We start from the raw sequence: 54,256 nt of genomic DNA on the forward strand, positions 1-54,256 counted from the left end.
AAGGCGCAAACGATCCGTCCGAGCCACCCCCTCATCCGACCCTTCGGGCCACCTTCTCCCCGCGGGGGAGAAGGGGATGTGTGGCACCGTCGAATTCCATATGCGGTGGCCCGCCCCGCCCGGAAATGGCGGCCGTCAGCCGATGCGCGGGTCGCCGCGAAAATCCTCGCGGGAAAACCCGATCCGGCGCGGCGGGTGATCGCACAGCGCCTGCACGCCGAGCGGCGAGAGCCGGATGCGCCAGGTCTGGCGCTCCACCGGCCTTGGCGTGGCAAAGGCGGAGGCGGTGAGAAGCGCCATGTTGGCGCCGCCGGCCGGATCGCGCACCGAGCGGTAGATTATGGCGGCAAGGCCGGCCGCCCGCGCGCCGTCGGCCAGCGCCTGGCAGGCGGCGTAGTCGGTCGGGTGCGTCCAGAGGGCGGCGTCCCGGTCGAGCGGCGGGACGGTGAGGTCGATCGCCGCGCCGGTCTCGACGAGGGCGGAAAAGGCGGTGTAGTCGGCGGCATTGGCCGGCAGCGGCGTTGCGGGCGATTCGGCGAAGAACAGCAACCGGTAGAAGGCCATTTCGGAGAGCGCCGTCTCGACGGAAAGCCCGGCATAGTAGACGCCGAGCGTGCGCCCGGCGCGGCGGAAGCGCGAGCCGTGCGGATAGACCGCACCGTAGCGGAAGGGGGTGGCGAGCAGATAGTCGAGGCCGGCGCATTCCGGCGGCAGCACCGGCTTGCTCTCCTCCAGAAGATCCTCCAGCAGCGCCTGTTCGTCCAGCGTATCGACGAGCTTCAGCGTCGAGACGCGGTGCTGCGCCTCGACGAAACGCCAGACGGGCCCCGAAAAGGACCGCGCCTCAGACGAGAGCGCGGCGGGCGTCCAGATAGGCAAGGACATCGACAAGGCCGGAAATGGAGACGATGCGATCGACGGGGCGCGCGCCGAGCACGCTGTTGTCCGCCGTCATCCAGGCGCGGGCGACACCCTCGTCGCCGCCGGTAATGGCATCGAGCGAGCGGAAGAGGCGCACGAGCAGCACCGCCAGCTCGAACGGCTTGGTGCCGCGCTCCAGGAGCACGTCCTGCCGCTTCAGCCGCGACACGGTCGCCTCCGAGACCCCGATGACCGCCGAGAGGATGCGCGCCGTCAGCCCCAGCCGCTCCGCCGCATTGACGGCCGCCTTGGTGAGCACGGCGCCTTCGGCATTGGCGTTGATGACGGGCTTGCGCTGCATGGCACGATCTCCTTTCATGGGAAAGAATATAGCAACTCTTTTTCCCATGACAAGGGCTTGATACCCTTTCCTAGGCGTCCTTCATCTCGATGATCTGGATGAGGTTGCCGCAGGTATCGTCGAACACCGCCATGCGCACGGGCCCGGCATCCATCGGCGGCTGGGTGAAGGCGACGCCGAGCGACACGAGTCGCCGGTGCTCGGCATCGAGATCGTCGACCTGGAAGGAGGCGATCGGGATGCCGTCCTCGACGAGCGCCGCCTTGTAGGGTCCGACGGCCGGATGGCCGCTCGGCTCGAGCAGCAGTTCGGTGCCGTCGGGGTTTTCCGGCGAGACGACGGTCAGCCAGCGGTCTTCGCCGACGGGCACGTCATGCTTGACGCGAAAGCCCAGCACGCGCGTATAGAAATCCTCGGCCTTCGCCTGGTCGTCCACGGGAACGCTGGTGACATAGATCCGCATGGTTTCCTCCTTCAGAGATGGGTTTGCAGCCACTGCCCGACGGCCGCGCGCAGCGGGCCGGCATCGAGCGTGTGCAGCTTCGTGCGCCCCGACCACTCGACGCGCACCAGCCCGGCCTTTTCCAGCATGTCGAGATGCTGGGTGATCGCCTGCCGCGACAGGGTGGCCCCGTCCTGCGCAAAGGACAGGGCGCAGATCTCGAACAGGGACTGGCGCGGCCGCTCGCGCAGGCGATCGATGATCCTGCGGCGGGTCGGATCGCCCAGGGCCTTGAAGATGCGGTCGAGGGCATCGTCGTCCATGGCGAAGAATATGCAATAAAATCATTGCATGTCAAGGCGGCGCCCCGCGCGCACGACAAAAGGCCCGGAGGCTGGGCTCCGGGCCTTTCGCTCAAAGGTCTGTGCCGGGGATGTCTACTTGCAGACCTTGATCTTCTTGATGACGACATTGCCGTAGTAGTCGTAGGCCTTGACCTTCTTGATGAAGCAGTGCGGCTTGTAGCCGTAGCTGTAGTAGCCGGCCTGCGAGGGGGCGGCGAAGGAGATGGCGGCAACGGCGGCGATGGCGGCGGAAACGATGATCTTGCGCATGGGGTCTCTCCTGATCTCTCTTTGGGGATGAGCCTCTCTCATCCGGTGATCAGAAGGTCTCACATCCCCCCGCCCCGCGCTGTTCCGCATGGAACACGAAAAGGCCGCCCGGAGGAATTTCCGGACGGCCTTCTTTCGATCTGCCGGCCTAGTCAGGCGACGGTGGTCTTGACGTCGAGATTGCCGCGGGTGGCGTGGCTGTAGGGGCACACGACATGCGCCTTCTTGACGAGGTCCTCGACCACGGCCTTGTCGACGCCGGGCACGGAGACTTCGAGCGAGGCCTCGAGGCCGAAGCCGCCGCCATCCTCGCGCGGGCCGATGCCGACGGTCGCCGTGACCTTGGCGTCATCGGGGATCTTCACCTTTTCCTTGCCGGCGACGAACTTCAGCGCGCCGAGAAAGCAGGCCGAATAGCCGACGGCGAACAGCTTTTCCGGGTTGGCGCCGGCCGCGCCGTCGCCGCCGAGCTCCTTCGGCACGGTGAGCGTGACGTCGACGGTGCCGTCCTCGGTTGCGCCATGGCCGGCGCGGCCGCCGGTTGCGGATGCCTTGGTTCTGTAGAGAATGGGCATGGATGTCTCCTTCCTGGTTTCGTTGGCGATGGATTCTAGATAGCGCAAAATTATATTGCGCGCAATATAATTTTGCAAATTGCAATTTCGGCCATTTGTGCGACAATGGCAGCATGACCGACAAACGTGACGAAGCTGAGACGGACGATATCCCGGCGGGCATGCTGGCGCTGGACCAGCAGCTCTGTTTCGCCGTCTATTCGGCCGCCCATGCGCTGAACCGCACCTACAAGCCCCTGCTCGATCCCTATGGCCTCACCTATCCGCAATATATCGTGCTGATGACGCTGTGGGAGGAGGACGGGCGCACGGTGAAGGCGCTGGGCATGACGCTGGGCCTCGATTCCGGCACGCTCTCCCCCCTCCTCAAGCGGCTGGAGGCGGCCGGCTACATCCACCGCGCCCGCGACAGGAGCGACGAGCGCCAGGTCCTCGTCACGCTCACCGGCAAGGGCCATGCGATGAAGCGCGAGGCCGTGGGTATCCGCCGGCAGATCGGCAAGGCGACCGGCTGCTCGCTGGAGGCCCTGCAGACCCTGACGGCCGACCTGCAGGCCCTGACCGGCCGGCTCGATGCCGGCGCCGCGCAGGACGACGCCGCCTGAAAAGCGGGATTTTACCGGGTCCTCCCCTTGCGGGACCTGTTCGCGATTCAACCTTCGCGCTAAAGTGCGCGCGGGCGAGCCGCGAAGGGGGCATTCTTGAATCCTGCATGGTCCTGGCTGAGGGCGAACACCGCCGCAAGCCTCTGGTGCATCGCCGTCGGCCTTTCCATGATGGCGCTCTGGCTGGCCGAGCCGGCGGGCCTTGCCGAGCGCCATCCTTGGCTGTTCGGCATGAAGTTCAATGCCGCGCTCGCCTTCGTCGTCATCGGCACGGCGCTCGGCCTTGCCGCGCGCGGCCATGCGCGCCTGCCGGCGCTGATGATGGCGCCGGTCTTCCTCTACGGCGCGCTCGCGCTCTCCCAGCACCTTTTCGGCATCGATGCCGGCATCGACACGCTGCTCCACACGCCCTTCGTCGATATCGGCACCAGCCTGCCGGGGCGGATCGCGCCCAACACGGCGCTCTGCCTGATGCTGCTCAGCCTGGCGCTGGCGCTGCGCGCGCTCACCGGAAGGAACAGCGCGGTGCAGGTGGCGTTCGGCTTCGTCACCGTCATCATCGCGGCGGCCGCGCTGATCGGCTACGCGATCGCGCTGGATTTCGCCCATGACTGGATCCGCTTCACGCGCATGTCGTTCCAGAGCGCCAGCTGTTTCGTCGCCGTCGGCATCGCGCTCATCTTCACCGGCACGGAGGCGACCGGCTTCCACCGGGTGACGCTTGCCGGCGTGCTCGGCCTTGCCACCTATCTGCTGCTGCTCGCCATGAGCTACTACGAGCTGGCGCGCTACGAAGCCGCGTTCGGCATCACCTTCTCGAACAGCGATGCCGGCGCCCGCTCGACGCTCTCCTCGCTGGTGCTGATCTCGGGCGTCCTCTACGGCGCCCTCGTCGCCCATCTCTATGTCTCCTCCCGCCGCACGCGCCGCATGGCGGCGGACCTTGCCGAAAGCCGCGCCCGGCTCACCGCCATCATCGACAATGCCGTGGACGGCATCGTCACCATCGACGACCGCGGCATCATCCTGTCGGCCAATCCCGCCTGCACGCGCATCTTCGGCTTCACGCCGGAGGAGATGGTGGGCCGCAACGTCAGGATCCTGATGCCGGAGCCCTATCACAGCGAGCACGACCGCTATATCGCCAACTACAAGCGCAGCGGCGAGGCGAAGGTCATCGGCATCGGCCGCGAGGTGGAGGGCCGGAGCAAGGACGGCTCGGTCTTCCCGCTCGACCTTGCCGTCGCCAAGCTGGAGCTCGACGGCACGGTCATCTACAGCGGCATCGTGCGCGACATTTCCGAGCGCAAGGCGAGCGAGCAGGCGCTGATCGACGCCAATGCCGAGCTGGAGGAATTCGCCTACCGCACCTCGCACGACCTGCGCTCGCCGATCGCCTCCTCGCTCGGCCTCCTCACCATCTCCAAGGACATGCTGGCGGAAGGCGAGCTCACCGCGCTCGGCCAGACGCTGCAGCGCATGGAGCAGAATTTCCGCCGGCTCGACCACCTGATCCAGAACATCATCACCATCACCCGCAACCGGCTGATGGAGGAGGAGGCACGGCCCATCGCGCTGCGGGCGCTGATTTCAGAGGCGATCGACGCGCTCTCGCATTTCGAGGATTCCAAGCGGATCCGCATCGAAAATCATGTGCCGGCGGAATTGACAATCGTCAGCAAGCCGTCGAAATTCCAGGTCATCGTCGGCAACATGCTCTCCAACGCGGTCAAATATCACGATCCGAAGGAGGCGGAGCCGGCGATCGACATCCGCGCCTTCCGCTATGCCGGCAAGCTGCGGCTGTCGGTGGAAGACAACGGCCTGGGCGTTCCGCCCGCAAGCCGCCATTTGTTGTTCAAGATGTTCAAACGGCTGCACCCGAACCGGTCCTTCGGCAGCGGGCTCGGCCTCTACATATTGAGAAAGAGCGCGGAAGCCCTCGGCGGCACGGCGCTCTATGAAGCTAGAGATAAGGGCAGCCGGTTCATCATAGAACTGCCCGACGGGGATTGACCATGACTATCCAATCGATCCTGGTCGTCGACGACGACGAGAACGACCAGTTCATCTGTGAATACACCATCCGCAAATACGATCCGTCGATCCGCATCATCAAGGCATTCGACGGCTCGGAAGCGCTCGACATCCTGCACCGCGAGACGCCCGACGCCATCATCCTCGACATCAACATGCCCGTCATGAACGGCTTCGAATTCCTCGACCGCTATGCCGAGGAATTCGAGGTGCACGCCCCCGTCGTCGCCATGCTGACCAGCTCCCATCTCGGCAAGGACCGCGAGCGGGCGATGCAGTACAGCTTCGTGAAGAGCTATTTCGAAAAGCCCCTGCAGTCCGACCACCTGCGCCTCATGACGGAATTGCTCGACGAATAGTCGCGGGATGGATTGACGCGTGTCCGGCGAAAATCCCCTCTGGCCTGCGAGCCGCGCCCCCTCAAGGGCAGAGCGAGCGCCCATGGAAGGAAACCGTTGCTTCCTCCCCTTCTCCCCCGCGGGGAGAAGGTGCCGGCAGGCGGATGAGGGGGATGGCGAAGGCGCAAACGATCCGCATGAGCCACCCCCTCATCCGACCCTTCGGGCCACCTTCTCCCCGCGGGGGAGAAGGGGATGTGCGGCACCGTCGGACCCCATATGCAATGGCCTTGCCCTCTGCATGCAATGGCCTTGCCCTCTGCGGGGCGAGCCCCGCAGGCCAGGGGAGAGCAACGGAGGAAGCCCCCGCAACCACCACACTCCCCCACAATTTAGCCCCCGTCCCGCTTTCTCTCTCCCTTTCGGAAAATCCTTCGCCATAGTGGCCGCATGTCCACGATTCGCCCCCTGATTCCCCTTCTCGTCACCGCAGGCATCCTGATCGGCGGGAACGGGCTGCAGGGCACGTTCATCGCGCTGCGCGCCTCGCAGGAGGGGTTCTCCACCGCGGTGATCGGCATCGTCGGCGCGGGGTATTCCGTCGGCTTTGCCATCGGCTGCATCTACGTGACGCGCTTCCTGCGCGCGATCGGCCATATCCGCACCTTCTCCGCCATGGCGGCGATCGCCTCGGCCTCCGCCATCGCCATGGTGCTGGTCATCGATCCCGTCTTCTGGTTCGCCATGCGGCTCGTCGCCGGCATCTGCTTCGCCAGCCTCTTCGCCACCGTCGAAAGCTGGCTGAACGCCGCCGTCACCAATGCCAACCGGGCGCGCACGCTCTCCGTCTACCGCGTCGTCGACCTCGGCTCGGTCACCGCGGCGCAATATCTCATTCCCGGCATCGGCATCGGCGGCTTCGAGCTGTTCGCCATCGTCGCCATGGCGCTGTCGCTGTCGCTGGTGCCGATCTCGCTGGCCGACCGCTCCAGCCCGACGGTGCCGGAAGCCATCCGCTTCGATATCCCGAAGCTCTGGAACATCTCGCCGCTGGCAACCGTCGGCTGCATCGTCGTCGGCCTCACCAATGCCGCCTTCCGCAATCTCGGGCCGATCTACGCCCACGACATCGGCCTTTCGGTGACGGCGATCGCCAGCTTCATGAGCGCCGGCATCGTCGGCGGCGTGGTGCTGCAATATCCGCTCGGCCTTTATTCCGACCGGCTCGACCGGCGGCTGATCATCCTCGTCGCCACGCTCGGCTCGGCGCTCGCCGCACTCTACCTCGCCTTCTTCGCCGGCGGCAACGAGGTGAGGAACCTCGTCGGCATCTTCATCTTCGGCGCCTTCGCCATGCCGCTCTATTCGCTCTGCTCGGCCCATGCCAACGACCATGCCGGCGAAGGCGAGCATGCGCTGGTCTCCGCCGGCATGCTGTTCTTCTGGTCCTGCGGGGCGATCATCGGCCCGCTCTTCGCCTCGGTGCTGCTGCAGTTCTTCGGCCCGCAGGCGCTGTTCCTCTACACCGCCGTCATCCTCGTGTCCTTCATGGCCTATACGGCGCTGCGGATGAGCGCCCGCGCCGCGGTGCCCGCCGGGAAACGGCGCAGCCGCTTCCGCAACCTCCTGCGCACCTCCTTCTTCTTCAACAAGCTCGCCGACAAGGACCGCAACGGCGATCCCTGAGCCTGCGGCAATCTGGTCGGGCGTCGCTTATTGCTGAGACTCTCTCTCAGGTTTAGAAGCGGATGGACGCACCGGAGGGACCGCCATGCTGACACGCCGCACGCTGATGAAGGGCGCACTCGTCGCCGGGGCCTATGCCGGCGGCGTCGGCCTTGCAGGCCGCTTCGGCGGGCTGGCGAAGGCCGAGGCACCGGTAACGCTCGTTGCCCGCCCCGGCGAGGCGATGATCACCGACAAGGGCCCGACGAAGGGTGTCATGACCTATGGCGACGCCGAGATCCCGCCCGTGCTGCGCATGCGGCGGGGCGAGGCCTTTGCGCTGCGCCTCGACAACAGGCTCGACGAGCCGACGACGATCCACTGGCACGGGCTTCGCATCGACAACAGGATGGACGGCGTGCCCTTCCTGACGCAGCCCTATGTCTATGGCGGCGACGGGTTCGACTATGCCTTCACCCCGCCGGATGCCGGTACCTTCTGGTATCACCCCCATTGCAACACGCTCACCCAGATCGGCCGCGGCCTTGCCGGCCTCGTCGTCGTGGAGGACCCGGCGGATCCCGTCTTCGACGCCGAGATCGTGCTCAACCTGCGCGACTGGCGGCTCGGCGGCGACGGCCAGTTCATCGCCCAGTTCAAGCCGCGCGACGCCGCCCGCGCCGGCACCTTCGGCACGGTGCGCACCGCCAACTGGCGGCAATCGCCGCAATATGACGCGCCGGCCGGGGGCCTCGTGCGCCTGCGCCTTGCCGCGACCGACGTCACCCGCATCCTCGCGCTCCAGATGGAGGGCGCCGAAGCCGCGGTGATCGCCCTCGACGGCAATCCGGCGGCGGAACGCTTTGCGCTCGACCACCTGATGATCGGCCCCGGCCAGCGGCTCGACCTCGTGCTGCGCATGCCCGACACGGAGGGCGCCGTCGCGGCGCTGAAGGACCTGCGCGGCACCAAGCCGGCGACGCTCGCCACCTTCCGCGCCGTCGGCGCCTCGCTGAAGCGCGATGCACGCGACCTGCCGCCGCTCACGCAAAACCCGCTGCCCGAGCCGGACCTGTCCGCCGCCGCCGAAATCCCCTTCGTCCTCAGCGCCTCGGCGGAGGAGCGGCCGAAGGACGGCATCTGCGGCTCGCTCGGCTACAATTTCTGGGCCATCAACAAGGTGCCGTGGGCCGACGACACGGGCGACCCGACCGCCCCGCTCGCCGAGATGAAGGCGGGCAGGACCTACATCTTCAACGTCGAGAACCCGACGCCGCAGGTCCACCCCCTCCACCTGCACGGCCTCGTCTTCCGGCCGATGAACTCCAACAAGCAGGCGATCCGCCCGCATTTTTCCGACACCTACCTCATCCTGCCGGACGAGAAGGTGCAACTCGCCCTCGTCGCCGACAATCCGGGCGACTGGGTGTTCCATTGCCACATCATCGAGCACCAGAAGACCGGCATGACGAGCTACGTGCGGGTCGTCTAGAGGCGGCCACGCGGTCTTGCCGTGCGGCTCGTGGATCCTCGGGTCAAGCCCGAGGATGACGCAAGAAGGAAGGACGCAAGGGCCAGGCAACGGCGCCGCTGCCGCGCCGTTTGACGGGTGGAAGTCCCTCGCCTCCCCTCCGTCATCGTCGGGTCAAACCCGAGGATCCAAGCTACGGGCGGGGCGTGGATGATCGGGGCTGGCGCGAGCATGACGAAAGAAGGAAGGATACGCGGCCGAGGCGATGGTGCCGCATGCCGCACCGCTTGATGGGCAGGCCCCGCCTCCTCCCCACTATCATCCTCGGGCTCGACCCGAGGATCCAGGCCGCGGGCGAGGCGTGGATGCTCGGGTCGAGCCCGAGCATGACGGAGGAGAGGGCTTGCCGCGCCCTTGCCATGGCCTGCCACCTCAAGTTTTCGATTGTGGCAAAACCGTGGAACGTCTAAAGCTGCCCGATCAAAAAACGAGAAAGTCCGCCCGAGCCGCTTATGCAGATCATCGAGACCACCGCAGCCCTTGCCGAAGCCTGTGAGACACTCGCCCGTTCCGAGTACCTGACCATCGACACGGAGTTCCTGCGGGAAACCACCTTCTGGCCGGAACTCTGCCTGATCCAGCTCGCAGGCCCCGAGACCGAGGTGATCGTCGATCCGCTCGCCAAGGGCCTCGACCTTGGCCCCTTCTTCGCCCTGATGGCGAACCCGGCGGTTCTGAAGGTGTTCCATGCCGCCCGGCAGGACATCGAGATCATCGTCAACCGCGGCGACCTCATCCCGCATCCGATCTTCGACACGCAGGTCGCCGCCATGGTCTGCGGCTTCGGCGACAGCGTCTCCTACGACCAGTTGGTGCAGAAGATCAAGGGCGTGCACATCGACAAGTCCTCGCGCTTCACCGACTGGAGCCGCCGGCCGCTCACCGAAAAGCAGCTCGAATATGCGCTGGCCGACGTGACGCACCTGCGCGACGTCTATCTCGCGCTCAAGGAGAAGCTGGAGGCCGCCGGCCGCTCGCTGTGGCTGACCGAGGAAATGGCGGTGCTGGAAGCGCGCGAGACCTACGACCTGCATCCGGACGACGCCTGGCGGCGGCTGAAGATGCGCGTCAAGAAGCCGATCGAGCTGGCCGTGCTGCAGAAGGTCGCCGCCTGGCGCGAGCGGGAGGCGCGCGGCCGCAACGTGCCGCGCTCGCGCATCCTCAAGGACGACACGATCTACGAGATCGCCCAGCAGCAGCCGGCCGATGCCGAGGCGCTGGCGCGCCTGCGCACCATTCCCAAGGGATGGGAGCGCTCGCAATCCGGCGCGGCCCTGCTGGAGGCGATCAACGAGGCGCTCGCCATTCCGAAGACCGACCTGCCGCGCCTGCCCCGCCAGGCCCATGTGCCGGAAGGCGCCGCGGCCGCCAGCGAGATGCTGAAGGTGCTCCTGAAGATCGTCTCGGAGAAGGAAGGCGTCGCCGCCAAGATCATCGCCAACAGCGACGATCTGGAAAAGATCGCCATCGACGGCGAGGCGGCCGATGTCGCCGCGCTCTCCGGCTGGCGCCGCGAGCTCTTCGGCGAAACGGCCCTCAACCTCATCGGCGGCAAGGTGGCGCTGCGCTTCGTCGACAGGAAGATCGAGGCGGTCGCGCTCTGATCAGGCGTGCAGCTTCGCCCCCTTGGTGATGCGGTCGACGGTCTTCTTGTCGGCATGCAGCGCGATGCCGACGACCTTGGCGTCATCAGGCCCGAATTCGGCGAAGACGGCGCGGTTGGCCGCGTCGTGGCCGGTCGCAAACATCTCCTCGATATAGACGGAGGCCGGAACGTCGCGCTCGAGGGCGCGGGCATGGATCTTCGACAACGTTCCGCCGTCCGTCGAAAGCACGATGACCGGCTGGACGCTGAGCGCATTGTAGACATTGCCGGCCGCATCGCGATAAGCTTCGCCGATCAGCTCCGGTTTCCGGCCGATGATGCCGCCGGACAGGAAGGCGGTCACGTTCAGCTTCTGCCAGACCTCCAGGTCCTCGCGCAGGACGATGGCGAACTTGGTATCGAACATGCAGGTATACTCCCGAAAAAAGGCTGCGGACCATTCCGCGGCCAATGCGATAGCAGGCGCGGTCGAGGGCCCGCTTGAACGTTCGTGCACGGAAAGGGACCGCATCGTCGTGGCGCCGGAGCTCGCCGGCATCGAGCGCATCGAGGCGTGCTTCCACGGCAAGGGCTTCGAGCCGCACCGGCACGATACCTACGCGCTCGGCGTCACCATGGCCGGCATCCAGACCTTCTCCTATCGCGGCGAGACCCGCTTCAGCCTGCCCGGCAACGTGATCGTGCTGCATCCCGACGAGATGCACGACGGCGGTGCCGCCACCGAGGACGGCCTCACCTACCGCATGATCTACATCCCACCGGAACGTTTCCTGCCGGCGACCGCCGCGCGCGGGCGCAACCTGCCCTTCGTCGCCGCGCCCGTCGTCGACGATCCCAGGCTGGCAGGCCTGCTGCTGGACGCCATCGGCAGCACGGATGCGGCGATCGAGCCGCTGAAGCTCGACGAGCTGCTGGGGGAGATCGTCGCCGCCCTGCTCGACCATGCCGGCGCGCCGCGGGCGGGGACGGGCCGGCTCGCCCATGCCGAGGTGCGCCGGGCCTGCGATTTCCTCAGGGAAAACCTCTCCCGGCAGGTCAGCTCGGCCGACCTCGAAGAGGTGACGGGGCTCGACCGCTTCACGCTTGCCCGGCAGTTCCGCCAGCTTCTCGGCACCAGCCCGCACCGCTACCTCGTCATGCGCCGGCTGGAGCGGGCGAAGGTCCTGATTACGGCGGGGGAGAGCATCGCGGAAGCCGCCGTCGCCAGCGGCTTTGCCGACCAGGCGCATCTCAACCGCCATTTCAAGAAGGCGCTCGGCATGACGCCCGGGCGCTTCGCGGCGCTCGCCGTCTAGTCCCCAAACCCCTCAGCCCCGTCATGAAAGCGACAAGCAACTGTCAAGCGGCAGTCATGTGCGCCGCCTATCAACGGCCTCGCTTTGCCAACCCGATGGGGACATTCATGACCAGACACCTTTTCACCACCGCCGCCCTCGCGCTTCTGATGGCGACCGCCGCGCAGGCCGACGACAAGGAATTTCCCGCCACGCTGAAGGCCCATGCGATCCTGCCGGCGAACACGATCATCGCCGCCCCGGCCGACGCCGCCGCCTACCTGAAGACATCCGGCAAGTTCACCACCGCCGACCGCAAGCGCGCCGAGGCGCTCGGCACCGTCATGGGCAAGGACGGCGTGCGCGAGACCGGCCTGGCGCTGCCCTTCGACGGCCAGCCGATGCAGGGTTTCTCCGGCATCAAGACCATGGAGGACGGCTCGTTCTGGACGCTCTCCGACAACGGCTTCGGCAACAAGCTGAACTCCACCGACGCCATGCTGATGATCCACAATGTGCGCTTCGACTGGGACAAGGGCACGATGGAGCCGGTCAGGACCGTCTTCCTCTCCGACCCGGACCGGAAGGCGCCCTTCCCGATCGTCATGGAAGGCGCGGAGACGCGTTACCTGACGGGCGGCGACTTCGACGTCGAATCCATCCAGCCGGTCGCGGACGGCTTCTGGATCGGCGAGGAGTTCGGCCCCTACATCCTGAAATTCGACCGCGACGGCAGGCTCACCGATGTCATCGCCACCGAGGTGGACGGCAAGCCGGTCACCTCGCCGGACAACCCGACGCTCGCCGTGCAGGCCGATCCCTCCAAGAAGATGCCGGCCTTCAACCTGAAGCGCTCCGGCGGCTATGAGGGCCTGGCGCTCTCGAAGGACGGCACGAAGCTCTACGGCCTCCTGGAAGGCCCGCTCTGGATCGACAGCGAGAGCGTCGAGCAGGCGGACGGCCGCCCGGCGCTGCGCATCATCGAGCTCGACGCCGCCTCCAAGGCCTGGACGGGCCGCAGCTGGCTCTACCCGCTCGCCGAGGGCGGCGAGGCGATCGGCGACTTCAACATGCTGGACGGGACGACCGCGCTGGTGATCGAGCGCGACAACGGCGCCGGCACCGCCGACAAGGCCTGCGCCGATGCGAGCGACCCGAAGCCGGATTGCTTCGCCACCGCCTCGAAGGTCAAGCGCATCTACAAGATCGCCATGACCGACGAGAATGCCGGCAAGGCCGTGCGCAAGATCGGCTATATCGATCTCCTGAAGATCGCCGACCCCGACAACAGGAAGCGCCAGGGCGGCGGCGACGGCTTCTACGACATGCCGTTCGTGACGATCGAGAATGTCGACCGTGTCGACGAGACCCACATCATCGTCGGCAACGACAACAACCTGCCCTTCTCCGCCGGCCGCGCGCTGGACAAGGCCGACGACAACGAGTTCGTGCTCCTTGAGGTCGGCGATTTCTTGAAGGCCGAGTGATCGGTGACGGTTGGGCGTGAGAGACGGCAGCGGCTGCGGGCGCTGCCGTTTTGGTTTTGGCGGCATTGCTCTTTGGGTGTCTGCCTTCTCCTCCGTCATCCTCGGGCTTGACCCGGGAATGACGGAGGAGAAGTGAACGGGCTTGATAGCGGCTTATGGTGGCGGGTCGTCAATACGGCTTGCACGGATATGAGGCCGGCGCCGTCTCCACCCTAACTTGGATCGACCAGCTGCAGGATGAGCTGGTGCACATTGCCGCCGTCGTTCAGCTCGACCTGGTCGAACGCGCGGCTGCGGGCGCGCTGGGCCTGGGAGAGCTCGCCGAGCTTGGTCTGGAGCTGCGGGCGGATCTTCTGGCAGTTCGGGTCGTTCTCGACCGTCATGCCGACGCTTGCCGCCTCGATCTCCTTCACCATGTCCTTGATGAAGTCGCCGTGCACCTTCTCATGCGCGGTCACGCCGGCGAGGAAGGTGTCCCAGCGGCTTTTCAGCGGCTCGGAGAGCTTCACCTTCAGCTTCGGCAGCGTGTAGGTGATGATCAGCTTCGGCTTGTTGACCGTGATGGTGCAGGCATTGCCCTGGCGCTCGTACTTGCGCGTCCAGGTGAGCTTGAAGCCGGTATGGGCGATGACGCGGGCGACGCCGAGCTTCGGGCCGCGCGCGCCGATCGACTGGTAGATCTCGAGGCCCGTCGCGCCCGTCACGCCGTAGGGCTCGACGCGCTCGACGGCCTGCCAGTCCTGCGCTGCCGCACTTCCGGCAAACAGCAGGGCGGCAAGAAGGAGGGCGCCTCTCATCCCTCGTCTCACAGGAACCGGAAGGCGAGCTTCTTGCCGGTGAGCTTGGCAAGCTGCTGGAGGCGGCCGTCGAGCCGTTCGCCGGCCAGTTCGGAATAGTCGGCGGGCACGACGAATTCGAGGTCGGCCCCCGAGGCGGTCGCCTTGCGGAAGGCAAGGTGCGGCACGACGCCGGGCATGGAGGCGGAGAAGAGGTAGACGACGCGGAGCAGGCCGCCGACAAGCTTGGCCAGCTCGCGCAGGCGCGGCGTCGCGATGGCGGCCAGCGAGCTGCTGACGGCGTCGTCGCCAAGGCCCTCGAAGCGGTAGTAGTTGGTGAGCGCGATGAAGGCGCGGCCGGGATGGGTGATGCCGATGAAGGTGCCGTGGGCGATGAGGTTCAACGCCTGCAGGCCGCGATAATCGGGATGGGCGCGCCAGCTGATATCGGCGAGCAGGCATGCGGCCTCGCGGTAGCGGCGCTCCTCCTCGGTCTCGGTGATGCCGAAGAGCGGCATCATGCGGCCGGTCCATTCGGCAAGCTCGCGCGCATGCTCGGGCGAGCGGGCGCGCAGGATGGCAAGTTCGCCGGCGGCGGCGATGAGCGGGTCGCGCGCCTTTTCCCGGTCGGGCAGGAGCGAATAGAGAAACCCTTCGCGCACGCCCTGGGCGGAGAAGAACACCCGCGACGGCTTCATGATGGCGATCGTCTCCTGCAGGGCGACGGCGCCGAACGGCAGGAGGTTGCGGCGGCCCTTGGAGATCGCCGCATAGGCGGGATCCTTCTGGTCCTTGGCCGTCACGATGTCCGTCAGGAAATCCATGGCGTCGGAAAAGCCGAGCTCGTAGCCCTGGATCATGTGCAGCGGGTAGTTCTGCACCTCCATGTGCAGCGCCCCGATGGCGCGCCAGGTGCCGCCGACGGCGTAGAAGGCGCGGCCGGCGCCGTTCTTCAGGAGATTGGCGGTGCGCAGGTATTTTCGCGCGACGATGCGGGCCTGGGCGGGCGAGCCGCCGGAGGCTTCCGAAAGCCGGATGCCGCCGAGCGGCAGCGTGATGCCGCGGCCGATCATGGCGCCTGCCACGTCGATCAGCTCCAGCGAGCCGCCGCCGAGGTCGCCGACGATGCCGTCCGGATCATGAAAGCCGCTGACGATGCCGAGCGCGGAGAAATAGGCCTCCTCCTCGCCGGTCAGGACGCGGACCTTCTGGCCGAGGATGAGCTCTGCCTGGTGGATGAAATCGGGGCCGTTCTCCGCCTCGCGCGCGGCGGCGGTCGCCAGCGCGAACATGGTGGAGGCGCGCGCCTGCCAGGACAGGGCCTTGAAACGATGCAGCGCCGCCAGCGCCCGCTCCACGCTGGCCGGATCCATGCGGCCGGTCTTGGCGATACCCTTGCCGAGGCCGCACATGACCTTCTCGTTGAACAGGATGGCCGGCGACCGACTCATGCCCTCGTAGATCACGAGGCGAATCGAGTTGGAACCGATATCCACGACTGACACCGGGGCAATTCCAGGCAAACGCCCCTGGGCTTCAGACTCAACCATGCATATCCAGTTTACTTCTTCCGGCGGCCTTGCCAGCCCGCGATCGCCTTCGGTGCGCTGGACTTCAGGGCCTCACCCCGGCCGGACAGGCTGGGATTGGTCATGAAGTAGTGCTGAGCGTTGAACGGCTCGGCACCGGGCTGCACTTCCATGCGCCGGGACGTTCCGTCCGCAAGAATCTCGTAGCTCTGCTGGTTATCGATGAGATTGCCCAGCATGATCTGCGAGAGAACCTGCTCATGCACCGTCCGGTTGATCAAGGGCACGAGTGTCTCGACTCGCCGGTCCAGGTTGCGCGGCATCATGTCCGCGGAGCTTATATAGACCAGCGCCTTGTCCGAGGGAAGCCCGTGGCCGTTGCCGAAGCAGAAGATACGGGAATGTTCGAGGAAGCGGCCGACGATGGACTTGACGCGGATATTGTCGGAAAGGCCGGGAACCCGCGGACGCAGGCAGCAGATGCCGCGCACGACGAGGTCGATTTCCACGCCCGCCTGGCTCGCGCGGTAGAGCGCGTCGATGATGTCGGGATCGACCAGCGAGTTCATCTTCATCCAGATCGCCGCCGGCGCGCCGTTCTTCGCATGGGCGATCTCCTCCTCGATGTGGCGGAGAATGCGCGGGCGCAGCGTATAGGGCGAGAAGGCGAGCTTCATGCCGGCCTCCGGTTCGCCGTAGCCGGTGATGAAGTTGAAGATGTTCGCCATGTCGCTGGCGATGGTCGGGTTGCAGGTGAAGAAGGAAAGGTCGGTGTAGATCTTCGCCGTGATCGGGTGGTAGTTGCCCGTGCCGAGGTGGCAGTAGGTGCGCAGCTTGCCCTCCTCGCGGCGCACGACCATCGACATCTTGGCATGGGTCTTCAGTTCGATGAAACCGAAGACGACCTGCACGCCGGCGCGCTCCAGGTCGCGCGCCCAGCGGATGTTCGCCTCCTCGTCGAAGCGGGCCTTCAATTCCACCAGCGCCGTCACCGACTTGCCGGCCTCGGCCGCGTCGATCAGCGCGCGCACGATCGGACTGTCGTTGGAGGTGCGGTAGAGCGTCTGCTTTATCGCCAGAACGTCAGGATCGCGCGCAGCCTGGAGAAGGAACTGGACCACCACGTCGAAGCTTTCGTAGGGGTGGTGGACGACCATGTCCTTTTCGCGGATGGCGGCGAAGCAGTCTCCGGCGTGTTCGCGGACGCGTTCGGGAAATCGGGCATTGTAGGGCTCGAACCGAAGATCGTCGCGCGGCGCCTTGGCGATTTCCGACAGCGTGTTGAGGGCGAGAAGGCCGGGCAGGACGGCGACGCGGTTGTCCGGCACGCCGAGTTCGCCGACGACGAAGCGGCGCAGCGATTCGGGCATTTCCGAATCGGTCTCGATGCGGATGACCGAACCGCGGCGGCGGCGCTTCAGCGCCGTCTCGAAGAAGCGCACGAGGTCTTCGGCCTCTTCCTCCACCTCGATATCGCTGTCGCGGATGATGCGGAAGGTGCCCGAGCCGCGCACGATGTAGCCGGGGAAGAGCTTGCCGATGAAGAGGCCGACGACATCCTCCAGCGTGATATAGCGGATCGCGCCCTTGGCGTCGGGCAGGCGGATGAAGCGGTCGAGTGCCACCGGCAGGCGCAGCAGCGCCGTCATCGGCTCCTTGCCCGTCGTGCTTTCCAGCTGCAGGCCGATCGAGAAGCCGAGATTGGGGATGAACGGGAACGGGTGCGCCGGGTCGATGGAGAGCGGCGTCAGCACGGGGAAGATCGACTGGGTGAATTCCTGCTGCAGCCAGACCTTGTCGTCGCTGGTGAGCGCGGTCGGGCGGACGATCAGGATATCCTCCTTGGCGAGGTACTGCTGGAGCACCGCAAGCGAGGCCTGCTGCTCCATCTGCAGATTGTCGATCTCCTTGAGGATATCGTCGAGCTGCTCGGCCGAGGTCTTGCCGTCGGGGCTGCGGATGCCGACGCCCTGGCGCACCTGGCCCTCGAGGCCGGCGACGCGCACCATGAAGAACTCGTCGAGGTTGCCGGCCGAGATCGACAGGAAGCGCACGCGCTCCAGGAGCGGATGGGCGGTGTTCAGCGTTTCCTCGAGCACGCGGCGATTGAACTGCAGCCAGGAGAATTCGCGGTTGATGAAGCGTTCGGGGCTTGCCATCAGGGCCGCGACATCGGCGCTCGCCCCTTCCGGCGGCGGCACCTGCTCGACAGGCTTTTCCTGCGCATGTTCCGAAGTCGCTGTATCCATTGGAGAGTCCGCCCCACTTTGCCGCCAGATCGGCCGCATGCTTTCCACGCGGGTTCGGACGGAAACCGATTTCCACTTTTCCCCGAACCGCTTAGCGCAGTTTGACGACGGAACTGTGACAGTCAATCCGGGGTCGGTGGAATTCGCCGAGCAATCGCCGGATGTTCCTTCTGGCAGGCAGGCCATCCCGCCCTGAGGACAAGACAATCACCTGTCGTGGAATGCGGCATCGCCGCTCTCCCCTTCTCCCTCGCGGGGAGAAGGTGGCCCGAAGGGTCGGATGAGGGGGTGGCTCGGATCGAGCTTTTGCACCATCGCCACCCCCCTCATCCGCCTGCCGGCACCTTCTCCCCGCGGGGGAGAAGGGGATGGGGCGACGGTTTCCCTCCATGGGCGATAGCCCTGCCCCTTGAGGGGGAGATGACCGGCAGGCCAGAGGGGGATCACCGGATGCCGGCTTGAACTCTCCGGCTCACTCCTCGCCGCCGACCATTTCGCCGAGCACTTCCTGCGCCAGCGTGCGGGTGATCCGGCTGCCGCGGGCGAGCGCCAGCCGGTCGAGGCGTTCGACGAGCGTCTGGGCGGCCTCCAGCGAGCGCTCCATGCGCGCGACGATATAGGCGACGAGCCTTTCGTCGACGAAGAGCTGGCGGTCGGCGAAGAGCTTTATGATGACCTGCGAGAGCAGTTCGTCGTCCGGCTCGCCGATCTCCACCACCGTCGCGGCCTTCAGGCGCGAGCGCAGGTCCGCCAGCTCGACCGGCCAGGACATCGGCCACAGCCGGCTGGTGATCAGCAGCGTGTGGCCGTGCTGGCGCACATTGTTGATGATGTGGAAGAGCGCGCGGTCGTCGAAACCGGCGCGGTCGGCGTCCTCGATGAGCACGGGGCCGCGCTCGGCGGCCGCCTCGGCGCCCCTGCCCGCCTTCGCCTCGATGATCTCGGCACCCGCCTTCTCGCGCCAGATGGCGGCAAGGTGCGACTTTCCCGAGCCGACGGGGCCTGCGATGACGACGACGGGCGAAGGCCAGTGCGGCCAGGCGTCGATCATCGCCACGGCGGCATTGACCGGCTCGGCGACCAGAAGGTCGTCACGCCCCGTCGCGGGGTCGTGCCCGAAGGCCAGCGGCAACTGTTCGGCTGTCTTGCGCGATGTCATGGTGCTACTCGGATACCAACTCTTCGTTCTGGCGCAAGTCCGGGCGGACGCCGCTCCGCCTGGCGCGGCCTTGCCGCCGGTCATTCCTCCGGCGTGCTCTCTTCGAGCAGGACGGGCTTGCTCGCCCCATAATAAAGGTCGCTGTCAAGGTAACGCTGCAGGCCGAAGCGGACAAGCACGCCGACGGCGGCGGCCGCCGGCACGGCGATCATCAGGCCGACGAAGCCGAAGAGCGCGCCGAAGGCGACCAGCGCGAACATCAGCCAGACCGGATGCAGGCCGACGCGCGAGCCGACGAGCTTGGGCTGCAGGATGTTGCCCTCGACGAACTGGCCGGCGAAGAAGATGACGGCGACAAGCACGACCATCCAGTAGTCCGGCCAGAACTGCACGACGGCGACGCCCACCGCCAGCACCAGGCCGACCAGCGAGCCGACATAGGGGATGAAGCTGATGAGGCCGGCGAAGAGGCCGATCAGCAGGCCGAAATTGAGGCCGGCGAAGGAGAGCCCGACGCCGTAGAACAGGCCGAGGATGATGCAGATGGAGCCCTGCCCGCGCACGAAGCCGGCAATCGCCGCGTCCATTTCGGTCGCGATCTGGCGCACGTTGGCGACATGGTCGCGCGGCACCCAGCTGTCCACCTTGGCGATCATGCGGTCCCAGTCGAGCAGGAGATAGAAGGCGACGACCGGCGTGATGACGAGCAGCGAGACGATGTTGACCAGCGCCATGCCGGAGTTCCAGAGCTGCTTGAACACCGTGCCGAGGAAGCCCGCGCCTTCGGCGAGGATGGAGGAAAAGCTCTGCTTGATCGTGCCCATCTGGCTGCTGACCCAGGTGGGCAGCAGGTCGGGGTTGAAGCTCGCCACCAGCTCCTGCAGCTGGGTGACGTAGCCCGGCAGCTTCTCCAGGAAATCCGCCGCCTGCGTGGCCAGCAGCGGGATGACGATCATCAGGGACAGCGCGAAGAGGATGATGAAGGCGATGAGGATGACCACCGTCGCCATCAGCCGGCTGAGGCCCCAGCGCTCAAGCCGGTCGGCGACCGGATCGAGGAAATAGGCGAGCGCCATGCCGGCGATGAAGGGCAGCAGGATATCGCTGAACACCAGAAGGAAGATGAGGAGGAAGCCGAGCGCGATGAGCCAGAAGACCACCTGCCGCTTCAGTCCCGCGCCGCTGATATGGGCTGCCATCGCGCTCTTTCCTTGTGTCACCGTGTTGCTTGAGGAGATAGGATGCGGGGACGAGGAAGGTCAAGGCTCGGCGGGGTGGTGGGGGAATGCAGCGGTGTTTTCCTCGGTTTCCCCATAGTTTGGGTGAGTTTGTGGCTCACCCCCCTCTGCCCTGCCGGGCATCTCCCCCACAAGGAGGGAGATCGGAAGGAAGCGCGAACCTTGCCCGAACTGCACCGTTAATGAGGGGCGAAACGATGCTCCATCCAATCTCCCCCCTTGTGGGGGAGATGCCCGGCAGGGCAGAGGGGGGTGTCCGCGGCAACCCGCTTTCATTCGCAAACCGGTGAAAAAATCCCCGCATTCCCGGCATTCCGCTTGCACTTCATCCCCCGCCATGCCAATCGGGCGCGACAAGCGCCAAGCAGGCCTCAAGCGGGCCTCAAGCCGGAGACGAGAGCCATGAGCCAGTCGGGAAAGAACGGTCTGACCTATAGCGATGCGGGCGTCGACATCGACGCGGGCAACCTGATGGTGGAGAAGATCAAGCCGGCCGTGCGCTCGACGCGCCGCCCGGGCGCCGATGGCGAGATCGGCGGCTTCGGCGGCCTGTTCGACCTCAAGGCGGCGGGCTTCACCGATCCCGTCCTCGTCGCCGCCAATGATGGCGTCGGCACCAAGCTGAAGATCGCCATCGACGCGAACCGCCACGACACGGTCGGCATCGACCTCGTCGCCATGTGCGTCAACGACCTCGTGGTGCAGGGTGCCGAACCCCTCTTCTTCCTCGACTATTTCGCCACCGGCAAGCTCGACCCCGACCAGGGCGCGGCGATCGTCGAAGGCATCGCCGAAGGCTGCCGCCAGGCCGGCTGCGCGCTCATCGGCGGCGAGACGGCGGAAATGCCGGGCATGTATTCGCACGGCGACTACGACCTTGCCGGCTTTGCCGTCGGCGCCGCCGAACGCGGCCGGCTCCTGCCCTCGGGCGATATCGCCGAGGGCGACGTCATCCTCGGCCTTTCCTCCTCGGGCGTGCATTCCAACGGCTATTCGCTGGTGCGCAAGATCGTGACGCTCTCGGGTCTCGCCTGGGACGCGCCCGCGCCGTTCGACGCTGAAAAGAGCCTCGGCGAGGCGCTGCTGACGCCGACGAAGATCTATGTGAAGCCGCTCCTGAAAGCGATCCGCGAGACCGGTTCCATCAAGGCGCTGGCGCATATCACCGGCGGCGGCTTCCCGGAAAACATTCCGCGCGTGCTGCCGAAGCATCTCGCCGCCGAGATCGACCTTGCCGCCGTCAAGGCGCCGGCCGTGTTCTCCTGGCTTGCAAAGACGGGCGGCGTGGCGGCGACGGAAATGCTGCGCACCTTCAACTGCGGCGTCGGCATGATCGCCGTCGTTCCCGCCGACAAGGCCGACGAGGTCGCCGCTGTCCTCATCCGCGAGGGCGAAACCGTCTTCCGCCTCGGCCGCATGGTCGCGCGCGAAGAGGGCGCCGCCGGCACGATCTACAAGGGCACGCTCGCCCTATGAGCGGAACCCGCAAGCGCGTCGTCGCCTTCATCTCCGGCGGCGGCTCCAACATGCTGGCTTTGGCGAAGGCCGCCGAGGACCCGGACTTCCCGGCGGAGATCGTCGCCGTGTTCTCCGACAAGGCGGAGGCCGGCGGGCTGGCCAGGGCGGAGGCGCTCGCCATTCCGGCCCGCGCCTTCCTGCGCAGGGATTTCGCCAGCAAGGAGGCCCACGAGGCGGCCATCATCGAGGCGCTCGACGCGCTCTCGCCCGACCTCATCTGCCTTGCCGGCTACATGCGCCTGATCTCCGGCGCCTTCGTCAGCCGCTATGAAGGCCGCATCCTCAACATCCACCCATCCCTCCTGCCGCTCTTCCCCGGCCTCAACACGCACCAGCGCGCCCTCGACGCGGGCATGCGCATCGCCGGCTGCACGGTGCATTTCGTGACCGAGGGCATGGACGAAGGCCCGGCCATCGTGCAGGCCGCGGTTCCCGTCCTGCCGGACGACACGGCCGGGACGCTCGCCGCGCGCGTTCTGACGGTCGAGCATCTGAGCTATCCGCTGGCGCTGCGGCTCGTCGCGGAGGGCAAGGTGCGGATGCAGGGCGGCAAGGCCGTCGCCACCGGCGACCTGCCGCGGCTTGACGGCGCCCACCTGATCTCGCCGGCGGCGGGCTAGGGCGCATACCCCACAAGGGGGCTACTCATATGAAGTTCGACGATGCCGCACATCCCCTTCTCCCCCGCGGGGAGAAGGTGGCCCGAAGGGTCGGATGAGGGGGTGGCTCGGATCGAGCCTTTGCGCCTTCGCCATCCCCCTCATCCGCCTGCCGGCACCTTCTCCCCGCGGGGGAGAAGGAAAAGGAGGCAACGGGTTTCCTTCCATATGCGACAGTCCTGCCCTTGTGGGGAGATGCCCGGCAGGGCAGAGGGGGGTGTCCCGCCTCAGATCACCAGGATCGGCGCCTTGCCCTTCACGCGATCGTAGAGATCGATGACATCCTGGTTCAGCATGCGCACGCAGCCGGAGGAGACGGCCTTGCCGATGGACTTCCATTCCGGCGAGCCGTGCAGGCGGTAGAGCGTGTCCTCGCCGTTCTGGAAGATGTAGAGCGCGCGCGCGCCGAGCGGGTTGTTGAGGCCGCCGGGCATGCCGCCGTTGGCGGCGGAGTATTTGACGAGTTCGGGCTGGCGCGCAACCATCTCGTCCGGCGGCGTCCATTTCGGCCAGGCCTGCTTCCACTGGATGACGCCGCGGCCCGACCAGGAAAAGCCCTGCCGGCCGATGCCGACGCCATAGCGCATGGCACGGCCGTTCGGCAGGATGAGGTAGAGGAAGCGGTTGCCTGTGTCGACGATGATCGTGCCGGGTCGCTCGCCGAACGGGCTTTCGACCTCCTGTCGGTAGTAGCGCGCGTCGATCTGCTGGTAGGGCACCGCCGGCACCTGATAGCCGCCGTCGAAGACCGGACCGTAGATCGAGGCGTAGTAGGACGATTCCGGCAGGAGCCCGCTCGGCGGCCGGGCGCCCTCGATATATTCCGGCCGGCCCTCCAGCGCGGGATTGCGGAAATAGGGCCGGGTCTCGTAGCGGAACCGGTCCGTATTCATCGAGGAGGTGCAGCCGGCCAGGCCGCTTGCCATGGCAAGCCCGGTGAACTGTAGGAAGCGGCGGCGGGAGAGCGCGGTGTCGGTCATGGAGATCGTCAAAATCCGTTGTGCGGAAACGTAGAATGGGGCGAGAGGCTGAATCACTAACTAACGAGCGGCAAATTAGGTCCATAACCCTGCCACAATTGTGGCAATTGCGGCTGGCCTCAGGCTTGCGCGCCCGCTTTTCGCCGCCCTGTCGCCGCCCGGCCACGGCGGGGCCGCTTTGTGAACGCTGTGTCAATCGCCGGGAGAATTGCCGTTTTCGCGCGCGCGGATTATCCCGGACGGCAACTTCAACCGAAACGAGGGGAACGCGATGCTCGTCGACGGCAAATGGACGGAAGACTGGCAGCCCGTCCAGGCGAAGGACGCCAAGGGCGGCTTCGTGCGGCAGGTTTCGAGCTTCCGCAACTGGGTGACGCCCGACGGCCGCGCCGGCCCGACGGGCGACGGCGGCTTTGCGGCCGAGACCGGGCGCTACCAGCTCTATGTCGCGCTGATCTGCCCCTGGGCCTCGCGCACGCTGATCGCCCGCAAGCTGAAGAAGCTCGACGGCGTGATCTCCGTCTCTGTCGTCGAGCCGGCGCTGACCGACCAGGGCTGGCGCTTCGGCGACTATCCGGGCGCAAACCGCGACGACCTCAACGGCGCGACCTACATGCACGAGCTCTATACCCGCGCCGACCCCACCTTCACCGGCCGCGCCACCGTGCCGGTGCTCTGGGACAAGGTGCTGAGGACGATCGTCAACAACGAATCCGCCGACATCATACGCATGCTGAACAGCGGCTTCGGCGCGCTGGCGGATGAAAGCGTCGACCTCTATCCGCAGGCCCTGCGCGGCGAGATCGACATGCTCAACGAACGTATCTATCCCGCGCTCAACAACGGCGTCTACCGCGCCGGCTTCGCCACCACGCAGGTCGCCTACGAGGAGGCCTTCCACGGCGTCTTCGCCATGCTGGACGAGCTGGAGGCACGCCTTGCCGCCGGCGGACCATTCCTCACCGGCACGGCCTTCACGGAGGCCGACATCCGCCTCTTCGTCACCCTCGTCCGCTTCGATGCCGCCTATCACGGCCTCTTCAAGTGCAACCTGCGGCGGCTTGCCGACTATGCGGCGCTCTCGGCCTATGCGAAGCGCGTGCTAGACCTGCCGGGCGTGCGCGAGACGGTCAGCATCGACCATATCAAGCACGGCTACCATTCGATCAAGTCGCTGAACCCGAACGGCATCGTGCCGCTCGGACCGGATCTTTCGGCGCTGGGGCTTTGAGATGCCGCTTGTGGCGTGGGCAGGAATAGCCCTTGGTCTTCTGGTCACTGTCCCTGAAGCCTGGCGGCTCCATCGACGATACGGGATTTTGCTGGCCGGTCTGGCCTGGCCATTCCTGTCGGCGATCGTCGCAGCCTGGGTCTTTGCGGCAACGGTGAACCACTACAATTTCGGCTCCCCGCACATCCCGATCTACTTCCACGTCTGGCATCTTGTGATGATCGTCGCCGCGCCGGCTGTCGCCGTTGTCGTTCTCGGCCGAAAATACACGTTCTCGGCCGGTATCATCGTCGGCGGTGCACTGCTCGCCTTCACCTTCTTCTTCTGGGTTTCGATGCTCTTCGGATACGGCACGAGCAGTGCTACCGGCAGCTAGCCCTCCTTCGCCTCCACCATCGCCATCAGCGTCTCCAGCCGGTCGGCGTCGGCGGGCAGCTTGTCCTGGCGCAGGCGGGCGATGCGGGGGAAGCGCATGGCGACGCCGGATTTGTGGCGGGTGGAGCGGTTGATGCCCTCGAAGGCGACCTCCAGCACGAAGCCGTAGCCGGGCTCGGCCCTGACGGCGCGCACGGGGCCGAAACGGTCGGTCGTGTTGTTGCGCACATAGCGGTCGAGCACTTCGAGCTCGGCGTCGGTGAAACCGAAATAGGCCTTTCCGACGGGCACCAGCAGGGGACCGTCAGGGCCATCGGTCCACACGCCGAAGGTGAAGTCGGAATAGTAACTCGAGCGCTTGCCGTGGCCGCGCTGGGCATACATCATGACGGCGTCGATGTTGAAGGGATCGCGCTTCCACTTGAACCACGGGCCCTTCATGCGGCCGGCCTGGTAGGGGCTGTCGAGCCGCTTGAGCATCACCCCCTCGATGACCGGATCGGGCGGATCGCGGCGGATCGTCTCCAGTTCGGCCCAGGAGCCGAAGGGCACCAGCGGCGACAGGTCGAAACGGTCGTGCGGCGCCTTCTCGATCATTTCGCCGAGGCGGGCGCGGCGGTCGGAAAAGCTTTCGGGGCGCACATCCGCCTCGCCTTCGAACAGCACGTCATAGGCGCGCACGAAGGCGGGATAGTCCTCCAGCATGCGCGCGGTGACGGTCTTGCGGTTGAGGCGCTGCTGGAGATCGGAGAAGGTGCGCGTCGGGCTGTTCATGCGCGCCGTGCCGCCGACGAGCAGCTCGCCGTCCACCACGCCCTCGAAATTGATCGCCTCCAGCACATCCGGGAAGGCGGCGGAGATGTCGTCGCCGGAGCGGGAATAGAGGCGGCGCGTGCTGCCTGCCGCGGAGAGTTGCACGCGAATGCCGTCCCATTTCCATTCGGCGGCGAAATCGGCCGGGTCGAGCGCGTCGAGATCCCCCTCGCCCACCGGATTGGCGAGCATGACGGAATGGAAGATGGCGGGGGTGGCGAGCACCGGGCGGTCCGCCCGGCCCTCCAGCCAGGCGAAGAGCGGCTCGTAGGGCGGCGACAGCCCGTGCCACAGCGTCTCGATCTCCACGACATCCCTGCCGGAGAAATCGGCCAGCGCCTGCTTGGCGAGGCGGGCGGAGACGCCGATGCGCAGGCCGCCGGTCGCAAGCTTGAGGAAGGCGAAGCGGGCGGAGGGATCGAGCCGGTCGAGGAGATCGCGCACCGCACCGCGCACCTCCGTACGGCCGAGCGCGTTCATGCGGGAAACGACGGCGCCGAGCCGGGGCTGCGCTTCATCCGGCACGCGCTCCTTGCGCTCCTCGTCCCAGACGAGCGCGATGGTTTCCGCAAGGTCGCCGACATAGTCGTAGGAATAGCGGAACAGCACCTCGTCCATGCGCTCCAGCACGAGCTCGCGCAAGAGCGCCGGCTTGACGCTCTTCAAGTCCAGCGTGCCGGCAATGGCGGCAAGGCCGTAGCCGCGGTCGGGATCGGGCGTGTCGCGGAAATAATCGGCGAGCAGCGTCAGCTTGCCGTTGCGCGAAGGGGTGAGGACGAGGCGGTCGAGGAGCGTGGCGAAGGCTCTCATGGGGAGTGCCTTCCGGCTGGGTGCGATGGGTTTGTGGTCAGGGCGTGCATTGTGGCCCCCCCCTCTGCCCTGCCGGGCATCTCCCCCTCAAGGGGGGAGATTGGATGGAGCAACGTTTTGCCCATCGCTGGCGCTGCTGATCGAGCAAGGCTCCTGCTTCTTGCCGATCTCCCCCCTGTGGGGGAGATGCCCGGCAGGGCAGAGGGGGGTGTTGCGGCCCCGAAGACGGAACCGGCGAAGGACAAGCGGGCTGCATCCTCAATCCCCCTCATCCTCATAGCCGACGAGATGCAGCGGCCTGGCCGGGATGCCTGCGAGTTCGCACCAGCGCACCAGCGCCTCCTCGCGGCCATGCGTCACCCAGACCTCGCGCGGCGCGAGCTCGCGGATCGTCCCGGTCAGTTCCGGCCAGTCGCAATGGTCGGAGATGACGAGCGGCAGCTCGACGCCGCCCTGCTTGGCGCGCTGGCGCACCATCATCCAGCCGGAGGCGAAGGCGACGAGCGGCTCGTTGAAGCGGCGCGCCCAGCGGTCGGCGAAGGCCGAGGGCGGGCCGACAACGACGGCGCCGCGGAAATCGGCGGGGCTGCTTCTCTCCGTCGTGGCGGGACGCAGGTCGCCGAGCGCAATGCCGCGGCTGACATAATAATCGCAGAGACGGGCGAGCGAGCCGTGGATGTAGATCGGCGCGTCATAGCCGCAATCGCGCAAGAGGCGGATGACGCGCTGCGCCTTGCCGAGCGAATAGGCGCCGAGAAGATGGCTGCGCTCGGGGAACTGGCGGAGCGAGGTCAGCAGCTTGCCCATCTCGCCCTTCGGCTCGGGATGATGGAAGACCGGCAGGCCGAAGGTCGCCTCGGTGATGAAGACGTCGCAGGGCACCGGCTCGTAGGGCGTTGCAGTCGGGTCCGCGCCGCGCTTGTAGTCGCCGGAGGCGACGATGGTGAGGCCCCCGCGCTCCACCGCGATCTGCGCCGAACCGAGCACATGGCCGGCGGGATGGAAGGAGACGGTGACGCCGGAAAGATCGATGCGCTCGCCGAAGGCGGCCGCCTGCATGGCGCCGCAGAAATCCGCGCCATAGCGGATACCCATGATGTCGAGCGTCTCGCGCGTCGCCAGCACCGCGCCGTGCCCGGCCCTGGCATGGTCGGAATGGCCGTGGGTGATCAGCGCCCTTGCCACGGGGCGGACGGGATCGATGTAGAAATCGCCGGCAGGGCAATAAAGGCCGGCGGGCGCCGGATGGAGGAGCTGGTCTGGCTTCATGCGGGGGAAGATAGAGGGTTTTGTGCGCGGTGCCAGTGGCAGCCGTCGGCGGCGTGCCGTGCGGGTGGATCCTCGGGTCGAGCCCAAGGATGACGCAAGAAGGGGAGTGAAGGCGAACCGACGCGACGGCTCCCCTGCCGCACCGGTCAATGCGCTTGGAAGCCCCTCCTCCCCACCGTCATCCTCGGGCTCGACCCGAGGATCCACCCGCACGGAACGCTTCAAACGGGGGCTGCCGCGCCGGGCGTCCACTCAGGCGATCGCCAGCATGCCGGCGCGCAGCGCGGCCATGTCGACGGCGGCGAGCTGGCGGTCGATCTTCTCGTGCGTCTCCTTCCAGACCGGGAAGGCCTGCGTCAGCAGGCGGCGCCCCTCGCCCGTCAGGCGCAGGAGCCGGCCGCGCCGGTCGCGCGGGTCGGCCTCGACGGCGACGAGGCCGCGGCGCTCCAGCGGCTTCAGCGCGGCCGTCAGCGTTGTGCGGTCCATGGCGAGCACGGCGGCGACCGGGCCCATCGGCGGCGGCTCCGGGCGGTTCAGCGCCATCAGCAGCGAGAACTGGCCGTTGGTGAGCCCGCAGGGACGCAGGGCATCGTCGAAACGCCGGGCCAGTGCCCGCGCCGCGCGCTGCGCATGCAGGCACAGGCAGGTATCGCGCACGAAGAGGGTCGTCTCGTAGGAAATCAAGGGTTCGTCGGTCATGTCCCTACTGTTGATATCAACATAGTGTTGTCAAGAGCGGAAGGACCCGAACCACAGGGATTATTAGAGATTGGGAATGCAGAGGATCGCCTGGAGGGCGCGGGCGTCGATGGGGCGGGAGAGGTAGTAGCCCTGGATCTCGTCGCAGCCGGCCTCGCGCAGGAAGTCGACCTGCTCGCGCGTCTCCACGCCCTCGGCGATCACCCGCAACTGCAGCGTATGGGCCAGCGAGATGACGGCGCGGGCGATGGCCGCGTCGTCGCCGTCGTCCGGCAGGTCCTGCACGAAGGACCGGTCGATCTTGAGGCGGCCGACGGGGAAACGCTTCAGCGAGGCAAGGCTGGAATAGCCGGTGCCGAAATCGTCGATGGCAAGGTGCACGCCGAGCTTTTCCAGCCGGTGCATGGTCTCCACCGCCTGCTGCACGTCCTGCATGATCAGGCTTTCGGTCAATTCCAGTTCCAGATAGCGCGCCTCCAGCCCGCTTTCGGCGAGGGCGGCGGCGACGCGCTCGACCCAGTCCTTCTCCTGGAACTGGCGGGCCGAGACATTGACGCTGACGACGATGGGCGGCAGGCCGCTCTCCTGCCAGGCCTTGTTCTGCCGGCAGGCGGCGCGCAGCGTCCAGTCGCCGATCGGGCCGATCAGGCCGGTGTCCTCGGCAAGCGGGATGAAATCGCCCGGGCCGATCAGCCCGCGCCCGGGATGGCGCCAGCGGATCAGCGCCTCGACGGCGAAGATGCGCCCGGTCGCAAGGTCCATCTGCGGCTGGTACTGCAGGAAAAGCTCGCCGTGGGCGAGCGCGCGGCGCAGTTCCTCCTGGCGCTCCAGCTTCTCATGCGCCCGGTTGGCCAGCTCGGCGGTGAAGACCTGCATGGCATCGCGGCCGATCTCCTTGGCCCGGTACATGGCGGCGTCCGCACGGGCCAGCAGCTCGGTCGCGTTGCGGCCGTGCTCGGGATAGGCGGCGACGCCCATGCTGCAGGTGACCTGGAAGGAGCGGCCCTCGATGAGCACCGGCTCGGCGATCGCCTCGCGCACCGCGCGCAGCCGGTCCTCCACGCTCTCGCCCTTGCGCATCGCGCCGTTGATGAGCACGACGAACTCGTCGCCGCCGAGGCGCACGATGCTGTCGCTCGCCCGCACGCAGCGCAGCATCCGCGCCGCGACGATCTTCAGCAGCTCGTCTCCGGCATGGTGGCCGAGGCTGTCGTTGACCAGCTTGAAATGATCGAGATCGAGGAAGGCGAGCGTCATGCCGCCGCCGCATTCGTCGGCCGCCTCGATGGCGGAGGCCACGCGCTCGTCGAGCATGCTGCGGTTCGGCAGGCCCGTCAGCGTGTCGTGATGGGCCATGAACTGGATGCTGTCCTCCGCCTCCTTGCGCTCGATGGCGATGCCGGCAATGTGCGTCGCCATGCCGACCAGCTTCAGGCATTCGGCCGTCGGCTCGCCGGGACTGCGCGAATAGAGCGCGAAGGAGCCGAGCACCTTGCCCTGGTAGGAATGGATCGGCGAGGACCAGCAGGCGCGGAAGCCGTAGGGCGCGACGAGCGCCTTGGCGTCCTCCCAGAGCGGATCGGTCTGGATGTCGGAGACGATGACGGGCTCGCCGCGCCACATCGCGGTGCCGCAGGAACCGACCTTCGGGCCGATCTCGATCCCCTCGATCAACTGGCTGTAGGCGGGGTCGAGATTGGGCGCGGCACCGTTGAGGATATGCTTGCCATCGGCCGCGAGCATCAGGATCGAGCCGGTGACTTCCGGCACATGCGCCTCGATCAGCAGGATGAGGGAGGAGAAGACGTCGACCAGCGGCGCGCCGAGCGCGATCATCTTCAACAGATGCGCCTGGCCGACATGCAGGCTCTCGGAACGCTTGCGCTCGGTGATGTCGCGCGAGACGCCGACGAGGCCGATCACGTCGCCCTCGGCACTGCGCACCGGCAGCTTCGAGGTGAGCAGCCATTTGAGCCTGCCCGCGGAATCGCGGATCAGCTCCTCCATGTCGAGCATGGGACGGCCGGTGCGGATGATCTCCTGCTCGGTCTCGAAGAAGCCGCGGGCGACATGTTCGGGGTGGATGTCGAAATCGGAGAGGCCCTCCAGGCTTTCCAGCCCCTCGCGGCGGTTGTCGTCGACGATCGCCCGGTTGGCGACGACGAAGCGGCTGTTCCTGTCCTTGAAGAAGAGGTAGTCCGGCACCTCGTCGATCATCGCTTCGAGCCAGATCGTGCGCTCGCCCTGCGCGGAGGCGAGCGGAAAGAGCCGCGTCGCCTCGCAGATCAGGCGCTGGCCGGCGGACATCAATCGTGCCGTTGCATCGACCTCTTCGTTGTCAAGGTGAGACAGTTTCGTCGACATGAACCCCTGCAATTTCCAAGCGCAAGGAAGGGCGCTGTCAGCCGCCTCCCTTTCGGAATGCCCGATGGTACACCTAGAGTCGTTATCCAACCCTAAAGGAAACCGGCGAAATGCTGTCGATCCGGGCCTTACCGCCCCTCTGCGGCAACCTTGGCGCGCAGCATCCGGCTGTTCCGTTCCGGCACAAAACCATCTGGCACGCTTCCTGCTCCCTGACGGGCAAGGAGCTTTCATGGTTAGCAGACGGTTATTTCTCTCGGGCCTCGGCCTTGGCGCGGCGGGCATCCCCCCGGCACTCGCCCGCACGCAGCGGCTGCCGGTCGTCGATGTCGATCTCCGGGGCAGCATCGACGCCTCGGCGCACGGCATCCGCCCCGGCGCGGACGACCGCAGGAGCAAGGCCTTCGCCAAGCTGCTGAAGGAGGCGGCGGCGAAGAACATGCCCGTCTTCCTGCCGCCGGGCGACTATGCCGTCTCCAACATCACGCTGCCCGACAATACGCGCCTCACCGGCGTGCCGGGCGCCACCCGCATCGTCTATGGCGGCGACGGCCACCTCTTCGCCGCCGACGGCGCGGGCCGGATCGAGCTTGCCAACCTCGTCATCGACGGGGCGAACCGCTGGCTCGGCGATACGGTCGACGGCCTCGTACATTTCAGCAATGTCGCCAATGTGACGATCGAGAACTGCGAGATCCAGGGCTCCTCCAAGACGGCGGTCAGCCTGCAGCGCTGCGGCGGGCGCATCGAGCGCAGCCGGCTTTCGGGCGCTGCGGAATACGCGCTCTATGCCGTGGAGAGCCGCGACCTGTCGGTCACCGGCAACCACGTCTTCGACTGCGGCAATGGCGGCATCCTGATCCACCGCTGGGAGAAGGGCCACGACGGCACGATCGTCTCGGGCAACCGCATCGCCCGCATTTCCGCCACCAGCGGCGGCACCGGCCAATACGGCAACGGCATCAACGTCTTCCGTGCCGACGCGGTGATGATCGGCAACAACCATGTTTCCGGCTGCGCCTTTTCCGCCATCCGCGCCAATGCAGGTTCGAACGTGCAGATATCCGGCAATACCTGTCTCGACAGCGGCGAGGCTGCGATCTATTCCGAATTCGGCTTCGAGGGCGCGCTCGTCAACGGCAACCTCGTCGACGGCGCCGCCAGCGGCATCCTCATCGTCAATTTCGACGAGGGCGGGCGGCTTGCGACCGTCACCGGCAACGTGGTGCGCAACCTCCGGCTCGAAGGCCCCTATATCCACGACGGCGCGGGCTTCGGCATCGGCATCGCAGTGGAGGCCGATACGGTCGTCTCGGGCAATACCGTGGAGAACGCCCCGAAATGGGGGCTGATGCTCGGCTGGGGACCCTATATGCGCGGCCTCGTCGTCAACGGCAACCTGGTGCGCCGCAGCCCGGTCGGCTGCGCCGTGACCGTCGTGGAGGAGGCAGGCTCGGCCCTCATCTCCGGCAACATCTTCGAGGACACCCCGAACGGCGCGATTGCCGGCTACCGCTGGAACGAGCGCACCACCGGGGACCTCGCGAGGGATGGCTCGACCTTCGCGCACCTGACGATCGAACGGAACCGGACGGGCTGAGCCCGTCCCGAAACGCGTCTCTTCTTCCTGCCCGAACGGAGAGGCGCCATGGTGGATGAGGGGGCAGCGCCGCATCGCTCCCTCATCCGCTGATCCCGGGCCTCAGCCGCCGTGGCCGCCGTGGCCGGCAGCAGCGCCGTTGCCCTGCCCGGCGCCGGGCCTGGCGGCCCCGATCGTGAAATCCACGTCGATCGCGCCGGCCTTCTCGAAGGTCAGCGTCGCCTTGAATTTCTCCCCTTCCTTGAAGGGGTGCTTGATGCGCATGAACATGACATGCAGCCCGCCGGACTTCAGCTCGACCGTGGCGCCGGCCGGGATCTCGATGCCGTCCGGCAGCTGGCGCATCTTCATCACGTCGTTTTCGACGGCCATCTCGTGCAGCTGCACGTCGTCGGACACGTCCGGCGCGGTGATGGAGACGAGGCGGTCGGCCTCGGTGCCCTTGTTGGTGATGGTCATGAAGCCGCCGCCGACCGGCTGGCCGGGCAGCGTCGCCCGGGAGGCCGGGTGGTCGATCTCCAGGCTGCCGAGGGTGAAGTCGTGGGCGAAGGCGGCCGAGGCCGAGAGCGCCAGGGCGACGAAGGAGGCGAGAATGCGTTTCATGGAAAAAATCCTTTCTGGCTTTGCGTTCAGGAAAAGAGGCGCCGCAGCGGCGGCACGAGGCGGATGACGAACTGGTCGAGGAGGATCATGGCGAGGATTGTGAGGCCCGTCAGCGGGAAGAGCACGCCGAAGATGGCGGCGATCGCCCACAGGCCGAGATAGATGCGCCCCCCGCGCGGGCCGGGCGGCACGCCGATGCGGCCCTTCGGCCGGCGCTTCCACCACATGACGACGGCCGACAGGCTCATCGCGATGACGACGAGGCAGGTCGCAAGCATCAGGAGCTGGTTGAAGAGGCCCCATTCCTGCCCCTTGTGCACGTTGATGCCCCATTCGATCAGCTTGCCCGTCGCCGGATAGTCGGCATAGGCGGTGTCGACGAGGCGCTCGCCGGTATACTGGTCGATATGCAGCGTGCGCTCGTATTGCAGGTCGGCGGGATAGATCGCCGCCGTGTAGACGCCGGTCTCGCCTGCGGACGGCGAAAGGTCGTAGCCGGGCAGCATGCCCGCGGCATTGGCGATCGTCACGGCATTGTCGAGGCCGATGGGCGGCAGCGCCACCTGCCCCTCGCCCGGCGGCGTCGAGGCCGGCACCGGCGCGTTCTCCATCAGCCAGGCGGTCTTCGGCAGGACATCGCTGGTGACAAGCATGGAATGCGGCACCCGGTCCCACAGCTCGGCCGGATAGCCCATGCCGTTCGCCGTGAGATAGCCGTTGACCTTGCTGCCCCAGAAGCCGGTCCACAACAGGCCGCTGAAGGCGAGGAACAGGATGAGCACGCTGGCGAAGATGCCGGTGACGGCATGAAGATCGCGCCAGAAGACGCGCCTTGCCGGCGTGCCCCGCACGCTGACGACGCCGCCCGTCTGGCTGCGCGGCCACCAGAGATAGATGCCGGTGAGCACGAGCACGACGGCAAAGCCGGCGACGACCTCGATGATGCGCTCCCAGGCGGTGCCGAAATAATCGAGGCTGTGCAGGTCCTCCACGACCTGGTTGAACTCCTCCTTCGCGCCGACCGTGTCCAGGACGGCGCCGTCATAGGGATCGACGAAGACCAGCACCTTGCCGGCCCCGGTGGAGACCGTCACGCGGGCGGAGCGGTCCGCGCCGGCCGGCGTGCGGTAGGAGGAGAGCGTTCCGCCCGGCACGGCGGCGACGGCCTTCTCCACGATGGCCGAGGGCGGCAGTTCGGCGCCGCCGACCGTGACATAGTTGCGGTAGCGGAAGAGGCTGGCGTCGATCTCGTCGTTGAACAGATAGAGCCCGCCGGTGACGGCAAGGCTGATCATGAAGGGCACGGCGAGCAGGCCGGCGAAGAAGTGCCATCGCCAGATGGCGCGGTAGAGGCGCTGCGCGAGCGCGGAGGGCTGGGCGGCGGCAACGGCCGGCGCATCGGAAATCACGGACATGCAAGGGTCCTGTCAGGCTGGATTTTCGGCACACGGCGGCGAACCGGCGTGCGGGCGCAACAATCAGGCGGACAGGAAGGGAGGCGCGCGGGGTGGCGCGCCGGGACGCTCGCGCCGCGGGCGCAACGCCTCCTCGACGAGGGGGAGCGCGGCAAGGCGGCGGAAGGCGAGCACGGCGCCGTCGAGATCGGCCGGCGCCGGCATCAGCATGGCGCTGCCGATGCGGCAGGCCTCGCACTTCACCGGCCCCACATGCTTGGCCTTGCCGCCCACCATGTCGTTGAGGCAGATGTCCGGCAGGGTGCCGTCGGGAAGCACGTATTGCGTGAGTTCCAGCGCCGTCGGCGCGGTGGCCGAGGCCGGCTGGTGGGCAAAACCGACGAACAGCAGGGCGACCGCGCAGAGAATGCGCAGGCAGGCGGCCCAGCGTGTTATGCGTCCTGTCATCGGTCGTCCTCATCCGCGATCGGCGGACCCTTCGCCCTTAGCCCCACGCCGGCGGCAGGTCAATGCGACAAGCAGGCCCGAGGCCATCACGACAATTCATGGATCGATCAGGCCGGCGCCCTACCGCTTTGCCGACCCGCCGCCTATGGTGCCGCCAAGGCCCCGGCAGTCTCGCCCTCTTCTAGCCGAGGGATTGCCGCGGCTCTTTGTTCTGACGCAAGCCCGCGCCCGGCCGGGCACTCCAGGGAGGATCCATGCTCACCATCTACGGCGTCCACCGCTCGCGCGCCTCGCGCAACTACTGGCTTGCCGGCGAACTCGGCCTGCCTTTCGCCAGCGTGCCGGTCATCCAGGCCCGCCGCCTCGACGATCCGCTGGCGGCCGATGCGTCGCTCAACACCCGCTCGCCGGATTTCCTCGCCGTCAACCCGACCGGCCTGATCCCCTGCATCGACGACGGCGGCTTCGTGATGACGGAATCGCTGGCGATCAACCTCTACCTCGCCCGCAAGCATGGCGGCCCGCTTGCCGGCCGGACGGTGACGGAAGAGGCGGAAATGCTGCAATGGACGATGTGGGCGGCGACGGAGGTGGAGCCGCATGCGGTGAAGATCATCCTGGCGCTCGACACCAGGGTCGCCGAGAGCGAACAGGGCCGCCTCGCCATCCGGGGCGCCGCCAAGGCGCTGAAGACGAGCTTCCAGCGGCTCGACGCCCATCTTGCCGCCACCGGCCATATCGTCGGCGACCGCTTCACCGTCGCCGACCTCAACCTCGCGGAGGTCTTCCGCTATGCCATGAGCGAGCCGCAGCTCTTCGACGCGGCGCCGAACGTCAAGGCCTGGCTTGCGGCCTGCCAGGCGCGCCCGGCCTTCAAGGCGATGATGGCGGCACGGCTTTGCGAGCCGGAATGACCGCGCCGGCAAAGCCGTCCTCGTCCTCGGCCAGCGCCGCACGCAGCCAGCGCTTGAACAGCGACACCTTGCGCGGCTCCGGCACGCCCGGGGCCGTCACGAAGTAATAGCCCATGCCGGTCTCGACCCGGATGGGGAACGGCGCGACGAGCCGCCCCTCCTTCAGCGCCCAGGAGGCGAGCACCGGATAGGCGAGCAGCACCCCCTGCCCCGCCAGCGCCGCGTCAAGGCAGAGCGAGGCATCGGAAAAGACATGCCGCGCCTTGGGCGGCGGCACGGCGAAACCGGCGAGCGCCAGCCAGCGCTCCCAGGTGAAGGCGTCGTTGCCGTCGACCACGGCCGGCTGCTCGGACAGGTCCCGCGGCGTCCTTATCCCCGCCGCCAGCGCCGGCGCACAGACCGGGAAGACGACCTGCGGCACAAGGAATTCCGTCGCCACATCCGGCCAGGTGCCGGGGCCGACGCGGATACAGAGGTCGACATCGGAACGCGCCAGATCGACCAGCGTCGTCGTCGCCTCGATGCGCAGGCTGATATCGGGATGGGCGGCGGCGAAGCGGTCGATGCGGTGGATGAGCCAGCGCGAGGCGAAGATCGGCGCGACGGAAATCGTCAGGATCGCATCGTCGCGGCGCTGCGTGGCGGCGACCGCCTCGGAAAGCTGGCCGAAGCCGGCCGAAAGCCGCGCGAGGAACGGGGCGCCGAAGGCCGTCCGCTGCAGGCCCCGCGCGGTACGCTCGAAGATCGCCCGGCCGAGCTGCCCCTCCGCCTTGATGACCTGCTGGCTCACCGCGCCGACCGTCACGCCGAGCTCCTCCGCCGCCGCCTGCAGCGAGCCGAGCCGGCCCACCGCCTCCAGCGCGCGCAGGCCGTTGAGATGCACGCGATTGAGATTTCTCATATAGGTTTTCTATACCGATATCCTGAACTACTCGATTGCCGAAACGGCCTCGTGGCGCGATTATCAGCCATAACCTATGGTAACGAACCGCAAGGAGAAGGCAATGTTCAAGATTTTCTCCAGGGTGTCCGAGGCGCTGCGCGCCGAGGCCGACGCTGCGGAGACCCCCGTCTGGCTGCGCGATCCGCTGGCCCATCCCGAGATCGAGACGATGGATTCGCGCGCGCTCGGCGACCTGCCCTTCGGGCTCTTCCGCACCCCGGGGCTCCGGGCCGAGAGCGGCCGCCGGCCGCTCTGATCCTCCCCCTCGCCGTCCTTCCCGGTCCGGTCTATCCTGGCCGGGGAGGATGGCGCGCATGGCTAACGACGAAACCGAAACGCTCCTGGCGCGGCTCCAGCGCCTTGCCGCGGGCCTGCCGGGCGTCGAGACCGGCACGTCCTACGGCACGCCCGCGCTCAAGGTGGCGGGCAAGCTCTTCCTGCGCATCAAGGATGCCGGGACGCTGGTGCTGATGGCGCCGATGGACGAGAAGGAGCGCCTGATCGAGATGGCGCCCGAGATCTACCACGAGACGGACCATTACAAGGGCTGGCCCGCCCTCCTCCTGCGCGCCGCCGTGATCGACGATGGGGAACTGCAGCAGCGGATGGCCGAGGCCTGGCGCCGCAAGGCGCCCGCGCGGCTGCGCAAGCTGGTTGCGGATGGTCCCACGGGATAAGCGCAACGGTGCGTGGTCGCATCGATTGACGAAAAGCCCCTCCTCCCGCTGCCGCGACCGTCTCCCCGCAGTTGAGGAAAAGGGATTACCGCACCGCTTTCCCGAAACGGTGCCATTGCCCAGACATTTCCGCCCGTTCCTTCTCCCCGCCTGCGGGGAGACGGTGCCGGCAGGCGGATGAGGGGCAGGCACGCCAGCCTGCGTGCAGCCCCTCGCCCGCCGTCAGCCGCCCGACTGGTCCATGTGCATGAACTCCCAGACATTGCCGTTCGGATCCTGGAAGGAGCAGCCGTACATCGGGCCGAACTCCATGTTGGGCTTCCATTCGCGCCCGCCGGCGGCGAGCGCCTTCGCCTTGATGTCGTCGACCTCCTGGCGGCTCGCGGCGGAGAGGCAGGTCAGCACCTGCGTCGCGGATTCCGGATCGCCGACCTTGCCCGTGACGAACTGGGCGAACTTCGCCTCCGTCAGGTGCATGACGAAGATGTTGTCGTCCACCACCATGCAGGCGGCGGTCTCGTCGCTGTAGGCCTCGTTGAAGGCAAAGCCGAGCGCGCCGAAGAAGCGGCGGGTCGCGGGCAAGTCCTTGACGGGCAGGTTGACGAAGATCATGCGCATGGAAGTCCTCCTTGATCTGGCATGGTGCGGGCGCCGCCGGCGGCGGATCGCCCGTCATGCCACAGGACGGATCACCTCGCCCCTTCCCGACACGGGCCTGCAAATTTATGCAGCCGCCGCGCAGCCCGGCACATCCTCCAGCCGGTGCCAGACCGGAAGGCCGCGTTCGCGGGCGATGCGCACGTCATTGTCCGCTCCCCTGGACTCCCCCGGCAGGCGCAGCACGCCCTCGCAGAGCTCCAGCAGGCGGTGCGCCGTCGGGTAGAAGATCTCCTCGTGCAGCGCGTCGCCCACCGTCCCGCCCCCGGCGGCGCGCCAGACGGGCAGCGCCACCCACTCGCCGATCATCGGCACATGGCCGGCCTTGAACAGCGCATAGGACGGCGCCTCCAGCCGCTTCAGGTTCTCCGCCATCTTCACGGGATCGTCTCCGGTGCCCGAACGATAGGGGCCTGCAATCAGGATCAGCATGTCTTACTCCTTACGATTGATGCATGAAATATCCGGAATTTTCTGGATATTTCACGAATATTCGTGTAATTTCGTGCAGAGTCAAGACGGAGTGCAAATGCATGCTGACCAGCCAGAGAAAAGCCCTGATCGCCCGGCGCCTCGGCCGCGACGGCGAGATCGTCGCAAAGGCGCTGGCAGCGGAGCTCGATCTGTCGGAGGACACGATCCGGCGTGACCTGCGGGAAATGGCGGCCGACGGCCTGCTCAAGCGCGTGCATGGCGGCGCGCTGCCGCTCTCCCCGCCGCTACCGGATTTTTCGGCGCGCCAGGCGGTCGCGACGGACGAGAAGACCGCGCTCGGCGCCCGGGCGGCGGCGATGGTCGAGCCCGGTCAGGTGGTCTTCCTCGATGGCGGCACGACGACGGCGGCGCTTGCGCGCCTGCTGCCGCGCACCTTCGCCTTCACGGTGGTGACGCACAGCCCGACCATCGCCTGCGAGCTCGAACGCCACCCGACCGCCGAGGTCGTGCTGGTCGGCGGCAGGCTCTACAAACATTCCATGGTGTCGACGGGCGCCCTCGCGCTGGAGACCATACGCGGCCTGAAGGCGGATCTCTATTTCATGGGCGTGACGGCCGCGCATCCGACGCACGGCCTGACCACCGGCGACATGGAGGAAGCCGCCACCAAGCGCACCATCGCCGAAAACGCCGCTGCGACCTGGGTCCCGCTGACGCGGGAAAAGCTCGGCCGCGCCTCGCCCTGGAAGATCCTACCGCTCGCCGCCGCCACCGGCCTCCTCCTGCCGCCCGGCCTCCCGCCGGACACGCTCGCGCCCTACCGGGAGCTGGGCGTGGAGATCATCGAGGGCTGATCAGGCCGCGTCACGCGGAACGATGCGGTCGAGATCCCGGCCGATCTCGCGGCGCTTCTGCATCAGGTCGAACTCGGCCTGAAGACGCAGGAAATAGCCTTCCGACAGGCCGAAATAGCGTGTCAGCCGAAGATCCGTATCCGCAGTGACCTGGCGCTTGCCGAGCACGATCTCGTTGATGCGGCGTGGCGGCACGTGCACTGCCCGGGCGAGCGCATTCTGGCTGATCTCCATCGGCTGCAGGAACTCCTCCAGAAGGATATCGCCGGGATGCGGGTTGGGCAGCAGGTTACCGTCAGTCATGGTAGTCGAGGATGCGGACATGGATGGCATCTCCTTCCGACCAGCCGAAGCAGATGCGCCACTGGTCATTGATCCGGATCGAATAAAGCCCGGCCAGGTTTCCCTTCAAGAGCTCCAGCCGGTTTCCCGGCGGCACGCGCAGGTCCGTCAGGCTGCGTGCGGCATGCAGCATGCGCAGCTTGCGCAACGCGATGGCCTGCATGTCCGCCGGAAGCCGCCGGCTTCGACGGCCGGACCAGATTCGCTCGGTCTCGCGGTCGGCGAAGCTCTTGATCATGCGCCATCATAACGCATGACGTCATAGGGCGTCAATTTCAGGCCGCAAACGCATCCGTGACGCGGACGTCGCCGACGTGGATGCCGTTCCAGTTGGACATGGAGCGGTTGGCCTCGGCCATCAGGGCGGCGTGGAGGTCGGGTTCGTCGGCAAAGAAGCGGGCGAGCGTGGCGGCGACCATGCTTTCGGCGGCGCGGGTCGTGCCGTCCTCGCATTTGAGGGCGATGGCGATGCCCTTTTCCGGGATGGCGGCACAGAAGACGCCCTCGGCGCCGGTCTTGGCGAAGATGCGGCCGGGGGCCGTCTGCATCAGACGCGTGCAGGCGCGCCTGGTGCCGGCGACGTAGAAAGGCTCGGCCATGCAGGCATCGATCAGGCGGCGGGCGGCCTTCGCGCGCCCGGGCGCAAGGCCGGTGCCGGTCGCCATCCTGGCGAAGCCGTGCGCGAGGCTCTTCAGCGGCACGGCATAGGTGGGGATCGAGCAGCCGTCGACGCCGCAATTGTCGGTGGCGAGCGCGGCGCCCGTCAGGCTTTCCATGACGCCGCGAATCTCCGCCTGGACGGGGTGCTCGTAGCGCACGTAACCCTTGAGGTCCTTGCCGGTGTGGCAGGCGGCGCAGACGAAGCCGGCATGCTTGCCCGAGCAGTTGTTGTGCAGCGCCGTCGGCCGCTCGAGGCCGCGCGCCTGGCTGACAAGCACCGGCTGCTCGAAGGACCAGTGTGCGCCGCATTCCAGCACGCCCTCGTCGACGCCGGCGGCGGCCAGCATGGCGCCGGCAAGGCTTGCATGTTCCGGCTCGCCGCTGTGCGAGGAACAGGCGAGCGCCAGCTCCCTGTTGCCGAAGCCGTAGGCATCCGCCGCGCCGCTTTCGACGAGCGGCAGGCCCTGCATGGCCTTGCAGGCCGAACGCGGGAAGATGCCGGCCTCGATATCCCCTTGCGAAAACACCACCTTGCCATCGCCGTCGACCGCGACGACCATGCCGCGATGGCGGCTTTCGACGAGATTGCCGCGGGTGACCTCGACAAGGACGGGGTTTGCCATGTTCATGCCCTCAAATTTCCGGTTTCGGATGCGGTATTATCCGAAAACCAGGGCCCGCACACGCGATTTCGGAGGCGCCGCGCATGAAACTGTTGAGGAACGTCCTTGTCCTCTTCCTCGTCATCTACCTCATGCCGGCGCTCGCCTCGGCGGGCTACTGGTACATCAAGGAGCGGCCGCAGAGCTGGCGGGAGGCGAACTGGAAATCCGCCGGCATCCTGCCGAAGGCGGAAGACACGCCGCAGGCGACGATCCACGTCTTCTCCGCCGCCACCGGCGGCCTGAAGGGCGCGGTCTCGAGCCATGCCTGGATCGTCACCAAGGCGGCGAACGGGAGCTACAACCGCTACGACAAGGTCGGCTGGGGCACGCCGGTGCGCAAAAACGGCTATGCGCCGGATGCCTTCTGGTATTCCAACACGCCGCGCGTGGTGGTCAGCGTCAGCGGCGAGCAGGCGGTGCGGCTGATCCCCAGGATCGAGGCGGCGATCGCCGCCTACCCCTATTCCAAGCCGGGCGGCTACCGCATGTGGCCGGGGCCGAATTCCAACACCTTCGTCGCCCATGTGCTGCGCTCCGTGCCGGAACTCGGCGTGGTGCTGCCGCCGGATGCGGTGGGGCGCGACTACCTGCCGGAGGGCAGGATCTTCGCGGTCGATCCCGACGGCAGGGACGTGCATGCGACGCTCTACGGCCTCCTCGGCATCTCCGCCGGGCTGCGCTCCGGGATCGAGCTGCACATCATGGGCCTCGTCGCCGGCGTGGACCTCTATCGGCCGGCGATCAAGATCCCGGCGATCGGGCGCATCGGCATCTAGCGGCCTTTTCCGGCGGACGCATACCCTTCCTCCGTCATGCTCGGGCTTGACCCGAGCATGACGGAGGAGAGGGTAACAGCGCCTTGGCGCAAAGCCCTCCTACAGATATTCCATCTCGAACCCTGCAATGCGGGCGGGGTCGGCGATCGATTCGATCGCGACGATGTGATCGCCCTCCACCTCCATGCGCACGACGATCCTGAGCTCGCCGCCGAGGATGACGGCAAGGCCCGGCCGGCCGTCGATGAGGGCGAGCCGTGCGGCGGTCGCCTTGCCCTTGAAGTTCGTGGCGACGGCATCGGCGCCGTGGATCTCGGCGAGCGAGCCGAGCCGCACCGCATCGGCATCCGCATGGAAGACGACGTCGGGATCGAGCACGGCGAGCAGGCCGGAAAAATCGCCGTCGCGCGAGGCCGCGAGGAAGGCCGCGACGACATTCCTGCGGCGCTCGTAATCCGCGGACAGCGTGTCCGGCAGGCCCTGCACGCGGCGGCGGGCGCGGCTGGCGAGCTGGCGGGCGGCCGCGGGCGAGCGGTCGACGATGCGGCCGATCTCCTCGAAGGGCACGTCGAACATGTCGTGCAGCACGAAGGCGAGCCGCTCGGCCGGCGCCAGGCGCTCCAGCACGACGAGCAGCGCAAGGCCGACCGAATCGGCAAGCGCCGCCTGCTCGTCCGCCGCCGCGCCCGCATAGGCATGCCGGTCCTCGCCGCCCTCGCCGTCGATCGGATCCTCGCGGCGCCGTGCGCGGGCGCGCAGCATGTCGAGGCAGATGCGGCCGACGACGGTCGTCAGCCAGCCGCCGAGGTTGTCGATATCGCCGCCGCCTGTCCGCTCCAGCCGGAGCCAGGCCTCCTGCACCGCGTCCTCGGCCTCGCTCTGCGAGCCGAGCATGCGCAGGGCAACGGCGCGCAGGCGCCCGCGTTCGGCCTCGAAACGGTCGGCCCAGAAATTTTTCTTCTCCATCGGTCACACTCCTTCGTCCAGCGGCGTCATGGCCATGACGAACGAAGCCGCACCGGTGTGACAGGGTTCGCGACCGTCGACGCTGAAAACAATGCAAGGAGTGATGAAATGCAATCCCGTATGACCAATATCGCCGCCGTCCTTCCCGATGCCGCAGCCGCCATGCGCGCCCTCCAGGGCGCCGCGCAGAAGACGGCGCTGCCGGAAAAGACCATCCATCTCGTGCATCTGCGCGCCAGCCAGATCAACGGCTGCGGCTTCTGCGTCGACCTGCATCCGCGCCTCATGAAGAAGGCCGGCGAGAGCGACCGGCGCATCCTCTCCGTCGCCGCCTGGCGCGAGGCGCCGTTCTATACCGACGCGGAGCGGGCCGCGCTGGCACTGACCGAGGCGCTGACGCGCATCGCCGACCGCGAGGAGGCGGTGCCGGATGCGATCTGGAACGAGGCCGCCCGCCACTACGACGAAAAGACGCTCGCCGCCCTCGTCGTCGAGATCGCCGCGATCAATGTGTGGAACCGGTTCAATGTCGCGACCCGGCAGGTGGCGGGAGAATGGAACCCGTAACGGCGCGGGCGGGGTTTTCCCTGCTCTCCTTGCAGCAAGGGCACGCGTATGGAGCGCCCCCCTCTGCCCTGCCGGGCATCTCCCCCACAAGGGGGGAGATCGGCAAGAAGCGAAGACCTTGCTCAATCAGCCACGTCGTAATTTGGCGAAACGGTCCTCCATCCAATCTCCCCCCTTGTGGGGGAGATGCCCGGCAGGGCAGAGGGGGGTGTCGCTCCATTACGCCTACCCTCACAGAAGAGATGCAGCCCGCAGGACCGGGATGGCAAATCCGGCCCCACGGCCCCGCAATTTCACCGAAAAGTCACGGCTTGAACTCCGTTTTGCGCCGTGTCACGTCTGTTTCCACCGCATTTCGCATAGCAAGGCCCGTTCCCATGTCCGAGAGCGCCATATCGTCCAAGGAGGCCGCGCCGCGGCTTTCCAGCCTGTTTTCCCGCGCCTATCTGTTCGGCACGCTGATGCTCGGCGGCGGCATCATGCTGCATGCGGTGGAGACCTACATCACCGCCACGCTGATGCCCTCGATCGTGCGCGACATCGGCGGCCTTGCGCTCTTCGCCTGGGCGACGACGATCTATGTCGCGGCGTCCGTGCTCGGCTCCACCTTCGTCGCCGTCCGGCCGGAGAAGGTGACGCTCAACCACTGCTACAGGGCCGGCGCGCTGCTCTTCGGCATCGGCAGCCTCGTCTGCGCCATCGCGCCCACCATGGAGACGGTGCTCGCCGGCCGGGCGATCCAGGGGCTCGGCGCCGGGTTCCTGGTGGCGCTCGGCTACGCCTTCATCCGCCATGTCTATCCCGAGCCGCTATGGAGCACGGCCTCGACGCTCTATGCCGCCGCCTGGGGCATCGCCACCTTCCTCGGCCCGACGATCGGCGGCATCTTCGCGGCCGGCAGCGCCTGGCGCGAGGCCTTTGCCCTGCTCGTTCCGCTGTCGGTGCTGATGGCCGTTTCCGCGCCGAAGCTGCTGCCGCCGGGCGACGGCGAGCGCGTGACGACGAAGACGCCCTTCCCGCAGATCGTGCTGCTCGTCGCCGCCGTGGTTGTCCTGTCCTTCGCCAGTTCCGTCGAGGCGCCGGCGCTGCGCGGCGCCTTTGCGGCCGCCGCCGTGCTCGCGGTCCTCGCGGCGATCACGATCGAGCGGCGGGCGGAAGGCCGGCTGCTGCCGGCCGGCACGATCAGCCTCTTCTCACCGCTCGCCCGCGTCTACCTCATCATGCTGATGCTGCTGGTGACGGTCTGCTCGGACATCTACATCCCCTATTTCCTGCAGGTGCTGCACGGCGTGAGCCCGCTCGTCTCCGGCTATCTCGTGGCGCTGCTGGCGCTCGGCTGGACGGCCGCGGCCTTCGCCAGCGCCGGCCTCACGGGACGGCGCGCCAACCGGGTGATCGTCGCCGGCGCGCTGATGGAGGCGCTGGCGACCGCCCTCCTCGCCGTCACGCTCGCCCGGCACAACCCGGCGAGCAGCCTCGTGCTGCTCGCCGTCGCCACCGTCTTCATCTTCCTGATGGGCTTCGGCATCGGCATGGGCTGGGCGCATCTCGTCACCCATGTGCTGCAGCTCGCGCCGGCCGGCGAGACGGACAAGGCCTCGGCGGCGATCACCACCATGCAGGCGCTCGGCGCGGCCTTCGGGGCGGCGCTCGCCGGCATCATCGCCAATTCGACGGGCCTGGCGAGCCCCGGCGGCGTCGACGGGGCGCTGACGGCGGCACGCTGGCTCTATGCGCTGCTCGCCCTGCCGGCGGCGCTGGCGATCCTCCTCGCCATCCGCCTTCCCGCAGGAAAGGGCGCTGCCGCGGGTTGAGGATTTGTTAACGGAAACCGACAGTCTTCATTGCGACCCCGCCGCCTTCTGCCACAAAGGGTGACGATCGACCGGCGCGATTCCCGGCGATCCTGTCTTGGAAAGGAAAGCGGCGGGTGAGACGCAACGACGGGCACAGGTGGCCGGGCGGACGCGGCATGGCACATGCCGATGCGATCCTGCCGCTTGCATGCCTCCGGGAACGGGCGACGACGGACCTCGTCCTTTCCGGGCTCGAGGCCTCCGGTGTCGCCTGCGCGCTGTTCTCGCCGGATGACGAGCTGTCCTACGGCTCCGCCGCCTTCCGCGCGCTTTTCGACGTGCAGCCGGGCGCGCGCACCTTCGCCGACATCATGCGCCGCTGCCATGCGAAAAGCGTCGGGCCGAAGATGAGCGGGACGATCGACGCCTTCCTCGACATGGCCAGCGCCAAGCGGCGCAGCACCCCGCAGCGCACCTTCGAGATCGACATCCGCGACGACCGCTGGTTCCTGGTGAACGAGACGCTGCTTGCCGGCGGCTGGCTGTGGAGCGTCTTCACCGACATCACCATGCTCAAGTCCAACGAGCACATGCTGCAGCTTGCCCGCGATGCGGCCCAGCTCGCCGCCGATACGGACCCGCTCACCGGCCTGTTCAACCGCCGCGCGGCGATGGCGCGGCTGGATGCGGAAATGCGGATCGCCTTCCGCGACTGCACGCAGCTCTCGCTGGCGCTGATCGATCTCGATCACTTCAAGACGATCAACGACCGCTTCGGCCATGCCAGGGGCGACGAGGTGCTCCGGCACTTCGCCGCCGCCGGGCGGCGGCAGTTGCGTGGTGGCGACACCTTCGCCCGGGTCGGCGGGGAGGAATTCCTGATGCTGATGCCGGGCGCCGGCCTTCGGGAGGCGACGCGCGCCGTGGAGCGGCTGCGCCGCCATGTGGCGCAAGAGAAAAACCGCATCGGCCTCGGCTGCGCCTACACCATGTCCGCGGGCGTCGCGGAATATTGCGGCAATGCGGCGGAAGACCTCTTCGAGCGGGCCGACCGGGCGCTCTATCGCGCCAAGCATCTCGGCCGCGACCGGATCGAGCAGGCGGACTGAGCCCCGAGCGCATCGGGCTCGGCGGACATGCTCCCGCATCCTCCGGCGCCGGGGCGACTTCTCCCCGGCAGGATTTGCCCTAGTCGAAAGTCAGCATGATCTTTCCGATGTGATCGCCGTGCTCCATCATGCGATGACCGGCCGCCGCCTCGCCGAAGGGCATGACGGCGTGGATCACCGGGGCGATGCGCCCCTCCTCCAGCAGCGGCCAGGCATTCTCCAGCAGCGCGTCGCGGATCTCCTGCTTTTCCGCCGCCGTGCGCGGGCGCATGGCCGAGCCCATCAGGTGCAGGCGCTTCTGCAGGATGGGCGCAAGGCTCACCTTCTCTGCGAAGGTGCCGCCGAGGAAGGCGATGATCGACAGGCGCCCGTCGCGGGCGAGCGACTTCAGGTTCCGCTCGAAATAGGCCGCGCCGATCATGTCGAGGATGACGTCGACGCCGGCCCGGCCGGTCTCCTCGGCGATGACGGCGCAGAAGTCCTCGCTGCGGTAGTTGATCGCGCGGCTGGCGCCGAGATCGAGGCAGGCCGCGCATTTCTCCGCCGTGCCCGCCGTCGTGAAGACGCGCGCGCCGAAGGCGCTGGCGAGCTGGATCGCCGTCGTGCCGATGCCGCTGGTGCCGCCGTGGATGAGCACGCTCTCGCCGCGCTTCAGCCCGGCCATCATGAAAAGGTTCGCCCAGACGGTGAAGAACGTCTCCGGCAGGGCCGCCGCCTTCACCGCGTCGAAGCCTTTGGGGAACGGCAGCGCCTGGGTGGCCGGCACCGCGCAGTAACGCGCATAGCCGCCGCCGTTCGCCAGCGCGCAGACACGGTCGCCGAGCGCATACCCCGTGACGTCCTCGCCGATCGCCACCACCTCGCCCGCGATCTCCAGGCCGAGGATGGGGCTTGCATCGGGCGGCGGCGGATAATCGCCCTTGCGCTGGAGCACGTCCGGCCGGTTGATGCCGGCGGCCGCGACGCGCACGAGGATCTCGCCGCTCCTCGGCTGCGGCGTCCTGCCTTCCATCACCACGAGATTGTCCGGGCCGCCATATTCGCTGAGCCCGACATAGGACATGGACGTGGGCAATGACATGGGTATATCTCCCGGCAGATGTGACGTGGCGCTCTCCTGCGGCGATTCTAGCCGAAAGCGCGAATCTTTTGAATCGCCTGCGGCCGTCTGCGCGAGGGATACGATAACGGCGGCATGCCAACTTTCGGCCGTAAAGCGCTGAAATTCCGGCCGTTTCGCGACAGGCAGAATTAAATCTTGTTAATTTGAAAACGGATTTTTCCGGGCCTACCGTCCTTTTCGAAGCCGGGGAGCGCCGGCGGCTCGCCCCAAAGGGGCCGCGACACGACGCTTCCGGACGGTTTCGCAGCGGCCCGCTGCGGCGTCCCTTCTCCGTTATGAATGACGGGCGGCGCTGCAGGGGCCAATTCAGGACGACACAGATGCGTGTTCTTCTTTCCAACCTCGCCATCGTCACGGTTCTCGCCACCCCGGCCCTTGCCCTCGCCGCCCAGACGGCGACCGGCACGGTCAAGGACTACAACAAGGCGTCGATGTCCCTGACGCTTTCCGACGGCACCGTCTACCAGCTTCCCAAGGGGTTCCACGATCCCGGGCTGAAGGCTGGCGAGAAGGTGTCGATCTCCTTCGACATGTCCGGCAAGAACCACGAGGCGAAGACGGTGAAGATCCTTCGCTAGCGTGGCAGGGGCAGGCTCGAAAGGGCCTGCCCTCCTGTTTCAACGCAGGGCAGCCCCCTGCCCTGCACTCACGGATGCCGAGGACAGGACAAGCCCCCCGTCGCTGCCCTTGGCATCCGCCTTCAGGCCGGCGATGCGGCTGCTGATCTGCCCCGCCTCGCCGATCACCTCGCCCTCCGGCAGGACGAGGACCGCCGCCGAGCAGCGCATCAGCGGGAAGGTCGCCTCCTGGCCGGCGCGGTCGCGGCCGCGGATCTCCCCGGCCAGCTGGTCCTCCGGCGAATAGAGCAAGCGCACCTCGCGGGCGAAATCGGCAAGCAGATGCTCCAGCACCCCGCGCACCGCCTCGACGGAGCGGCCGGAAATGCCGGCGAAGAAATCGTCGCCCCCGACATGGCCGATGAAGACGTCCTCGCCGACGAAGTCGCGGCGCATCAGCGAGGCGAAGAGCGAGAGCGCCAGGTCCCCCTTGTGGAAGCCGTAATGATCGTTGAACGGCTTGAAATTGTCGAAATCGAAATAGCACAGGCACCGGATCTGGTCGCCGTCGAGCGCCTTGTCCTGCAGGTAGTCGCGGATCGAGCGGTTGCCGGGAAGTCCGGTCAGCGGGTTCTGGTCCTCCGCCGTCTTCAGCCGCTTCTCGTTGATGATCTTCAAAAGCGAGGAGGCCGACAGGATGCCGGCATAGCGCAGGTTCTCCGTCAGGATCACGCATTCGTTGCCGCCCATGCCGGTGAAGACGTCGAGCAGCTGCTCGGCGGGCGTGTCGAGATCGGCGATCGGCGCCATGGTGACGAAATGCGACAGGCTCTTCTGGTAGAGCTTGTTCTTCAGGAGGTCGCGGCCGAACGGGTGATAGGAGAGTTCCTTGACGTGATATTCGTGCAGGATGCCGCGCGGCTCGTCATTGGCGTTGAGCACCGGAAAGAAGGTGCGCTTGGGATCGCGCCGGAAGAATTCGAAGACCGATTCCAGGCTCTCGTTCTCGCGCAGCACCGCGACCTGCTCGATCTCGCGGCGGATGAGGATGCTGTCCAGCGTGCGGGAGGAGCGACGCCGCCCGCCGGCGCGCGCGACCTGCGCATAGACCGGGCCCAGCGCGGAAAAATCCGTGACGGGGCGCGAGACGAACCAGCCCTGCACGAGGTCGCAGCCGGCATCGCGGCAGGCGACGAACTCCGCCTCGCTCTCCACCCCCTCGGCGATGACGCGGATGCCGAGCACATGGGCGGCGTTGACGGTGTTGCGCACCAGGTGGCGCTTGCGCGCGTCGTTCTCCATGCCCGAGATGAAATGGCGGTCGATCTTCAGATAGTCGACCGGGTGGTCGCAGAGCAGCTTCAGGCCGTTGTGCCCGACGCCGAAATCGTCGATGGCGAGCTTGAAGCCGGCAAGGCGCAGCTTGCGGACCAGCAGGGCGAAATCCGGCTGGGTGTCGTTGTCGAAGCGCTCGGAAATCTCGAAGCAGATCGAGGAGGCCGGAATGCCGGCGCGGGCGAGATGGCCGGCCAGACGCTCGACAAGGTCCGCCCCTTCCGGCACGAGGCGGGAATCGAGGTTGATGAAGAGCGTGCGGGAGCGGAAATCCGGCAGCGCGGCGAAGGCGGCGATGGCGCGGCTGTTGACCATGTGCTCCAGCGCCAGAAGCTGGCCCGCCTCGTGCGCCCGGTCGATCAGGTCGAGCGGCGAGCGGAAGCCGAGGCGATCGAAGCCGCGCATCAGCGATTCGTAGCCGAAGACCGCGCCCGTCACCGCCTCGACGATCGGCTGGAAGGCGGTCTCGATCACCAGCTTGGCGAGGGTGACGATCTCGCCATCCCCGAAGCGGCGAAGGGCAAGCAATTCGGCGGCGGACATGTGCGGCTCCAAGACGTGGACGTTGCCGCGAAGTTTCTCCGCCGAGGCCTGAAAAAACCGTTTCCGTACTGTGACAGTTCGATGAAATCTCAATGACTACAAGACGTTGAAAAAGGTTTCCCTCATATAGGCAACGCCAGCAGCAAGGCACCGCCGCCGATCATCAGAACGGCCAGCCAATGGGCCGGCGAAAGCTGCTCGCCGAGGAACAGGACGGCGAAGACGGCGACCAGCACGACGGAGAGCTTGTCGACCGGCGCGACCTGGGCGGCCTTGCCGATCTGCAGCGCGCGGAAGTAGCACAGCCACGAGGCGCCGGTCGCAAGGCCCGACAGGACGAGGAAGATCCAGCTTCTCGCGGGCACGCTTGCCGGCGCCTGCCAGTTGCCGGCGAGCGTCAGCATGAGGGCGAGCGCCAGGAGGATGACGACGGTGCGCACGAAGGTCGCGAAGTCGGAATTGACCTCGGCGATGCCGATCTTGGCGAAGATCGCCGTCAGCGCCGCGAAGACCGCCGAGCCGAGCGCCCAGACCTGCCAGGATGTCAGGAGCGCCTTCACACCGCACCGCCCGCGAGCATTGCCCGCGCGAAGGCAAGCCCCGCCGCCACGGCGAGGAGCGAGAAAAGCACCGACGCACCGACATAGAGCGCCGCCAGCCCCGCCTCGCCGCGCTCCCAGAGCAGCGCCGCGTCGAGCGAGAAGGCCGAGAACGTGGTGAAACCGCCGAGGATGCCCGTCGTCAGGAACAGCCGCATCTCCTGCGGCAGGTGGCCGCGGAAGGCGAAGGCGCCGGCGATCAGCCCCATCAGCAGGCAGCCGAACACGTTGATGAGAAGCGTGCCGGCGGGAAAGGCGGTGCCGAACAGCCGGGCGGCCAGCACGTTCACCCCATGGCGGCCGGCGCCGCCGACGCCCGCCCCGAGAAAGACGATCAGGTAATTCATGTCCGCTGCCCTCACAGTCCGTTGTCACGACATCCGGACAACAAAAAACCGCCCTCGGGCGGTCGCAGAACATGCTCCCGCCGTCGACGGCCATCGCTGGCCGGTCTGGCAGGAGCTATCAGCCGGTCACACGGCGGTTGTCGGGGAGCTCCATCCCCATCCCACGCGGTTTTTCTAGGCGCTGCCGCGGCGCCTGTCAAACAGTGTCCGGCCGGCCACGGGGGCTATTTGCGCAGCGCAAGACCGAAGGCGATCAGCGCCCAGCCCTGCATGGCAAGGTCGAAGGCGAGGAAGAGGCCGAGCAACCACAGGCTGTTGACCGGCCAGCCGAGGAGGAAGACCAGGCCCGCAAGCGTCGTGACGATGCCGCCCGCCATGAGCCAGCCCCAGCCCTTTTCCGGCCGGGTGCGCCAGGCGGCGAAGATGCGGAAGATGCCGGCGACGAGCAGCGCGGCGGCCATCAGCAGGGTGAGCACGGCCGACGTCAGCACCGGGTTGACGAAGGCGAGCACGCCGGCGGCAAGATAGAGCAGCGCGCTGAGCGCCCAGGCGATCGTCTCCCGCCAGGCCTTGACCTGGAAGGCATGCGCCAGATGCACCGCCCCGCCGACGATCATCAGCATGCCGACATAATAGACGGTGGCGACCGTCGCCCAGAAGAGATTGGCGGCCGCAATGCCGCCGAAGACGAGCAGCACGACGCCGAGGCCGACGAACCAGCCCCATTTTGCGCGTACGTCCGTAAGAGGGTTCATTCCGGGGGAGAGGACCATGGTGCACCTCGAAAAAAGAATGAAAACAAAGGCAGGCTAACACGGAACGCCGCCGCTTCGCGACAGCGAATTGACGCAGCGCACGCCGCGAAGATTTTTATTGATTGATCACTCAATTAAAAATACGCTTGCGAAAAATCAGGAAAACGCCATGCCGAAAGTTGGAATGGAGCCGGTGCGCCGCAAGGCGCTGGTGGACGCGACGCTGAGGGCGGTCGGCGACCATGGCTCGCTGGCCGTCACCATGTCGGAGATCGCCCGCCATGCCGGCGTCTCCCCGGCGCTTGCCCATCACTATTTCGGATCCAAGGAACAGCTCGTCATCGAGACGATCCGCAGCCTCCTGCGCCAGCTGCGCGCCGATGTGGTGGCGGCGCTGGCGGCGGCGACGACGCCGCGTGAACGCCTCTCGGCGATCATCCGGGTCAACTTCCAGGCGCACCAGTTCGCGCCCGAGACGGTCGCGGCCTGGCTTGCCTTCTACACCGAGGCCCAGCGTTCCGAGGCGGTGCGGCGCCTGCTCGTCGTCTATGCGCGGCGGCTGAACTCCAACCTGCTGTCGAGCCTCAAGCCGCTCTGCCCCGCCGGGACCGCCGGGGAGATCGCCGACGGGGCGGCGGCGATGATCGACGGGCTCTATCTGCGGCAGGGGCTGAAATCGGCGCCGGTCAGCATCGAATCCTCGATCGCGCTGACCGAGAGTTACGTGCAGGCGCAACTGGCGGCGGCGGGTGCGGCCGGCGCCGTCGCAGGATCGCCCCCGCCCGCCGCAAGGCGGCGGCCTCCCGCCGCCGCGCCGAGGTAGAACCGTCCAAAGCTTCGTTTCCCCCTTCAAGGATCCGCCCGTGACCGCCAGCAAGCCCAACATCCTGATCATCATGGTCGACCAGCTCAACGGGAAGTTCTTCCCGGACGGGCCGGCCGACTTCCTGCATGCGCCGCACATGAAGGCGCTCGCCGCGCGCTCGGCGCGGTTCCGCAACAACTACACCTCCTCGCCGCTCTGTGCGCCCGCCCGCGCCTCCTTCATGGCCGGGCAGTTGCCGAGCCGCACGCGGGTCTACGACAATGCCGCCGAATACATTTCCTCGATCCCGACCTTCGCGCATCACCTGCGCCGCGCCGGCTACTACACGGCGCTGTCGGGCAAGATGCACTTCGTCGGGCCGGACCAGCTGCACGGTTTCGAGGAGCGGCTGACGACGGACATCTATCCGGCCGATTTCGGCTGGACGCCGGACTACCGCAAGCCCGGCGAGCGCATCGACTGGTGGTATCACAACATGGGATCGGTGACGGGCGCGGGCGTCGCCGAGATCACCAACCAGATGGAATATGACGACGAGGTCGCCTTCCTCGCGGGTCAGAAGCTCTACCAGCTCTCCCGCGAGAACGACGACGCGGCCCGGCGCCCCTGGTGCCTCGCCGTCTCCTTCACGCATCCGCACGATCCCTATGTGGCGCGCCGGAAGTTCTGGGACCTCTACGAGGACTGCGAGCACCTCCTGCCCGAGGTCGGCATGCTGGAGGAGCAGGATCCGCACTCCGCCCGCATCCTCGCCTCCTGCGACTACGCCAAGTTCGCCATCAGCGGCGAGGACGTGCGCCGCTCGCGCCAGGCCTATTTCGCCAACATCTCCTATCTCGACGAGAAGGTCGGCGAACTCGTCGACACGCTCACGCGCACCCGCATGCTGGACGACACGCTGATCCTGTTCTGCTCGGACCATGGCGACATGCTCGGCGAGCGCGGCCTGTGGTTCAAGATGAACTTCTTCGAGGGTTCGGCCCGCGTGCCGCTGATGATCGCCGGCCCGGGCGTCGCCCCCGGCCTGCATCTCGCGCCGACGTCGAACCTCGACGTGACGCCGACGCTGTGCGACCTCGCCGGCATCTCCATGGACGAGGTGATGCCCTGGACGGACGGCGAAAGCCTGCTGCCCGTCATCAACGGCGCGGAGCGGACCGCGCCGGTGCTGATGGAATATGCGGCGGAGGCCTCCTATGCGCCCATCGTCGGCATTCGCGAGGGCAAGTGGAAATACATCCACTGCGAACTCGACCCGGAGCAGCTTTACGATCTGGAGGCCGATCCGCTCGAACTGACGAACCTTGCGACGTCGGACGATCCCGTCGTCAGGACGACGCTGGAGGCCTTCCGGCAGATGCGCGAGGCGCGCTGGGACATGGCCGCCTTCGACGCGAGCGTACGCGAGAGCCAGGCGCGGCGCTGGGTGGTCTACGAGGCGCTGCGCAACGGCGCCTATTATCCCTGGGACCACCAGCCGCTGCAGAAGGCCTCCGAGCGCTACATGCGCAACCACATGAACCTCGACAATCTCGAGGAATCCAAACGCTATCCGCGGGGAGAATGAGATGAAAGCCCAACCGAAAGCCTCGCACTTCATCGACGGCGACTATGTGGAAGACGCCGCCGGCACGCCCTTCGACAGCATCTACCCCGCCACCGGCGAGGTGATCGCGCGCC

Annotated in this window: 57 protein-coding genes and 1 riboswitch (1 of these 58 cut by a window edge); of the genes, 25 read left to right on the plus strand and 32 right to left on the minus strand. The window is 67.2% G+C overall.

The features are described 5' to 3' along the window. Window positions 1-135: 135 nt before the first annotated feature. The 6 genes from MUU56_RS30360 to MUU56_RS30385 form a co-directional block, all read right to left on the minus strand. Window positions 136-885, minus strand: coding sequence for an RES family NAD+ phosphorylase (locus MUU56_RS30360; RefSeq protein ID WP_245082245.1), 750 nt, complete (start codon window positions 883-885; stop codon window positions 136-138). Continuing rightward, window positions 845-1,222, minus strand: coding sequence for an MbcA/ParS/Xre antitoxin family protein (locus tag MUU56_RS30365; protein ID WP_245082246.1), 378 nt, complete (start codon window positions 1,220-1,222; stop codon window positions 845-847). Before MUU56_RS30365 ends, MUU56_RS30360 begins: the two co-directional genes overlap by 41 nt. Window positions 1,223-1,292: 70 nt before the next feature. After that, window positions 1,293-1,685, minus strand: a complete 393-nt coding sequence (locus tag MUU56_RS30370; RefSeq protein ID WP_245082247.1) for a VOC family protein — start codon at window positions 1,683-1,685, stop codon at window positions 1,293-1,295. An 11-nt stretch (window positions 1,686-1,696) separates the two neighbouring features. Then, on the minus strand, window positions 1,697-1,987 hold the full coding sequence (locus MUU56_RS30375) for an ArsR/SmtB family transcription factor (RefSeq protein ID WP_245082249.1): 291 nt from the start codon (window positions 1,985-1,987) through the stop codon (window positions 1,697-1,699). A gap of 114 nt (window positions 1,988-2,101) precedes the next feature. Beyond that, window positions 2,102-2,278 carry a hypothetical protein gene (locus MUU56_RS30380; protein ID WP_245082251.1) on the minus strand — a complete coding sequence of 59 codons (177 nt, stop codon included), beginning with the start codon at window positions 2,276-2,278 and terminating at the stop codon, window positions 2,102-2,104. A gap of 152 nt (window positions 2,279-2,430) precedes the next feature. Next, window positions 2,431-2,853 (minus strand): organic hydroperoxide resistance protein, encoded by a 423-nt coding sequence (locus MUU56_RS30385; RefSeq protein WP_064329445.1) that lies wholly within the window; start codon window positions 2,851-2,853, stop codon window positions 2,431-2,433. Window positions 2,854-2,966: 113 nt separating this feature from the next. On the opposite strand from MUU56_RS30385, the gene MUU56_RS30390 reads away from it, so the two are divergent. The 6 genes from MUU56_RS30390 (at window position 2,967) to rnd (ending at window position 10,633) form a co-directional block, all read left to right on the plus strand. After that, complete coding sequence (locus MUU56_RS30390; RefSeq protein ID WP_245082253.1) at window positions 2,967-3,458, plus strand: MarR family winged helix-turn-helix transcriptional regulator; 492 nt, start codon at window positions 2,967-2,969, stop codon at window positions 3,456-3,458. Between the two features lie 96 nt (window positions 3,459-3,554). After that, window positions 3,555-5,474 (plus strand): sensor histidine kinase, encoded by a 1,920-nt coding sequence (locus MUU56_RS30395; RefSeq protein WP_245082255.1) that lies wholly within the window; start codon window positions 3,555-3,557, stop codon window positions 5,472-5,474. A 2-nt stretch (window positions 5,475-5,476) separates the two neighbouring features. Then, on the plus strand, window positions 5,477-5,854 hold the full coding sequence (locus tag MUU56_RS30400; protein WP_245082257.1) for a response regulator: 378 nt from the start codon (window positions 5,477-5,479) through the stop codon (window positions 5,852-5,854). Between the two features lie 429 nt (window positions 5,855-6,283). Then, window positions 6,284-7,519 carry an MFS transporter gene (locus MUU56_RS30405; protein ID WP_245082259.1) on the plus strand — a complete coding sequence of 412 codons (1,236 nt, stop codon included), beginning with the start codon at window positions 6,284-6,286 and terminating at the stop codon, window positions 7,517-7,519. An 85-nt stretch (window positions 7,520-7,604) separates the two neighbouring features. Further along, window positions 7,605-8,990, plus strand: coding sequence for a multicopper oxidase family protein (locus tag MUU56_RS30410; RefSeq protein ID WP_245082263.1), 1,386 nt, complete (start codon window positions 7,605-7,607; stop codon window positions 8,988-8,990). 497 nt (window positions 8,991-9,487) lie between these two features. Further along, on the plus strand, window positions 9,488-10,633 hold the full coding sequence (gene rnd, locus MUU56_RS30415; RefSeq protein ID WP_245082435.1) for a ribonuclease D: 1,146 nt from the start codon (window positions 9,488-9,490) through the stop codon (window positions 10,631-10,633). On the opposite strand, the gene MUU56_RS30420 is transcribed toward rnd, so the two are convergent. Further along, entirely contained in the window at window positions 10,634-11,041 is a 408-nt protein-coding gene (locus MUU56_RS30420) for a DUF2000 family protein (protein ID WP_245082265.1), read from the minus strand. It abuts the gene before it with no gap. Here MUU56_RS30420 and MUU56_RS30425 point away from each other — a divergent pair. After that, window positions 11,040-11,930: an AraC family transcriptional regulator gene (locus MUU56_RS30425; RefSeq protein ID WP_245082266.1), complete on the plus strand. Its 891-nt coding sequence runs from the start codon at window positions 11,040-11,042 to the stop codon at window positions 11,928-11,930. The genes MUU56_RS30420 and MUU56_RS30425 overlap by 2 nt on opposite strands. Window positions 11,931-12,037: 107 nt before the next feature. Then, on the plus strand, window positions 12,038-13,396 hold the full coding sequence (locus tag MUU56_RS30430; RefSeq protein WP_245082268.1) for an esterase-like activity of phytase family protein: 1,359 nt from the start codon (window positions 12,038-12,040) through the stop codon (window positions 13,394-13,396). Window positions 13,397-13,608: 212 nt separating this feature from the next. On the opposite strand, the gene MUU56_RS30435 is transcribed toward MUU56_RS30430, so the two are convergent. From MUU56_RS30435 to MUU56_RS30455, 5 genes are all read right to left on the minus strand, one after another. Continuing rightward, window positions 13,609-14,193 carry a DUF922 domain-containing Zn-dependent protease gene (locus MUU56_RS30435; protein WP_245082270.1) on the minus strand — a complete coding sequence of 195 codons (585 nt, stop codon included), beginning with the start codon at window positions 14,191-14,193 and terminating at the stop codon, window positions 13,609-13,611. Between the two features lie 8 nt (window positions 14,194-14,201). Beyond that, entirely contained in the window at window positions 14,202-15,722 is a 1,521-nt protein-coding gene (locus MUU56_RS30440; protein WP_245082272.1) for a Ppx/GppA family phosphatase, read from the minus strand. Window positions 15,723-15,733: 11 nt separating this feature from the next. Next, window positions 15,734-17,950, minus strand: a complete 2,217-nt coding sequence (locus tag MUU56_RS30445; RefSeq protein WP_245082274.1) for an RNA degradosome polyphosphate kinase — start codon at window positions 17,948-17,950, stop codon at window positions 15,734-15,736. A gap of 472 nt (window positions 17,951-18,422) precedes the next feature. Then, window positions 18,423-19,109: a DnaA regulatory inactivator HdaA gene (hdaA, locus tag MUU56_RS30450; RefSeq protein WP_245082277.1), complete on the minus strand. Its 687-nt coding sequence runs from the start codon at window positions 19,107-19,109 to the stop codon at window positions 18,423-18,425. A gap of 80 nt (window positions 19,110-19,189) precedes the next feature. Next, complete coding sequence (locus MUU56_RS30455) at window positions 19,190-20,308, minus strand: AI-2E family transporter (RefSeq protein WP_245082280.1); 1,119 nt, start codon at window positions 20,306-20,308, stop codon at window positions 19,190-19,192. 441 nt (window positions 20,309-20,749) lie between these two features. Between MUU56_RS30455 and purM the strand changes: the two genes are divergently transcribed. Beyond that, window positions 20,750-21,823 carry a phosphoribosylformylglycinamidine cyclo-ligase gene (gene purM, locus MUU56_RS30460; RefSeq protein WP_245082282.1) on the plus strand — a complete coding sequence of 358 codons (1,074 nt, stop codon included), beginning with the start codon at window positions 20,750-20,752 and terminating at the stop codon, window positions 21,821-21,823. After that, window positions 21,820-22,485: a phosphoribosylglycinamide formyltransferase gene (gene purN / locus MUU56_RS30465; RefSeq protein ID WP_245082284.1), complete on the plus strand. Its 666-nt coding sequence runs from the start codon at window positions 21,820-21,822 to the stop codon at window positions 22,483-22,485. Before purM ends, purN begins: the two co-directional genes overlap by 4 nt. 266 nt (window positions 22,486-22,751) lie before the next feature. On the opposite strand, the gene MUU56_RS30470 is transcribed toward purN, so the two are convergent. Next, entirely contained in the window at window positions 22,752-23,504 is a 753-nt protein-coding gene (locus MUU56_RS30470) for a L,D-transpeptidase (protein ID WP_245082286.1), read from the minus strand. A 271-nt stretch (window positions 23,505-23,775) separates the two neighbouring features. Between MUU56_RS30470 and MUU56_RS30475 the strand changes: the two genes are divergently transcribed. Beyond that, complete coding sequence (locus tag MUU56_RS30475; protein WP_245082288.1) at window positions 23,776-24,735, plus strand: glutathione S-transferase family protein; 960 nt, start codon at window positions 23,776-23,778, stop codon at window positions 24,733-24,735. Window positions 24,736-24,823: 88 nt separating this feature from the next. Further along, window positions 24,824-25,111 (plus strand): hypothetical protein, encoded by a 288-nt coding sequence (locus MUU56_RS30480; protein ID WP_245082289.1) that lies wholly within the window; start codon window positions 24,824-24,826, stop codon window positions 25,109-25,111. Here the strand turns inward: MUU56_RS30480 and MUU56_RS30485 are convergent. The 4 genes from MUU56_RS30485 to MUU56_RS30500 form a co-directional block, all read right to left on the minus strand. Further along, complete coding sequence (locus tag MUU56_RS30485) at window positions 25,108-26,733, minus strand: cisplatin damage response ATP-dependent DNA ligase (protein ID WP_245082293.1); 1,626 nt, start codon at window positions 26,731-26,733, stop codon at window positions 25,108-25,110. The two genes, MUU56_RS30480 and MUU56_RS30485, sit on opposite strands and share 4 nt — an antisense overlap. Window positions 26,734-26,991: 258 nt before the next feature. After that, entirely contained in the window at window positions 26,992-28,002 is a 1,011-nt protein-coding gene (locus MUU56_RS30490; protein WP_245082296.1) for a ligase-associated DNA damage response exonuclease, read from the minus strand. 252 nt (window positions 28,003-28,254) lie between these two features. Continuing rightward, entirely contained in the window at window positions 28,255-28,701 is a 447-nt protein-coding gene (locus MUU56_RS30495; protein WP_245082299.1) for a MarR family winged helix-turn-helix transcriptional regulator, read from the minus strand. A gap of 63 nt (window positions 28,702-28,764) precedes the next feature. Then, window positions 28,765-31,065 (minus strand): putative bifunctional diguanylate cyclase/phosphodiesterase, encoded by a 2,301-nt coding sequence (locus MUU56_RS30500; protein WP_245082302.1) that lies wholly within the window; start codon window positions 31,063-31,065, stop codon window positions 28,765-28,767. 232 nt (window positions 31,066-31,297) lie between these two features. Here MUU56_RS30500 and MUU56_RS30505 point away from each other — a divergent pair, with 232 nt between their 5' ends. After that, the gene (locus tag MUU56_RS30505) at window positions 31,298-32,665 is read left to right on the plus strand and encodes a TIGR03808 family TAT-translocated repetitive protein (RefSeq protein ID WP_245082305.1); all 1,368 of its coding nucleotides are present in this window, start codon (window positions 31,298-31,300) and stop codon (window positions 32,663-32,665) included. 102 nt (window positions 32,666-32,767) lie between these two features. On the opposite strand, the gene MUU56_RS30510 is transcribed toward MUU56_RS30505, so the two are convergent. The 3 genes from MUU56_RS30510 to MUU56_RS30520 form a co-directional block, all read right to left on the minus strand. Further along, complete coding sequence (locus tag MUU56_RS30510; RefSeq protein WP_245082308.1) at window positions 32,768-33,268, minus strand: copper chaperone PCu(A)C; 501 nt, start codon at window positions 33,266-33,268, stop codon at window positions 32,768-32,770. A 26-nt stretch (window positions 33,269-33,294) separates the two neighbouring features. Further along, a complete protein-coding gene (locus MUU56_RS30515; RefSeq protein ID WP_398432548.1) occupies window positions 33,295-34,674 on the minus strand; it encodes a PepSY-associated TM helix domain-containing protein in 1,380 nt (459 codons plus the stop codon). Between the two features lie 72 nt (window positions 34,675-34,746). Then, window positions 34,747-35,130, minus strand: a complete 384-nt coding sequence (locus MUU56_RS30520) for a hypothetical protein (protein ID WP_245082315.1) — start codon at window positions 35,128-35,130, stop codon at window positions 34,747-34,749. A gap of 254 nt (window positions 35,131-35,384) precedes the next feature. Between MUU56_RS30520 and MUU56_RS30525 the strand changes: the two genes are divergently transcribed. Next, window positions 35,385-36,044 (plus strand): glutathione S-transferase family protein, encoded by a 660-nt coding sequence (locus MUU56_RS30525; protein WP_245082318.1) that lies wholly within the window; start codon window positions 35,385-35,387, stop codon window positions 36,042-36,044. Here MUU56_RS30525 and MUU56_RS30530 read toward each other — a convergent pair. Further along, window positions 36,004-36,945 (minus strand): LysR substrate-binding domain-containing protein, encoded by a 942-nt coding sequence (locus tag MUU56_RS30530; protein ID WP_245082321.1) that lies wholly within the window; start codon window positions 36,943-36,945, stop codon window positions 36,004-36,006. The genes MUU56_RS30525 and MUU56_RS30530 overlap by 41 nt on opposite strands. Before the next feature lie 103 nt (window positions 36,946-37,048). Here MUU56_RS30530 and MUU56_RS30535 point away from each other — a divergent pair, with 103 nt between their 5' ends. Together MUU56_RS30535 and MUU56_RS30540 are read left to right on the plus strand one after the other, a co-directional pair. Next, window positions 37,049-37,243 carry a hypothetical protein gene (locus tag MUU56_RS30535; RefSeq protein ID WP_245082323.1) on the plus strand — a complete coding sequence of 65 codons (195 nt, stop codon included), beginning with the start codon at window positions 37,049-37,051 and terminating at the stop codon, window positions 37,241-37,243. 58 nt (window positions 37,244-37,301) lie between these two features. Continuing rightward, window positions 37,302-37,664, plus strand: a complete 363-nt coding sequence (locus MUU56_RS30540; RefSeq protein ID WP_245082325.1) for an MmcQ/YjbR family DNA-binding protein — start codon at window positions 37,302-37,304, stop codon at window positions 37,662-37,664. A gap of 222 nt (window positions 37,665-37,886) precedes the next feature. Here the strand turns inward: MUU56_RS30540 and MUU56_RS30545 are convergent, their stop codons facing one another. Both MUU56_RS30545 and MUU56_RS30550 read right to left on the minus strand, forming a co-directional pair. Next, window positions 37,887-38,282 carry a VOC family protein gene (locus tag MUU56_RS30545; protein ID WP_245082327.1) on the minus strand — a complete coding sequence of 132 codons (396 nt, stop codon included), beginning with the start codon at window positions 38,280-38,282 and terminating at the stop codon, window positions 37,887-37,889. Window positions 38,283-38,387: 105 nt separating this feature from the next. Then, entirely contained in the window at window positions 38,388-38,753 is a 366-nt protein-coding gene (locus tag MUU56_RS30550; protein WP_245082328.1) for a DUF4406 domain-containing protein, read from the minus strand. A gap of 101 nt (window positions 38,754-38,854) precedes the next feature. On the opposite strand from MUU56_RS30550, the gene MUU56_RS30555 reads away from it, so the two are divergent. After that, a complete protein-coding gene (locus MUU56_RS30555) occupies window positions 38,855-39,610 on the plus strand; it encodes a DeoR/GlpR family DNA-binding transcription regulator (protein ID WP_245082330.1) in 756 nt (251 codons plus the stop codon). Here MUU56_RS30555 and MUU56_RS30560 read toward each other — a convergent pair whose 3' ends face one another. Genes MUU56_RS30560 through MUU56_RS30570 form a run of 3 tightly spaced genes read right to left on the minus strand, consistent with a single transcriptional unit; the run spans window position 39,611 to window position 41,235 of the window. Continuing rightward, window positions 39,611-39,934 carry a HigA family addiction module antitoxin gene (locus MUU56_RS30560; RefSeq protein WP_245082331.1) on the minus strand — a complete coding sequence of 108 codons (324 nt, stop codon included), beginning with the start codon at window positions 39,932-39,934 and terminating at the stop codon, window positions 39,611-39,613. Next, the gene (locus tag MUU56_RS30565; RefSeq protein ID WP_245082332.1) at window positions 39,906-40,190 is read right to left on the minus strand and encodes a type II toxin-antitoxin system RelE/ParE family toxin; all 285 of its coding nucleotides are present in this window, start codon (window positions 40,188-40,190) and stop codon (window positions 39,906-39,908) included. The genes MUU56_RS30560 and MUU56_RS30565 overlap by 29 nt, the downstream gene beginning before the upstream one ends. Before the next feature lie 37 nt (window positions 40,191-40,227). Next, window positions 40,228-41,235 carry an asparaginase gene (locus tag MUU56_RS30570; RefSeq protein ID WP_245082333.1) on the minus strand — a complete coding sequence of 336 codons (1,008 nt, stop codon included), beginning with the start codon at window positions 41,233-41,235 and terminating at the stop codon, window positions 40,228-40,230. Window positions 41,236-41,318: 83 nt separating this feature from the next. Between MUU56_RS30570 and MUU56_RS30575 the strand changes: the two genes are divergently transcribed. Then, complete coding sequence (locus tag MUU56_RS30575; protein ID WP_245082335.1) at window positions 41,319-42,053, plus strand: DUF3750 domain-containing protein; 735 nt, start codon at window positions 41,319-41,321, stop codon at window positions 42,051-42,053. Window positions 42,054-42,152: 99 nt separating this feature from the next. Here the strand turns inward: MUU56_RS30575 and MUU56_RS30580 are convergent, their stop codons facing one another. Beyond that, window positions 42,153-43,019: a sigma-70 family RNA polymerase sigma factor gene (locus tag MUU56_RS30580; protein ID WP_245082337.1), complete on the minus strand. Its 867-nt coding sequence runs from the start codon at window positions 43,017-43,019 to the stop codon at window positions 42,153-42,155. A 108-nt stretch (window positions 43,020-43,127) separates the two neighbouring features. Here MUU56_RS30580 and MUU56_RS30585 point away from each other — a divergent pair, with 108 nt between their 5' ends. From MUU56_RS30585 to MUU56_RS30595, 3 genes are all read left to right on the plus strand, one after another. Further along, window positions 43,128-43,586, plus strand: coding sequence for a carboxymuconolactone decarboxylase family protein (locus tag MUU56_RS30585; protein ID WP_245082340.1), 459 nt, complete (start codon window positions 43,128-43,130; stop codon window positions 43,584-43,586). Between the two features lie 377 nt (window positions 43,587-43,963). After that, window positions 43,964-45,400, plus strand: coding sequence for an MFS transporter (locus MUU56_RS30590; protein WP_245082343.1), 1,437 nt, complete (start codon window positions 43,964-43,966; stop codon window positions 45,398-45,400). Between the two features lie 158 nt (window positions 45,401-45,558). Next, window positions 45,559-46,491, plus strand: a complete 933-nt coding sequence (locus MUU56_RS30595; RefSeq protein WP_245082345.1) for a sensor domain-containing diguanylate cyclase — start codon at window positions 45,559-45,561, stop codon at window positions 46,489-46,491. Window positions 46,492-46,570: 79 nt separating this feature from the next. Here the strand turns inward: MUU56_RS30595 and MUU56_RS30600 are convergent, their stop codons facing one another. Beyond that, complete coding sequence (locus MUU56_RS30600; RefSeq protein WP_245082347.1) at window positions 46,571-47,572, minus strand: NAD(P)H-quinone oxidoreductase; 1,002 nt, start codon at window positions 47,570-47,572, stop codon at window positions 46,571-46,573. Window positions 47,573-47,934: 362 nt separating this feature from the next. Here MUU56_RS30600 and MUU56_RS30605 point away from each other — a divergent pair, with 362 nt between their 5' ends. After that, complete coding sequence (locus tag MUU56_RS30605) at window positions 47,935-48,192, plus strand: DUF1344 domain-containing protein (protein ID WP_245082349.1); 258 nt, start codon at window positions 47,935-47,937, stop codon at window positions 48,190-48,192. Between the two features lie 39 nt (window positions 48,193-48,231). Here MUU56_RS30605 and MUU56_RS30610 read toward each other — a convergent pair whose 3' ends face one another. From MUU56_RS30610 to MUU56_RS30625, 4 genes are all read right to left on the minus strand, one after another. After that, window positions 48,232-50,049, minus strand: a complete 1,818-nt coding sequence (locus MUU56_RS30610) for a GGDEF domain-containing protein (protein ID WP_245082352.1) — start codon at window positions 50,047-50,049, stop codon at window positions 48,232-48,234. Between the two features lie 122 nt (window positions 50,050-50,171). Next, entirely contained in the window at window positions 50,172-50,609 is a 438-nt protein-coding gene (locus MUU56_RS30615; protein WP_245082354.1) for an EamA family transporter, read from the minus strand. Continuing rightward, window positions 50,606-50,995, minus strand: coding sequence for a fluoride efflux transporter CrcB (gene crcB / locus MUU56_RS30620; protein ID WP_245082356.1), 390 nt, complete (start codon window positions 50,993-50,995; stop codon window positions 50,606-50,608). The genes MUU56_RS30615 and crcB overlap by 4 nt, the downstream gene beginning before the upstream one ends. Window positions 50,996-51,097: 102 nt before the next feature. After that, window positions 51,098-51,162: riboswitch (Fluoride riboswitch) on the minus strand. 57 nt (window positions 51,163-51,219) lie between these two features. Continuing rightward, on the minus strand, window positions 51,220-51,750 hold the full coding sequence (locus tag MUU56_RS30625) for an HdeD family acid-resistance protein (protein ID WP_245082359.1): 531 nt from the start codon (window positions 51,748-51,750) through the stop codon (window positions 51,220-51,222). Window positions 51,751-51,919: 169 nt separating this feature from the next. On the opposite strand from MUU56_RS30625, the gene betI reads away from it, so the two are divergent. The 3 genes in view from betI to betB are tightly spaced (at most 40 nt apart) and all read left to right on the plus strand, a layout consistent with a single transcriptional unit that may run on beyond the window. Next, a complete protein-coding gene (gene betI, locus MUU56_RS30630) occupies window positions 51,920-52,573 on the plus strand; it encodes a transcriptional regulator BetI (RefSeq protein ID WP_245082361.1) in 654 nt (217 codons plus the stop codon). A 40-nt stretch (window positions 52,574-52,613) separates the two neighbouring features. Next, complete coding sequence (gene betC / locus MUU56_RS30635) at window positions 52,614-54,143, plus strand: choline-sulfatase (RefSeq protein ID WP_245082363.1); 1,530 nt, start codon at window positions 52,614-52,616, stop codon at window positions 54,141-54,143. A gap of 1 nt (window position 54,144) precedes the next feature. Beyond that, window positions 54,145-54,256, plus strand: partial view of a betaine-aldehyde dehydrogenase gene (betB, locus tag MUU56_RS30640; protein ID WP_245082365.1) — the 5' end (the start) only. It continues 1,352 nt past the right edge of the window; only the first 112 of its 1,464 coding nucleotides appear in the window; the start codon lies at window positions 54,145-54,147; its stop codon lies beyond the right edge, outside the window.

The organism is Shinella yambaruensis, from assembly GCF_022899355.1.
Taxonomy (GTDB): domain Bacteria; phylum Pseudomonadota; class Alphaproteobacteria; order Rhizobiales; family Rhizobiaceae; genus Shinella; species Shinella yambaruensis.

Excerpts from the sequence above, each read along its gene's own strand:
- MUU56_RS30360 (WP_245082245.1), bottom strand. The coding sequence starts at position 885 with ATGTCCTTGCCTATCTGGACGCCCGCCGCGCTCTCGTCTGAGGCGCGG.
- MUU56_RS30365 (WP_245082246.1), bottom strand. The coding sequence starts at position 1,222 with ATGCAGCGCAAGCCCGTCATCAACGCCAATGCCGAAGGCGCCGTGCTC.
- MUU56_RS30370 (WP_245082247.1), bottom strand. The coding sequence starts at position 1,685 with ATGCGGATCTATGTCACCAGCGTTCCCGTGGACGACCAGGCGAAGGCC.
- MUU56_RS30375 (WP_245082249.1), bottom strand. The coding sequence starts at position 1,987 with ATGGACGACGATGCCCTCGACCGCATCTTCAAGGCCCTGGGCGATCCG.
- MUU56_RS30380 (WP_245082251.1), bottom strand. The coding sequence starts at position 2,278 with ATGCGCAAGATCATCGTTTCCGCCGCCATCGCCGCCGTTGCCGCCATC.
- MUU56_RS30385 (WP_064329445.1), bottom strand. The coding sequence starts at position 2,853 with ATGCCCATTCTCTACAGAACCAAGGCATCCGCAACCGGCGGCCGCGCC.
- MUU56_RS30390 (WP_245082253.1), top strand. The coding sequence starts at position 2,967 with ATGACCGACAAACGTGACGAAGCTGAGACGGACGATATCCCGGCGGGC.
- MUU56_RS30400 (WP_245082257.1), top strand. The coding sequence starts at position 5,477 with ATGACTATCCAATCGATCCTGGTCGTCGACGACGACGAGAACGACCAG.
- MUU56_RS30405 (WP_245082259.1), top strand. The coding sequence starts at position 6,284 with ATGTCCACGATTCGCCCCCTGATTCCCCTTCTCGTCACCGCAGGCATC.
- MUU56_RS30410 (WP_245082263.1), top strand. The coding sequence starts at position 7,605 with ATGCTGACACGCCGCACGCTGATGAAGGGCGCACTCGTCGCCGGGGCC.
- MUU56_RS30425 (WP_245082266.1), top strand. The coding sequence starts at position 11,040 with ATGCAGGTATACTCCCGAAAAAAGGCTGCGGACCATTCCGCGGCCAAT.
- MUU56_RS30420 (WP_245082265.1), bottom strand. The coding sequence starts at position 11,041 with ATGTTCGATACCAAGTTCGCCATCGTCCTGCGCGAGGACCTGGAGGTC.
- MUU56_RS30430 (WP_245082268.1), top strand. The coding sequence starts at position 12,038 with ATGACCAGACACCTTTTCACCACCGCCGCCCTCGCGCTTCTGATGGCG.
- MUU56_RS30435 (WP_245082270.1), bottom strand. The coding sequence starts at position 14,193 with ATGAGAGGCGCCCTCCTTCTTGCCGCCCTGCTGTTTGCCGGAAGTGCG.
- MUU56_RS30440 (WP_245082272.1), bottom strand. The coding sequence starts at position 15,722 with ATGGTTGAGTCTGAAGCCCAGGGGCGTTTGCCTGGAATTGCCCCGGTG.
- MUU56_RS30445 (WP_245082274.1), bottom strand. The coding sequence starts at position 17,950 with ATGGATACAGCGACTTCGGAACATGCGCAGGAAAAGCCTGTCGAGCAG.
- hdaA (WP_245082277.1), bottom strand. The coding sequence starts at position 19,109 with ATGACATCGCGCAAGACAGCCGAACAGTTGCCGCTGGCCTTCGGGCAC.
- MUU56_RS30455 (WP_245082280.1), bottom strand. The coding sequence starts at position 20,308 with ATGGCAGCCCATATCAGCGGCGCGGGACTGAAGCGGCAGGTGGTCTTC.
- purM (WP_245082282.1), top strand. The coding sequence starts at position 20,750 with ATGAGCCAGTCGGGAAAGAACGGTCTGACCTATAGCGATGCGGGCGTC.
- purN (WP_245082284.1), top strand. The coding sequence starts at position 21,820 with ATGAGCGGAACCCGCAAGCGCGTCGTCGCCTTCATCTCCGGCGGCGGC.
- MUU56_RS30470 (WP_245082286.1), bottom strand. The coding sequence starts at position 23,504 with ATGACCGACACCGCGCTCTCCCGCCGCCGCTTCCTACAGTTCACCGGG.
- MUU56_RS30475 (WP_245082288.1), top strand. The coding sequence starts at position 23,776 with ATGCTCGTCGACGGCAAATGGACGGAAGACTGGCAGCCCGTCCAGGCG.
- MUU56_RS30485 (WP_245082293.1), bottom strand. The coding sequence starts at position 26,733 with ATGAGAGCCTTCGCCACGCTCCTCGACCGCCTCGTCCTCACCCCTTCG.
- MUU56_RS30490 (WP_245082296.1), bottom strand. The coding sequence starts at position 28,002 with ATGAAGCCAGACCAGCTCCTCCATCCGGCGCCCGCCGGCCTTTATTGC.
- MUU56_RS30495 (WP_245082299.1), bottom strand. The coding sequence starts at position 28,701 with ATGACCGACGAACCCTTGATTTCCTACGAGACGACCCTCTTCGTGCGC.
- MUU56_RS30500 (WP_245082302.1), bottom strand. The coding sequence starts at position 31,065 with ATGTCGACGAAACTGTCTCACCTTGACAACGAAGAGGTCGATGCAACG.
- MUU56_RS30505 (WP_245082305.1), top strand. The coding sequence starts at position 31,298 with ATGGTTAGCAGACGGTTATTTCTCTCGGGCCTCGGCCTTGGCGCGGCG.
- MUU56_RS30510 (WP_245082308.1), bottom strand. The coding sequence starts at position 33,268 with ATGAAACGCATTCTCGCCTCCTTCGTCGCCCTGGCGCTCTCGGCCTCG.
- MUU56_RS30520 (WP_245082315.1), bottom strand. The coding sequence starts at position 35,130 with ATGACAGGACGCATAACACGCTGGGCCGCCTGCCTGCGCATTCTCTGC.
- MUU56_RS30525 (WP_245082318.1), top strand. The coding sequence starts at position 35,385 with ATGCTCACCATCTACGGCGTCCACCGCTCGCGCGCCTCGCGCAACTAC.
- MUU56_RS30530 (WP_245082321.1), bottom strand. The coding sequence starts at position 36,945 with ATGAGAAATCTCAATCGCGTGCATCTCAACGGCCTGCGCGCGCTGGAG.
- MUU56_RS30535 (WP_245082323.1), top strand. The coding sequence starts at position 37,049 with ATGTTCAAGATTTTCTCCAGGGTGTCCGAGGCGCTGCGCGCCGAGGCC.
- MUU56_RS30540 (WP_245082325.1), top strand. The coding sequence starts at position 37,302 with ATGGCTAACGACGAAACCGAAACGCTCCTGGCGCGGCTCCAGCGCCTT.
- MUU56_RS30545 (WP_245082327.1), bottom strand. The coding sequence starts at position 38,282 with ATGCGCATGATCTTCGTCAACCTGCCCGTCAAGGACTTGCCCGCGACC.
- MUU56_RS30550 (WP_245082328.1), bottom strand. The coding sequence starts at position 38,753 with ATGCTGATCCTGATTGCAGGCCCCTATCGTTCGGGCACCGGAGACGAT.
- MUU56_RS30555 (WP_245082330.1), top strand. The coding sequence starts at position 38,855 with ATGCTGACCAGCCAGAGAAAAGCCCTGATCGCCCGGCGCCTCGGCCGC.
- MUU56_RS30560 (WP_245082331.1), bottom strand. The coding sequence starts at position 39,934 with ATGTCCGCATCCTCGACTACCATGACTGACGGTAACCTGCTGCCCAAC.
- MUU56_RS30565 (WP_245082332.1), bottom strand. The coding sequence starts at position 40,190 with ATGATCAAGAGCTTCGCCGACCGCGAGACCGAGCGAATCTGGTCCGGC.
- MUU56_RS30570 (WP_245082333.1), bottom strand. The coding sequence starts at position 41,235 with ATGGCAAACCCCGTCCTTGTCGAGGTCACCCGCGGCAATCTCGTCGAA.
- MUU56_RS30575 (WP_245082335.1), top strand. The coding sequence starts at position 41,319 with ATGAAACTGTTGAGGAACGTCCTTGTCCTCTTCCTCGTCATCTACCTC.
- MUU56_RS30580 (WP_245082337.1), bottom strand. The coding sequence starts at position 43,019 with ATGGAGAAGAAAAATTTCTGGGCCGACCGTTTCGAGGCCGAACGCGGG.
- MUU56_RS30585 (WP_245082340.1), top strand. The coding sequence starts at position 43,128 with ATGCAATCCCGTATGACCAATATCGCCGCCGTCCTTCCCGATGCCGCA.
- MUU56_RS30590 (WP_245082343.1), top strand. The coding sequence starts at position 43,964 with ATGTCCGAGAGCGCCATATCGTCCAAGGAGGCCGCGCCGCGGCTTTCC.
- MUU56_RS30595 (WP_245082345.1), top strand. The coding sequence starts at position 45,559 with ATGGCACATGCCGATGCGATCCTGCCGCTTGCATGCCTCCGGGAACGG.
- MUU56_RS30600 (WP_245082347.1), bottom strand. The coding sequence starts at position 47,572 with ATGTCATTGCCCACGTCCATGTCCTATGTCGGGCTCAGCGAATATGGC.
- MUU56_RS30605 (WP_245082349.1), top strand. The coding sequence starts at position 47,935 with ATGCGTGTTCTTCTTTCCAACCTCGCCATCGTCACGGTTCTCGCCACC.
- MUU56_RS30610 (WP_245082352.1), bottom strand. The coding sequence starts at position 50,049 with ATGTCCGCCGCCGAATTGCTTGCCCTTCGCCGCTTCGGGGATGGCGAG.
- crcB (WP_245082356.1), bottom strand. The coding sequence starts at position 50,995 with ATGAATTACCTGATCGTCTTTCTCGGGGCGGGCGTCGGCGGCGCCGGC.
- MUU56_RS30625 (WP_245082359.1), bottom strand. The coding sequence starts at position 51,750 with ATGAACCCTCTTACGGACGTACGCGCAAAATGGGGCTGGTTCGTCGGC.
- betI (WP_245082361.1), top strand. The coding sequence starts at position 51,920 with ATGCCGAAAGTTGGAATGGAGCCGGTGCGCCGCAAGGCGCTGGTGGAC.